The 57,671-nt window shown below is 61.3% G+C and carries 40 protein-coding genes, 1 pseudogene and 1 riboswitch (2 of these 42 running past the window's edge); of the genes and pseudogenes, 25 read left to right on the plus strand and 16 right to left on the minus strand.

Translation table 11 applies throughout. From position 1 onward, the window contains the following. From M2341_RS02830 to M2341_RS02850, 5 genes are all read left to right on the plus strand, one after another. On the plus strand, window positions 1-856 hold the 3' portion of the coding sequence (locus M2341_RS02830; protein WP_264584140.1) for a carotenoid oxygenase family protein. It extends 608 nt beyond the left edge of the window; the window shows 856 of its 1,464 coding nt (coding positions 609-1,464); the start codon falls outside the window, past its left edge; the stop codon is at window positions 854-856. 120 nt (window positions 857-976) lie between these two features. Beyond that, entirely contained in the window at window positions 977-3,481 is a 2,505-nt protein-coding gene (locus tag M2341_RS02835; protein WP_264584141.1) for a TonB-dependent receptor, read from the plus strand. Window positions 3,482-3,636: 155 nt separating this feature from the next. Further along, window positions 3,637-5,247 carry a carboxylesterase/lipase family protein gene (locus tag M2341_RS02840; protein WP_264584142.1) on the plus strand — a complete coding sequence of 537 codons (1,611 nt, stop codon included), beginning with the start codon at window positions 3,637-3,639 and terminating at the stop codon, window positions 5,245-5,247. Window positions 5,248-5,512: 265 nt separating this feature from the next. Then, window positions 5,513-6,049 carry an ester cyclase gene (locus M2341_RS02845; protein ID WP_264584143.1) on the plus strand — a complete coding sequence of 179 codons (537 nt, stop codon included), beginning with the start codon at window positions 5,513-5,515 and terminating at the stop codon, window positions 6,047-6,049. A 240-nt stretch (window positions 6,050-6,289) separates the two neighbouring features. After that, window positions 6,290-7,495: an AsmA family protein gene (locus M2341_RS02850; RefSeq protein WP_264585974.1), complete on the plus strand. Its 1,206-nt coding sequence runs from the start codon at window positions 6,290-6,292 to the stop codon at window positions 7,493-7,495. Here the strand turns inward: M2341_RS02850 and M2341_RS02855 are convergent. Both M2341_RS02855 and M2341_RS02860 read right to left on the minus strand, forming a co-directional pair. Further along, complete coding sequence (locus M2341_RS02855; protein WP_264584144.1) at window positions 7,492-7,653, minus strand: hypothetical protein; 162 nt, start codon at window positions 7,651-7,653, stop codon at window positions 7,492-7,494. The genes M2341_RS02850 and M2341_RS02855 overlap by 4 nt on opposite strands. 68 nt (window positions 7,654-7,721) lie before the next feature. Next, entirely contained in the window at window positions 7,722-14,261 is a 6,540-nt protein-coding gene (locus M2341_RS02860) for an autotransporter-associated beta strand repeat-containing protein (protein ID WP_264584145.1), read from the minus strand. A 484-nt stretch (window positions 14,262-14,745) separates the two neighbouring features. After that, a riboswitch (cyclic di-GMP riboswitch) is annotated at window positions 14,746-14,821 on the minus strand. Between the two features lie 332 nt (window positions 14,822-15,153). Between M2341_RS02860 and M2341_RS02865 the strand changes: the two genes are divergently transcribed. Genes M2341_RS02865 through M2341_RS02880 form a run of 4 tightly spaced genes read left to right on the plus strand, consistent with a single transcriptional unit; the run spans window position 15,154 to window position 17,641 of the window. Further along, window positions 15,154-15,723 (plus strand): hypothetical protein, encoded by a 570-nt coding sequence (locus M2341_RS02865; protein WP_264584146.1) that lies wholly within the window; start codon window positions 15,154-15,156, stop codon window positions 15,721-15,723. Between the two features lie 46 nt (window positions 15,724-15,769). Next, on the plus strand, window positions 15,770-16,243 hold the full coding sequence (locus M2341_RS02870) for a DUF4431 domain-containing protein (protein ID WP_264584147.1): 474 nt from the start codon (window positions 15,770-15,772) through the stop codon (window positions 16,241-16,243). A gap of 1 nt (window position 16,244) precedes the next feature. Beyond that, entirely contained in the window at window positions 16,245-16,631 is a 387-nt protein-coding gene (locus tag M2341_RS02875; protein ID WP_264584148.1) for a hypothetical protein, read from the plus strand. Beyond that, the gene (locus tag M2341_RS02880) at window positions 16,631-17,641 is read left to right on the plus strand and encodes a hypothetical protein (protein WP_264584149.1); all 1,011 of its coding nucleotides are present in this window, start codon (window positions 16,631-16,633) and stop codon (window positions 17,639-17,641) included. The genes M2341_RS02875 and M2341_RS02880 overlap by 1 nt, the downstream gene beginning before the upstream one ends. A gap of 14 nt (window positions 17,642-17,655) precedes the next feature. On the opposite strand, the gene M2341_RS02885 is transcribed toward M2341_RS02880, so the two are convergent. Further along, window positions 17,656-18,168, minus strand: coding sequence for a hypothetical protein (locus tag M2341_RS02885; protein ID WP_264584150.1), 513 nt, complete (start codon window positions 18,166-18,168; stop codon window positions 17,656-17,658). Further along, window positions 18,168-18,518, minus strand: a complete 351-nt coding sequence (locus M2341_RS02890; protein WP_264584151.1) for a hypothetical protein — start codon at window positions 18,516-18,518, stop codon at window positions 18,168-18,170. The genes M2341_RS02885 and M2341_RS02890 overlap by 1 nt, the downstream gene beginning before the upstream one ends. A 218-nt stretch (window positions 18,519-18,736) precedes the next feature. On the opposite strand from M2341_RS02890, the gene M2341_RS02895 reads away from it, so the two are divergent. Further along, window positions 18,737-19,423 carry a hypothetical protein gene (locus tag M2341_RS02895; protein WP_264584152.1) on the plus strand — a complete coding sequence of 229 codons (687 nt, stop codon included), beginning with the start codon at window positions 18,737-18,739 and terminating at the stop codon, window positions 19,421-19,423. A gap of 19 nt (window positions 19,424-19,442) precedes the next feature. On the opposite strand, the gene M2341_RS02900 is transcribed toward M2341_RS02895, so the two are convergent. Both M2341_RS02900 and M2341_RS16455 read right to left on the minus strand, forming a co-directional pair. Further along, window positions 19,443-20,144, minus strand: a complete 702-nt coding sequence (locus M2341_RS02900) for a phosphoribosylanthranilate isomerase (protein ID WP_264584153.1) — start codon at window positions 20,142-20,144, stop codon at window positions 19,443-19,445. 42 nt (window positions 20,145-20,186) lie between these two features. Then, window positions 20,187-20,666, minus strand: a complete 480-nt coding sequence (locus M2341_RS16455) for a VOC family protein (RefSeq protein ID WP_413715686.1) — start codon at window positions 20,664-20,666, stop codon at window positions 20,187-20,189. A gap of 48 nt (window positions 20,667-20,714) precedes the next feature. Here M2341_RS16455 and M2341_RS16460 point away from each other — a divergent pair. Both M2341_RS16460 and M2341_RS16465 read left to right on the plus strand, forming a co-directional pair. Beyond that, window positions 20,715-20,858: pseudogene (locus M2341_RS16460) on the plus strand (LysR family transcriptional regulator); the annotation flags it as partial. A 319-nt stretch (window positions 20,859-21,177) separates the two neighbouring features. Beyond that, the gene (locus tag M2341_RS16465; protein WP_413715190.1) at window positions 21,178-21,633 is read left to right on the plus strand and encodes a LysR substrate-binding domain-containing protein; all 456 of its coding nucleotides are present in this window, start codon (window positions 21,178-21,180) and stop codon (window positions 21,631-21,633) included. 44 nt (window positions 21,634-21,677) lie between these two features. Here M2341_RS16465 and M2341_RS02915 read toward each other — a convergent pair whose 3' ends face one another. From M2341_RS02915 to M2341_RS02935, 5 genes are all read right to left on the minus strand, one after another. Continuing rightward, on the minus strand, window positions 21,678-22,709 hold the full coding sequence (locus tag M2341_RS02915; protein WP_264584156.1) for a LacI family DNA-binding transcriptional regulator: 1,032 nt from the start codon (window positions 22,707-22,709) through the stop codon (window positions 21,678-21,680). 60 nt (window positions 22,710-22,769) lie between these two features. Then, on the minus strand, window positions 22,770-23,201 hold the full coding sequence (locus tag M2341_RS02920; RefSeq protein WP_264584157.1) for a hypothetical protein: 432 nt from the start codon (window positions 23,199-23,201) through the stop codon (window positions 22,770-22,772). 98 nt (window positions 23,202-23,299) lie between these two features. Then, window positions 23,300-23,698 carry a c-type cytochrome gene (locus M2341_RS02925; RefSeq protein ID WP_264584158.1) on the minus strand — a complete coding sequence of 133 codons (399 nt, stop codon included), beginning with the start codon at window positions 23,696-23,698 and terminating at the stop codon, window positions 23,300-23,302. Then, window positions 23,695-25,266 carry an FAD-binding oxidoreductase gene (locus tag M2341_RS02930; RefSeq protein WP_264584159.1) on the minus strand — a complete coding sequence of 524 codons (1,572 nt, stop codon included), beginning with the start codon at window positions 25,264-25,266 and terminating at the stop codon, window positions 23,695-23,697. Before M2341_RS02930 ends, M2341_RS02925 begins: the two co-directional genes overlap by 4 nt. 265 nt (window positions 25,267-25,531) lie before the next feature. Next, on the minus strand, window positions 25,532-27,844 hold the full coding sequence (locus M2341_RS02935) for a TonB-dependent receptor (RefSeq protein ID WP_264584160.1): 2,313 nt from the start codon (window positions 27,842-27,844) through the stop codon (window positions 25,532-25,534). Between the two features lie 261 nt (window positions 27,845-28,105). Here M2341_RS02935 and M2341_RS02940 point away from each other — a divergent pair, with 261 nt between their 5' ends. Together M2341_RS02940 and M2341_RS02945 are read left to right on the plus strand one after the other, a co-directional pair. Further along, on the plus strand, window positions 28,106-28,618 hold the full coding sequence (locus M2341_RS02940; RefSeq protein ID WP_264584161.1) for a nuclear transport factor 2 family protein: 513 nt from the start codon (window positions 28,106-28,108) through the stop codon (window positions 28,616-28,618). A 36-nt stretch (window positions 28,619-28,654) separates the two neighbouring features. Then, window positions 28,655-29,995, plus strand: a complete 1,341-nt coding sequence (locus tag M2341_RS02945) for a spinster family MFS transporter (protein WP_264584162.1) — start codon at window positions 28,655-28,657, stop codon at window positions 29,993-29,995. A 560-nt stretch (window positions 29,996-30,555) separates the two neighbouring features. Here M2341_RS02945 and M2341_RS02950 read toward each other — a convergent pair. The 3 genes from M2341_RS02950 to M2341_RS02960 form a co-directional block, all read right to left on the minus strand. Then, entirely contained in the window at window positions 30,556-33,450 is a 2,895-nt protein-coding gene (locus M2341_RS02950; protein WP_264584163.1) for a TonB-dependent receptor domain-containing protein, read from the minus strand. Between the two features lie 113 nt (window positions 33,451-33,563). Then, window positions 33,564-34,955 (minus strand): MFS transporter, encoded by a 1,392-nt coding sequence (locus M2341_RS02955; RefSeq protein WP_264584164.1) that lies wholly within the window; start codon window positions 34,953-34,955, stop codon window positions 33,564-33,566. A gap of 137 nt (window positions 34,956-35,092) precedes the next feature. Beyond that, a complete protein-coding gene (locus tag M2341_RS02960; protein WP_264584165.1) occupies window positions 35,093-35,644 on the minus strand; it encodes a MarR family winged helix-turn-helix transcriptional regulator in 552 nt (183 codons plus the stop codon). A 266-nt stretch (window positions 35,645-35,910) separates the two neighbouring features. On the opposite strand from M2341_RS02960, the gene M2341_RS02965 reads away from it, so the two are divergent. The 8 genes from M2341_RS02965 to M2341_RS03000 all read left to right on the plus strand — a co-directional run bounded on the left by M2341_RS02965 (window position 35,911) and on the right by M2341_RS03000 (window position 45,783). Continuing rightward, window positions 35,911-37,539 (plus strand): hypothetical protein, encoded by a 1,629-nt coding sequence (locus M2341_RS02965; RefSeq protein WP_264584166.1) that lies wholly within the window; start codon window positions 35,911-35,913, stop codon window positions 37,537-37,539. Window positions 37,540-37,550: 11 nt separating this feature from the next. Beyond that, window positions 37,551-38,453, plus strand: a complete 903-nt coding sequence (locus M2341_RS02970) for an NAD(P)/FAD-dependent oxidoreductase (protein ID WP_264584167.1) — start codon at window positions 37,551-37,553, stop codon at window positions 38,451-38,453. 739 nt (window positions 38,454-39,192) lie between these two features. Continuing rightward, a complete protein-coding gene (locus tag M2341_RS02975; protein ID WP_264584168.1) occupies window positions 39,193-40,332 on the plus strand; it encodes an MHYT domain-containing protein in 1,140 nt (379 codons plus the stop codon). 211 nt (window positions 40,333-40,543) lie between these two features. Further along, window positions 40,544-41,089 (plus strand): spore coat U domain-containing protein, encoded by a 546-nt coding sequence (locus M2341_RS02980; protein ID WP_264584169.1) that lies wholly within the window; start codon window positions 40,544-40,546, stop codon window positions 41,087-41,089. Window positions 41,090-41,125: 36 nt separating this feature from the next. Beyond that, window positions 41,126-41,665: a spore coat U domain-containing protein gene (locus M2341_RS02985; RefSeq protein ID WP_264584170.1), complete on the plus strand. Its 540-nt coding sequence runs from the start codon at window positions 41,126-41,128 to the stop codon at window positions 41,663-41,665. 24 nt (window positions 41,666-41,689) lie between these two features. Continuing rightward, window positions 41,690-42,442 carry a molecular chaperone gene (locus tag M2341_RS02990; RefSeq protein WP_264584171.1) on the plus strand — a complete coding sequence of 251 codons (753 nt, stop codon included), beginning with the start codon at window positions 41,690-41,692 and terminating at the stop codon, window positions 42,440-42,442. Window positions 42,443-42,538: 96 nt separating this feature from the next. Next, window positions 42,539-44,800, plus strand: coding sequence for a fimbria/pilus outer membrane usher protein (locus M2341_RS02995; RefSeq protein ID WP_264584172.1), 2,262 nt, complete (start codon window positions 42,539-42,541; stop codon window positions 44,798-44,800). After that, window positions 44,791-45,783, plus strand: coding sequence for a spore coat U domain-containing protein (locus tag M2341_RS03000; protein WP_264584173.1), 993 nt, complete (start codon window positions 44,791-44,793; stop codon window positions 45,781-45,783). Before M2341_RS02995 ends, M2341_RS03000 begins: the two co-directional genes overlap by 10 nt. A gap of 436 nt (window positions 45,784-46,219) precedes the next feature. Here the strand turns inward: M2341_RS03000 and M2341_RS03005 are convergent, their stop codons facing one another. Further along, window positions 46,220-48,595, minus strand: coding sequence for a sulfite reductase flavoprotein subunit alpha (locus M2341_RS03005; RefSeq protein WP_264584174.1), 2,376 nt, complete (start codon window positions 48,593-48,595; stop codon window positions 46,220-46,222). 206 nt (window positions 48,596-48,801) lie between these two features. Between M2341_RS03005 and M2341_RS03010 the strand changes: the two genes are divergently transcribed. The 3 genes from M2341_RS03010 (at window position 48,802) to M2341_RS03020 (ending at window position 56,576) form a co-directional block, all read left to right on the plus strand. After that, window positions 48,802-50,997: a TonB-dependent receptor gene (locus M2341_RS03010; RefSeq protein WP_264584175.1), complete on the plus strand. Its 2,196-nt coding sequence runs from the start codon at window positions 48,802-48,804 to the stop codon at window positions 50,995-50,997. Between the two features lie 422 nt (window positions 50,998-51,419). Beyond that, window positions 51,420-54,599 carry an alpha-L-rhamnosidase gene (locus tag M2341_RS03015; RefSeq protein ID WP_264584176.1) on the plus strand — a complete coding sequence of 1,060 codons (3,180 nt, stop codon included), beginning with the start codon at window positions 51,420-51,422 and terminating at the stop codon, window positions 54,597-54,599. Window positions 54,600-55,007: 408 nt separating this feature from the next. Next, window positions 55,008-56,576, plus strand: a complete 1,569-nt coding sequence (locus M2341_RS03020; protein ID WP_264584177.1) for a DUF1593 domain-containing protein — start codon at window positions 55,008-55,010, stop codon at window positions 56,574-56,576. 255 nt (window positions 56,577-56,831) lie between these two features. On the opposite strand, the gene M2341_RS03025 is transcribed toward M2341_RS03020, so the two are convergent. Further along, window positions 56,832-57,671, minus strand: the 3' end of a protein-coding gene (locus M2341_RS03025) for a sulfatase-like hydrolase/transferase (RefSeq protein WP_264584178.1). It continues 1,032 nt past the right edge of the window; only the last 840 of its 1,872 coding nucleotides appear in the window; its start codon lies off the right edge, out of view — the gene reads right to left on this strand; the stop codon is at window positions 56,832-56,834.

Here is a 57,671-nt window from a genome sequence, read left to right on the forward strand (position 1 = left end):
GGTTCGCGAGCAGTGGTTCGACCAGCCCTATGGCGGCATGATCCATGACTTTGCGATCACGAAGAGCCGCGCGATTTTCCCGATTTTTCCGACCACCACCGATCTTGAGCGGCTGCGCATCGGCGGGCCGAAATGGGCCCATGAGCAGGACCTGACCTGCCGCGTTGGAATCATGCCGCGCGATGGCGATGTCGCTGCGATGCGCTGGTTCGAAGGCGCGGCTGGCGCGTCTGCTTTCCATATCATGAACGCGTATGATGAAGGCGATCGGGTTCATCTCGATATCTTCGTATCCGACACGAACGCATTTCCGTTCATGCGCGAAGCGGGAGGAATCCAGCGCGCGCAGCAGGAGATCCGCGGTGCCTTCGAACGCTGGACGTTCGACCTCAGCAAGGATGGCTCTTCCTACGAAGGACGGCCGCTCGGCCCTCCGGGCGACATGCCGCGCATTCGCGATGCCGATACCGGCCTGCCGTACAGCTTCGGCTGGTATCTGACGGTCAATCCGAAGGGGCCGCCTCCGCTGCCCGGCGGCCCGGTCGGCATGACCTTCAACATGCTCATCCGCATCGATGTGGCGCATGGCGGGCTCGACGCGCTCGCACTGCCGCCCGGTCACGCAATCAGCGAGCCCGTTCATGTGCCCTCGGCCGCGCCGGGGCATGACGGGTGGCTGCTTGCTGTGGTCGATCGCCAGGTCGGCGATCAGGCCTTCGCCTCGCAGCTATGGGTCATCGATGCTGGCGCGGTCGGGGCGGGGCCGGTTGCCAAGGTGCATGTGCCGCTGCCCTCGCGCGCTCAGGTGCATGGCACATGGGTGCCAGCCACCCAACTGGCGCTGGCAACGACCTGAAACCAAAGCAGTAATTCCGGGCGCCCGGCGCCTTCTTTTTCATTCAGTTTTGCAATCGATTGAAATTCAATGGTTCGGCCCGCTCGTAGAGAGCGGTGCTTTTAGGAGGGAATGAAGACCATGAGCATCTGGCATATCAACGGCGCGACCTGGTTGCGCAACTCCGTCGCGGTCGGCGCGATGGCAATCGCTTGTGCGGCACCCGCCTTCGCGCAGGAGGCGGCTCCGTCGACGGCACCCGTCAATCAGGCGGAACCGACCGCACAGGCCGAGGACGGCATCAGCGAAATCGTCGTGACCGCGCAGTTCCGTGGCCAGAGCGCCCAGAAAACGCCGCTCGCGATCACGGCCTTGTCGGCTGAGACGATCGCCGCGCAGGGGCTGACCACCGTCAGCGATATCGCAGCCCAGGCCCCTAACGTCGTGCTCCAGCCGGCTCCTGCTGGCGCCGGTCCGTCGGTTCAGTCCTTCATTCGCGGCGTGGGCCAGGTGGACTTCAATCCCGCCGTGTCGCCCGGCGTCGGCACCTATATCGACGACGTCTATTACGGCACCATCGCTGGCGCGAACTTCGATCTGGTCGACCTCGATCGCATCGAGGTCCTGCGCGGTCCGCAGGGCACGTTGGCCGGGCAGAACTCGATCGGCGGCTCGGTGAAGCTGTATTCCAAGAAGCCGACCGGCAATGGCGGCGGGTTCATCTCGCTCTCTTACGGAAGCTACAATAATGTGCGCGTGAATGCGGCAGCGGACATGACGCTGGTGCCCGATCGCCTGTTCATGCGCATCACCGGCGTGACCGATCACAAGGATGGCTATGTCACGCGGTACGATTATGCCTGCACGCATCCGGGTACGGAGGTTCCGTCCTTCGCGCGCGATGCGAACTGCAAGCTCGGCACTGAAGGCGGGAAGGCCGTGGCAGCCGGGCGCGTCCAGTTGCGCTGGGTGCCCACTGATGCGCTCGAGGTTAACCTTGCTGCGGACTATGTCAGCGACAAGTCGGAAGGCACGCCGCAGACACTGCTTTATGCCCGCAATGACAGCCTGACGCCCAAGAACAGCATCAATGGCGTCAGCATCGGCACCGCGACCGGCGCGTCGCAATTCATCAGCTATTCCCCGTTCGGCGCGTTCGCTGGCGACAGCTTCAGCACGAGCCCCTATACCAACTACGCGACCTATTGCGACCCGACCCCGAGCAGCCGCTCGGGCGCCTATTGCCTGGATTCAAGCTCGGCGACCAAGGGCGGCGGCGTCTCTCTGACGATCGACTACAAGCTTGCCGACAATGTCTCGTTCAAGTCGATCACAGCCTATCGCAAGCAGAAGATGGAGTTCTCGCAGGATAATGATGCGACGCCCGTCCCGCTGGCGCAGAGCTTCAATGCGCTGACCTATCGCGAGGTGACGCAGGAGCTGCGCGTGAATGCCAGCCTGATGCAGGATGCGGTTAATCTGACGCTCGGCGGCTTCTTCATGGATGAGTTTACTGCGCTGGATTCGCGCATCGACATCCCGCCCTTCGACTTCATCGGGCGGGATCGCGTGCCCGCGAAGACCTATGCCGTGTTCGGCAACGTCGACTGGAGCGTGACCGACAAGCTGCAGCTGATCGGCGGGCTGCGCTACTCGAAGCAGGAAAAGACCTTCAAGTTCGGCCGCCTCGGCGTGCCGGGCACGCAGCTCGGCGGCCATCCCGATGGCCCGCCCTATCTGCCCTGCCCCGAAGCGGGCGGGACGATCGTCAATGTGGCGGTCTGCCCGGTGAATGGCGCCTCGGGCACCTTCAAGGGCGACAATGTCGATTATCGCATTGCAGCGCAGTACCAGTGGACCCCCACGATCATGACCTACGCGTCGGTCGCGACCGGCTTCAAGGGCGGCGGCATCAACCCGCGGCCGTACAATATCTACCAGGTCATCCCGTTCGCGCCCGAAAAGCTGACCTCCTATGAGGTTGGCTTCAAGAGCGACCTGTTCGACCGCAAGCTGCGCGTCAACGGCAGCTTCTTCTATGGCAACTACACCGATCTCCAGCTCCCGGTCAGCGCGTGCCCGGCCAACCCGGCTTATCCGGATGTGCCTCTGGCAAGCTATGCACAGCCGTGCAGCGCGCTGCTGAACGTCGGCAAGGCGGTGACCAAGGGCGGCGAACTGGAGCTGACCGCTCGCCCGACCAGCAACCTGACGCTGCAAGCCGCGGTTGGCTACATCAACATCGGCTTCAAGTCGCTGCAGGCGACGGCGATCAGCGCCGGCACCACGCTGGACTCCAAGTTCCCGCTGATCTCCGACTGGAAGGGCAGCGCGAGCGCCCAGTATCGCATCGATACGGCCAATTTCGGCACTCTGACGCCACGACTGGACATGACGTTCCAGTCCAGCTTCCAGACGTCGATCCCCAATACGACGTTCAACAAGGTGCCCGCCTATACGCTGCTCAATGCAGGCCTGACCTGGGATGCTCCGGGCGGCGATTGGCAGGTGATTGCGAACGTCATGAACCTGACGAACAAGCTTTATTACTACGCTTATCTGGATAACCGTGCGACCAATGGCACGGTGAACGGCTTCCCGGCCGCGCCGCGGCAGTGGCGCCTGACTGTGAAGCGTTCGTTCTGATGATCGGCGGCGGGGCGGCGGTTGCGATGCGACCTCTGCCCTGCCTCGAGAACCACAAGATGAAATAGGGTGGAGGCGGCAGGGTGAAAGTCGGTCGGAGAGCGATATTAACGGGCGGCGCCGCAATCGTCGCTGCCAGCACCCAGACCCCTCGCATGGCAGCCGCCGCTGTTGCTCCCTCGCGCACTGGCGGGCAGGCGGTATCCGCAGGCCGGGATACGGCACGCGTGGAAACGCAATCGGGGACGTTGGCCGGCTATCGGCAAGGCGACGTCCTGACCTTCAAGGGCATTCCTTATGCGGATGACACGGCCGGGCCAAATCGCTTCCTGCCGCCACGTCCGCCCCGTCCATGGTCGGGTGTGCGCAGCGCGCTGAGCTTCGGACCGGTCTGTCCACAAGATCGCGGATCGGGGCGGGCCAATGACGAAGAAGCGTTCATTTTTCAATGGAATGACAGCTACGAGCGCGAAGACTGCTTGCGGCTCAATATCTGGACGCGCGGCGATGCCGGTCGCCCCCGACCCGTGATGGTCTGGCTGCACGGCGGCGCGTTCATCGCCGGATCGGGCCATGACCTGCCCGCCTTCGACGGCCATAATCTGGCCGACCTGCACGACGTGGTGGTGGTCACGTTGAACCATCGGCTCAACGCGCTCGGGTTTCTCGATCTGTCGACGTTCGATTCCGCCTTCGCGGACTCCGGCAATGTCGGTCTGCTCGACATCGTAGCCGCGCTGCAATGGGTGCGCGACAATATCGTAGCGTTCGGCGGCGATCCGGCGCGCGTCACGCTGTTCGGCCAGTCCGGCGGCGGACGCAAGGTTGCGGCGCTGATGGCCATGCCCCAGGCGCGCGGGCTGTTCCATCGGGCGATCGTTCAGAGCGGCTATGTCCCCACCGGCGTGACGGTAGACGAGGCTGCGAGCCTGGCCGCCGCAACGCTCGCTGAACTGGGCATTGCGAGGACGTCGGCGCGCGCCGTGCAGGATGTGCCCTATCCGCAATTGCTTGCGGCATCGAATGCGGCAGCGCGGCGGCTCAATCCCAAGCTTGCGGGAAGCCCCATCGATCCGCGAAATTTGCCGCGCTTCTCATTTGGGCCGGTTATCGGCGGGGCCACTCTTCCCGGCGGCGTGCTCTCCGATGGCGCACTGGCGAATTCCGCGCATGTGCCGCTGATCGTCGGCACCACGCTCAACGAATTCGCAACCGGCATCAACGACCCGGCGTTCGAGGCTTTATCGGCAGCGCAATTGCGGGAACGGGTCACCGGCCTGTTCGGCGATCGTGCGGACGGCATTATCGAGGCCTTCAAAGGTCGCACGCCGCATGCTTTGCCCTGCGATCTATGGTCACGCATCGCGACCGCGCCGCTGCGCCTCAGCGCGATGGAATTCGCCCGTCGCAAGGCCGCCATCGGCGGAGCAGGCGCATGGCTGTACCAGTTCGCACGCCCTGCGCCGGTGCTGGATGGCCGGCCACGCGCATTCCATTGTGCAGATATACCCTACGCGTTCGCCAATGCCGAACGCTGCGCCACGATGACCGGAGGGGACGCGGCCGCGCTGAAGCTGTCCAATATCATGGCCGGCGCCTGGACCCGATTTGCCGGGACCGGTGACCCCAACGGACCGGGTTTGCCGCGCTGGGCGGCTGCAAATCGAGACCGACCTGCGACCATGATCTACGACGATCAGACCCGGCTCGACACCGGCAGCGACCACGCCGAACTGGCAACCGTCGCGGCTGCCTTGCGTGACTGAGCAGTCGCGGGAATTCTCAAGGTGTCGCCGTGACGGGGCCGTCGGGAGCGAGTGCGAGACACTTGATCAATACTCTGGTTTTTAAGGCCGGAGCTCCCAGCGCAAAGCCGCTTTCGCCCAAAGATGGTAAAATCGTTCGCCGCTGGCGCAGATTATTGTCGTTTCACAACAGAGTGTTGCCTCGCCATCCGATCTCTAAACGAGAGGAATTGGTGGCGCTTAAAAGTCCTACCTTTTTCCGCCTCTGTCATGCTAGGCTTCTCCCATGATATCGATCCTGCTCGCTACCGCTCTTGCCATGGCCCCGGACTCGACGCCGGCTGTGGCCCCGCCCTCATCCCAAGAAGCGCCGGCGGCAGCGCCGTCCGTTCCTACGGATCACGCTGCCTTGCTCGCCAGCAAGGACCCCAAGCTCGCGCGGAACAAGCGGCTGGTGTACGACATGTACCGGATCGTGCTCGTGGCTGGTCAGGTCGATCGCGCGCACGAGTTCATCGCGAAGGATTACATCCAGCATAATCCCAATGCCGCCCAGGGTTTGACCGGCGTGATGGATTATGTCCGCTCCTCGCGCCCGCAGCGGCCTGTGGAGGCAAAATTGAGCCTCCCCATGGTCGACATCACGGCGGAGCGGGACAAGGTCGTCATTGCATTTGTGCGCCCCGAAAAGGATGCGAACGGGCAGACCTATTACACGACCTGGTTCGACATGTTCCGGATCGAAAACGGCAAGATCGCGGAGCATTGGGACCCGATGCTGAAGGGCGAACCCAAGGTTGACCCAAATCAGAAGAAGCTCTGACTGCTAAAGGGAATCCCGTGAGCTGCGAGAAGCGCGCGGGTAGCGTTCGGCCGCAATGTCAAGTGTCTCAACTGCGCCTATTGCCCTGCGTCATTTCCAGAGCTTGGAGAACCAAAGCGATAAAATCCTGACACATGATCCGCCGCTTGCAGTTGAGCGACGTCAGCTCAATCAGCCGCGCCCTCCTTTGCGCTGACGGCTCGGCTCGCGCAACGGCGTGGCGGCTGGCATTTCAGCCGCATCGCAGGGCAGCTTGGCGAGACCGATCTCAGCGGCAGCCTCACGCTCGATCAACGCGGCGCCCGTCCGCGCGTCGTCGCGTCTCTGGCGTCCGGGGCCCTGCATCTGGCGGACGGCATGGCTGTGCTGGGGCTGCGCACGGCGACGTCCCCATCCGATGGCGAAGGCCGTCAACCCGTCGCCTCATTGCTGCCGGATGCCACCCTGTCTCCCGAAGCGTTGCGCAGTTTCGATGCTGTGGTCGACTATAAGGCCGAGCAGATCGAGGGCGTCGGGGACGCGGGCTCCGTGCTCAAGCCCGCGCATCTCGCCATGCGGCTCGCGCTGATCGATGGGCGGTTCATGCTGTCGCCGGCCAGTGTCGATCTCGCCGGCGGGTTCGTCTCATCGGATATCTACATTGATGCGCGATCCGCCCCGGCGCTTGCCCGCTACGATATTCGCCTCTCGCCGACGCCGATGGGGCCGCTGCTGGCCGGCTGGGGCCTCGCCCCGCGCGAGACGACGGCGCTGGCGCGCGGGCGCATCCAGCTGAGCGGGCGCGGCGAGACCCTGCGCGAGACGCTCGGTCATGCCGATGGCCGCATCGCCCTGGTGCTGCCGGCAGGGCGCGTGGGCATGGCGCGGGCAAGCGCCTCGGAGCTGGATATGACCAATCTGCGTGCTGCGATGTTCGGCACGCGCAGCGGCAACGGGGTGGATTCGGGGGGAGGCATGTTCTGGGGCCTCGGTCAGCGCCTCGGGATCGGCGGCGATAAGGCGGGGGCAGATGACGCGACCCACCTCAATTGCGGGCTGATCGCCTTTTCGGTCCGCGACGGGCTGGCGACGGCCGACCCGATCCTGATCGATACCGATGGTCATGTCGTCACCGGGCGCGGCGAGTTCGATCTGCGGGGCGAGCGGCTCGATCTGCGCTTGCAGGCGCAGGGCAAGAGCCGCGAATGGTTCGGTCGCCCCGCGCCGATCCTGATCGGCGGCACGCTGGCCGCGCCGACCGTGCTGCGCGAGCCGGTCGATCTGTTCCGGCCGCAGCGCTTGTTCGGCTTTTCGATGATGCTGCCGGATGTGCGGGCCATCTTCGGCTTTGTCGACCCGGACGAAGCGCAGGCGCCGGCTTGCGGGACGCTGCTGCGCGGCGGAGCGACGGCCGACGTGGCGGCGGCTGGCCCGGCGCCGAAGCCTGCGGAACTGGCCTTGCGCTAAGCGGGCGGGGCGGCTGCGGCGTGGCGTCGGTCTGCCAGCCAGAGCGACAGGCCGGTCAGGCCGTGCAACAGAACGATCATCGTGAGCAGGAAGAAGGTGGCGCTGACAAAGCCCGGGAGGAGCAAGACCTCGATCGCGCATAAAAGGAACACCGCCATGGTGAGACGTTCAATCCTCCTTCCCCCTGTGTTGCAGGCGGCCCGCGTAAGCGGACCGCCTGTCGTCTTCAGAATTGGACGCGGACGCCGCCGTTTACGCGGTAGCTGCTTTGCGAGCCGGCATTGCCGTCCAGGTTCAGCTGGACCTTCTGGCTCAGCCGCATCTGGAGACCCAGGCCGCCGAAGACGCGGTCCTGCGCCAGGCCCGGCGTGCCCACGGATACGACGATCGGGTCGAACGCGCCATCAGCGACCACCTTGGTGAAGTCGTCGCCAAAGTCGTGGACGTAGCCAACCTTTGCGTAGCCGGTGAGCGCCGATGCGAACGCATAACCCAGCTTCGCGTCCAGCTTTGCCACAGCATCGTGGCGTTTCATCCGCCGGATGTTGAATTGATCCAGGCCCGCAGTCGACACCCGCTCGGAAAACGCGTCGCGCAGCTGCCGCAGGCCCAGCACCTCGGCCGTTGCATCGAAGCTAATGCGGCCTTGGGTCGTCACGTACTGGACGCCACCGCCATACATCATCACCGAACCGCCAACCGACGAGAAGGCTGCGCTGCCGCCCAGGATCGACCGGTCGCCCTTGGTCTTGAAGTCACCATAGACGAACCGACCCAGAACGCGGAACGACTGGTCGCCGTCCAGAGGCAGCGATACGCCGAGGCCGAACTGGTTGCCGTCCAAGTCCGCGTTGATCGTTTCGTTCTGGAAGCCGCCCGTGTTGTGGCCGTACCACAGGCTCAGCTGGGCAAAGGGCAGGTCGCGGGCAAAGCCGATGTTGAACGCCGTGTCGTTGAAGCTGTTGCGCTGGTATCCTGCAGCTGTCGTACCCTTGAGGCTCTGATGCTGGACCGACCCCGTGGCGATCGTCTTGCCGGGTGACAGTCGATCATAATCGCCCAGTTCAGGCAGATTATTAAGAGCCGCCACCTTCATCGCGTCGGCAATGCCGCCATAGCCGCCGGGCGACCAGCGGGTCAGCACGGCTTCCAGGGCAGCTGTTCCGCCGGTCGCCAGGGCAGACGTCAGCGATCCGAGCAGATTGCCGCCATAATATTGGGACACGCCGCCATTGTTGCTGACAAGGATGCCTTCCATTGCTGCCTGCCCGACAGGGCTGGCAGAAACGGCTGCGGCGAAGCTGGCAGGGGTATAGCTGCCAAGGCCGTAGAGCGTGCCGTTCGACAGGTTGAACATCAGATTCTCATTTGCATCGAGGCTGGTGACCGAACCGAACTGGCCGCTCACGCTGCCCGGCGCAAAGCTGAACAGACGGACACCCTTGCCAAGAGGAAGGACAAAGTCGTCCGACCCGCCCGAGTTTCCGACGACCATCGCTGCGCTGCCCTGAATGGTTAGTTTGCCGCGCACGATGAGTTCATCGTGGCCGCCAGCGACGCCCGCGCCGGCCAGACCGTCGACCTCCATCAAGGTGGACGAGTTGTTGGCCAGCGTGAGGTCGCTAAAGGTCATGACGCCCGGGGAGTTGCCGGGGGAGAGAATTCCCGCGCTGGCTCCACCGATGATGGTTTGACCGTTGATCGTGCCATTGCCGGTCAACTGGCTGCCGCCATTGACGTAGATGACCTGACCGGTCAGCGTGCCGCCTGTACCGCCCACGCCCATGGCGAGGCCATTGCCCAGATGGACGACGGCGCCACCGCTGGCCGTCACCGTTTTGGCCGTTGCGGTTCCTTCCAGGTTCAAGCGGCTCTCGGTGATCTGGAGGTCGGTCGTCGTCACCGAACCGGTGGCCGCAACATTGAGCGTGCTGTCCGGCTCCACGACGAAGGAGCCATCCGTTGAGTTCACTGCGCCCTCGATGGTGAGCGCGCCGCTGGCCAGCCGGATATTGCCGGTGCCCTTCATCTGGCCAAAGAAGGTGCCGCCCGTCGCCAGGGTGAGATAGTTGGCACCCAGGTCAAGCAGGCCCGACCCAGTGAGGTTGTGGATGGTCTGGTCAGCCTTCAGGGTAAGCGTGGCAATCGCGGCGATGTCCACGGTCAGTGCATTGTCGAGGATGCCTGCATTCTGGACGGTCAGGCCGCCCTGCTCGATGCTGAGCATGATCGGTGCAAACGTGTCGACACCACCTGCGAGCGTCAGCGTTGCCGCACCGGTCTTGGTGACCGTGCCCGAGCCAAAGATGGAGCCGGCATAGGTGCCATCCCGGGTCTGGTTGATCGTCATCCCGCTTGCGCCGATTTCGATCTGCCCGCCCTCGCCCGAAAGCGAGCCGACCGAGAGGCCGTGCAAGGCCGTGAGGCTGCCGGCGTTCTGCTCGTAGCTCCCGGCTACCACCAGATTGGTGTCGGCGTTGATGGTGCCTGCATTGCGGAGGCTGCCGAACTGTGGCGTGGAGCCGGCGTTCAGGGCGATCTGGCCGCCAGCATTGTTGGCGACGAGACCAGTCACGGCGAGCGGCGATGAAGCCGTCACGGCGCCGGCATTGTCGAGGCTGGCCAACAGGGTCGATCCGGCGCCATCAAACGTCATGGTGCCGCCGGCCTGGTTGCTGACATCGCCATCCACCTGCAAATTGCCGCTGCTCGAGAAGCTACCGCTATTGGAGAGCTTGCCGGCAATACCGGCATTCGCGCCTGCGGAGACGGTAAAGCTTCCTTGGGCGCTGTTGCTGACATCGCCATTGGCGATGAGAAGCGCATTGATCGTGGCGCTGCCGCTGTTGTCGATCGTGTTCAGGCCGATCGTTGCATTGGCGGTGAGCGTCCCGGCGTTGCTGATCGACGTGATGACATCGTCGGTGCCGAGGGTGAAGGTGGCATTCTCACTCACAGATACCGCCAGCGTGTTGGCAAGAGTGCCGCCCCCGGTGGTGTCGATTTCGCCGGCCTCAATGGTGAGCGGACCAGTGAAGTCGCTCACGCCGGTCAGGGCAAGCTTCCCCGCACCCTGCTTGGTCAGCGCGCCCGCGCCGGTGATGGCGCCGGCGTAGCTGCTGTTTCCGGATTGATCGAGGATCAGCACATTACCGACCGTGCCGGCCAGGCCGCCGAGCTGGATCACGCTCTCATCGCCGCCGGTCAGGCCTGCCGTGACGATCTTGCGGGTCACCGCGCCTTCCGTGGCTTCGGGCGTCGAGCCCACCACGAAGAGCAGCCCATCGTTGTTCAACGTGCCCGCCGTAGTGAGGTCGGCCTGCATTGCAAGGACGCTGCTATTGTCCACGCTGGCTGCATTGACGTCGTTCGACATCATGAGCGTGCCGCTGTTGGCGATGGCGCCCGTTGTGGCGCCGCCGGCCAGCAGCAATCGTCCGGCGTTGGTGATCGCGCCGCTGGTGACGGCACCCTGCGCCGTCATGGTGCCATCGGCCGAGACCTGAACGGTGGTCAGCGTCTCGTCGCCTGCGAGCAGCAGTGAGCCGGCGTTGACGGCAACCGACCCGCCAGTGCTGGCGTTCATCAAGCGACCGACCTTGCCGTTCAGCTTGGTCGAAACTGTGCCGCCGCCAACGGTGATGCCGCTGAGCGTGTTGGTGGCGGTCAGATAAAGGGCGCCTGTGAAGCCATCGCTGTTCACGTTGAGCGCGCCGTTGGAGAGGACACCGTTCATGACAGCATAATCGCTGTTCGCGACATTGTCATAGACGGCAATATTGCCGGTCCCGCCATTCATGTTGATGCTGTTGCGGAAGGTGACGATGCCGGTTGCATCGGCCGCATCGGAGCCGAACATGAGTGTTTGGCCGTTAGCGAGGAACCCGCCTGCGTTCCAGTACAGGGTCGGGCCAACGCCGGAGTTCAGCGAACCCAGGTTGACGGTCAGGCCCTCCGCGGTTGCGGCAAAGCCGCCGCTGCCCTTGGTTGCACCCGTCGAGTCTGTCCATGAAATCTGGCTCGGGTTGAACCCGACCGAGCGGATGAAATTGCCCGAGGTGAGGAGCACGCCGGCGTTCGTGAGGCTGAGGTCATTCTGCCCCGACGCGCCGATCGTGCCGGCGCCGCTGAACAGGATGTGGCTCGATGCGTGGATGCCCACGCCATCATCGGCCCGCAATGTGCCGCCATTGATGTCGGTGGTGCCGCTATAGGTGTTTGCCGCCTGGAACTGAACCAGACCGCCACCCGCAATGCGGATGCCTGCGCCGTTCCCGGCCGCAAGGCTGGTTCCGGAGATGCTGGTGGCGCTGTCGTCCGCAATCGAGTCCCGGAAGGTGATGGTGTTTCCGACACCGGGCGACAGCGTGACGGAGGAACCGCGCATCATGAAGAGCGCGCCACCGGCGGACTGGCCTGCCGCACCACCATTGGTGCTTGAGCCGCCCACAGACGAATTGTTCTCGAAGATCGAGTTGCCCTGAATGAACAGCGTGCCGCCCTCGCGGACGAAAATGGCACCGCCGAAGCCGGAACCGCCGCCGCCGCCGACACCAGCCGACGAGCCATTGCCGGCGCCGAACCCGCCCGTGCCGCCATCGCCATCAGATCCTTCGATGCTCTGGCCGTTCTGGCCGCCAGCGCCACCCGCGCCGCCGGAACCACCGCCTGCGCCGAAGCCGCCCGTGCCGCCGTTGCCGCCGGAACCGCCTTCGCCGCCGTCCGTGATCCCGGTCGCGCCGGCACCGCCCGAGCCGCCCGAGCCGCCGGCCCCACCGCCGAAGAAGGTGCCGCCGTTACCGCCTTTCCCGCCCTGGCCGCCACTGCCGCCATGGCCGACCTTGCCTTGCGCGAGGTCGATATTCCAGGTGACGAGATTGGCGGTGTTAAGCGCAAGCTGCACGCCGACTGCGGCGACCTCGACGTAGAATGACGCCGACAGCGCTGCTGCAGGGGGGAAGTTGGCAAGAGCCGCGGCCCCTTGCGCAATCTTCAGCCCCAGGTTGATGCCGTCCTGTGCAACGGCATTGATGAGGCTGGTGTTGAAGGGCTTGCCACTGCTGCCACTGCCACCTTTGCCGCCATCGCCGCCGGCACCGTTGGCACTTGCGCCCCCGTTATAGCCATTGGTTCCGGCGGACCCTTCGCCATCGACGAGGATGGAGTTGAAGGAACTGCCCGACTGACCGTTGCCACCGTTGGAGCCCGCGGGCGCCGAGGTGGTCAGGCCGTTCATGGCACCGCCCTTGTTGAGATTGGCTGCCTCCGGATCGATCCGGTAGGAGACGGTATTGGTTGCGGTGTCGATCGCGGTAATCACCGCGTTGGCCGGAATAGCCGAATCCCCGACCAGCAAGCTGCCAACGGTGAGGCCGGAAACCGAGGCGAGGCGGATGGTCTTTGCCGCGCTATTTACGCTCAACACCGGATCGCTGGTGAGCACGAACTTGCCGGCGGTGATCGCCGAGACGCCATTGGCGCCAATGACGTTGCTCAGCGTCACCTGCTTGGTGTCGGGGTCGATCCCGGTGATCGTCGTACCGGCTGGAATGCCGGTTCCCGAAACGGTCTGACCCACCGCGAAGCCCGCGATGGAGCCCACCTGGATGGTCGCGCTGCCGCTCCCGTTCGAGATCAGGGGGCTGAAGGATGCCTTCAGCGACGTCACCTGCTGGAGGTCGATCGCGTTCGAAAGGGTGACGACACCGCTGTTCAGATCGACAGCCGTAACGACGGTGTTGGCCGGAACGCCCGCGCCCTGGACGGTCATGCCCACGGCAAAGCCGCCTAGCGGTCCGGTTGGCGTAATCGTGTTCGAAAGCGTCGAGCTGGAGGCCGACTGGAAACGTGTTACCGCGAAGGCCGATACAGCCGGCGTGTCGATCGGGCCGTTCGCGGAAATCGACTCATTGAGCACATAGGAAGTGACTTTGTTGTCACTGTTATAGTTGACCTGACTGACCGTAGCAGTCCGCGTGACGTTATTGGTGTCCTTGTAATAGACCGTCTGGCCCCTCATCACATCGGCAGCCGCCGCCGGGGCGCTCAGAGTGACGGTGTTGCCGCCGCTCAGCAGGCCGCTGACGACGTTGGAGGAATCGATCGCGATGCCGCCTGACAGACTTATTTCATTAAGCGTCCCATAAGCGTTGCTGCCGGCGGGATTGATCTCCGTGATCGTCGCGTTCACCTGGCCGACCGAGCCGTCACCGAGCTTTTGGGCAATACCTGCGCCGGCCTGAATGAGCGTATTGTCTCCGATCGAAATGATCTTGTTGACGACGAACTGCCCGTTTCCATTGTAAGTCACGTCGCTCAATGTCGGCTGCAAAATGCTGGCAGCGGACGCATCTGCCGAGGCGCCGACAACTGACACCGCGATCGGCGCGACCGACGACGTGGCAATTCCACCGCCTTCGCCGCCTTTGACGTGATTGTTCGCAAAGCTCACATTATTCAGCGTTAGGGTTGCGCCGCTATCAATGAAGAACACGCCGCCAAGACCGGCACCACCGCCCGAGCCGGCGCCGCCTTCGGTGCGGAAGTTGGTGTAAACCGTCTGGCGATCAGCCTCTCCGACAGCGACGCTGTTCCCGACCACGTTGCTATTGCCGGACAGCGCCGCGTTGCCGGAGACCACTTTTCCGGTGCCGTTCTGGCCATCGACGATGATCGGATCACTGCTCTGAGCAGACGCGGCGGATGAAGCCGCCACCAACAAGGCCGTGACACCGGCCGACACGAGAAACTTGGCTTGCTTGTTCATGATTTCCCCCAAAGTACTGAAAAATTTAGATGTAATCGTTGCGCGCGGCAGCAGCAGGGCGTAAAGCGCCGCTTCTGCCCCGTTGGTTTTTCAGCGAGTGCTGTGGTCGATTGGCCAAGGCTTTGGCCTCAGCGCCCCCGCTGAGGCTGCCCGCCGCGTTCCAGTTGGCTGCGTGGTTGCCCAATCCGCTGTGACAGAAAGGCCAGTCTCCCTCCGCGGAAAGACTTGGGTGCTCAGCGCGATCGCAGGCGGGGCCGAGCGATGCAGGGCGCGGTGGCGGAGCGGACTGTAGCCGAGATATGTGGCTGAGGCATTGGCGCTTGTCGCGCCGACCTTAGAAGGCACGGCGTATATAGTATCGCGCTGCCCACTGCACGAAAATATGCAGGAAAGGCTGAACTCAAATTTTTGTAGAGCAGGGCGCTGAAGTCTAGAGAGAGATGGCGCAACTACACGACAAGATATGTCGGGCACTTTTTGTTCCTTCGGCATCCCCGCTATCTCTTTCGAGACCGGAAGCTTTGCGTCCCATCGTCGCCGATGGTTTGCCATTGTCGGGTTTAATGCTGATTTTCTTTCAAGAAGACTCGCATTAACCGGCCCTTAGATGCAATTTACGAAAATTAACAGCAATAAAATCATCTCGTAGGAAAAAGAGATGGTTAATGCGCTGCGGTACCGCGTTGATTGTTAAGGAAGCGGCCGCTCGCGCTAACGTGGCATCGGCATTTGGGGCCTGACAACGAGCTGCGCCTAGCGGAATATGGCGGAACTCAGGAGCAGCCTTGGCGGGTCTATTGGAACTGAAGGCGGCCATGGATGCCGCCGCTCGACCAATCAGTTATCCGTCTCGATGGCGTGAGCATGCTAGGGAAGACGGCTTAAGTTCACAATGGCTGTGGAAAAGGGCGCCCTCGTGTCACACAAGAATTTAGCCGCACTGATTCCAGCTTTTGCGCTGACATTGTCCGCGGCCCTTGCAGCGGAAGAAAAGCAAGCCATGCCCGCCGATCCCGCCCAACAGATGCCCGAGCAAATCATTGCGGAAGCGGAGACTGTGCATCCCGCCGCCTTGTACATTCTTGCGACGAAGCTGATGGCCGAAGGCCGAATGGATGACGCGGTACGCTGGTTCTACATCGGCCAGCTTCGCTATCGTTTCCTTCTTGCCGCCGAGCCGGAACGGCTGGCCGAGAATCAGCCTCTCTTTTCCGCACTGAGCGAATCCGTCGGCCGGCCGATCAATGAATATGCGTTCGGCGATGTCGACGCGGCCGTAGCGCACATCGATTCCGCGCTCGCCTGGGACGCCGCGCACGCCAACGGCGTTACGTCCAAGGAGCGCCACGCCGAAGAGTTGGCCCAAGTCCGGGCAGGGCTGCAAAAGCTGCGCGATGACATGATCGCCAACAAGGACCAAATCCGAGAGACGAGGACGCGCAATGGGTTGGACAATCGGTAGCATGTTGCCGGTGGTATTGAGGGGCCGCACGCACGCGGTGAGACGGGTGCGGCTTGAATGGATCGCACTGGTCGGCGCCGTATGCGTTATGCCCGCCGTGCCCGCTGCGGGGAACGAGATCGCTCAGCGTTGCGTAAACGCCACCCGCCCAGACGCTCTCGTCACCGTTGCCGGTAAGCTGACGCTTCAGAGCTTCCCCGGCCCGCCCAATTATGAAAGTGTCGCTCAGGGCGATGTTGAAGAACAGGTGTTCATTTTGGTGCTGCCGCGCCGCATCTGTCTGGAGGATGGCGAGTTTGCCGACGGCAGCGAGCGGTTCGACCGGGTGCAGGTTCATGCCATGGAGCCAGCGCTTCTTCGCGCGCTCCAGCACGCTGTCGGTCAGGACGTGACCGTGGCGGGCAGAGCGGTCGGCGCCCATACCGGCCATCACCATGCGCCGATGGTGGTGTTCGCGGGATCCGTTGTCGTCCGCGACAGCCGCGCGGCCGGCATGGACGATCAGCAGGACAGGAGATAAGATGAGCGCCCCCCTTATTGCCATGCTCGCCCTTGCCGGTGCCCAGATGGCGCCGCCACCTCTGGTGGCGAACGACGATCAAGCGCACGCGGCGCGCCTGCACATCGGCGATACTGGCGTCCGCTGCGTTCGCCAGCCGTGCCCGAGCCGCGCCCTGTTCGACCCAAAGGGACAGGCGGGTCAGACTGATCGCCAGGCTATGCTCTATGTCGACCTCGACGGCAGCAAACCGTCGCCGCCGATGATCGGCGATCCAACTGCGCTTGCCGCGATCAGGACAGCGTGGAACGAACGGCAATGTCTTGCCATCGAAGGGCGGCTGATCCCGGGCGAAGATGATCGGCCTGTGCTGCGTGTGGATCGCGTCGTGGGGCCGTGCCACCAGTAATGACCGCTGCTGGAACGAAAGCATGGACATCGATCGCAATTGCTGCCGTTGCTGCGCTTGCGCTGGCAGGGTGTGGCGACCGTCCGGGGTCAGAAAAGGCCGGGGTCGCACTGGCCGAGGCGGTTTATCCCGGCGCGTTCGTCCTTCACGACAGCTATCTTCAAAAGGGCCATTATGACGTCGCGCTCGTGAAGAGGGGCGATTCGTTGACACGCCTGCGCTTCGCGATCGATGCCGACCCGGCGCAGTGCCGCGTGGGCACGGCCTGCGAGCAGCGCCTGCACCGCGCCTATGCAGAGGCTGTGGCGACGGGCATCAAGCTCAAGGCGCTCAATGCGGGCTTTGCGGCTTGCGATATCCCGATGTTGGGGCTCGACGACGCGGAGAGCGGATCCCGTTTCAGGGTGATCGTGGAACTGGGGCTTGATCCAGCCGACCAACAGCCAGCGCTTGACCGACTGGTCCCATGCATCACGACCTATCGGCAAGCTTTGCCGGCCAAGGCAGACGAGCATTTGCAGGTGTTATCCTTGCGTATTCTGCGTCCGGCGCAGGGAGGGCCGACCGCCCCGCAGTCCATGACGCTCGACAGCCGCCTGCCGGGCGCGCGGGCAGCAGAGCCGAGCTACCAAGTAACGATCGCGGCCGGAGATGATCGGCCGCGTGCGGCTGACCTGCGGCTCTATGTGCATTACGTCCGGGAGAGCGGCCTTGGCGACAAGCTGGCGGACGTCGCCCGGGATGCGCTGGCGAAGGATTCGATAGGCGGGCATGTGCCCAATTACGCGCTCAACTGGCAGCTCAAGCTCGACCCTCAGCGTCTGGATGTGGTCCGCACCTATGTGCTGGCGTGCAGCGTCGACCGGCCGGGGACAGGACCGTGCCGGACCGACATTGCCGTGCGCATGCGCTATGATCTGATCAAGGATGAGGCGTCCGAAGTGGGGGTCATCCACAATGTTCGGGATGATCGCGGGTCGTCGACATTGGCCAAACTGCCCGGCCGCTGATAGTCCGGTCGAAGTCAGTCGTCACCGCAATCAGGCACCATTGCCATCGTCATGGGCGCGCCGCCCAGACCGGCGACTGGGCGCATGACCATGTCACAACCCTTCTGGTCCGGCTTGGCTCGATTATTCGCTGCGGACCGTGTGTCGGCCTCGGGATCGGAGCAGACGCCCTGCGCGATCAATTTCAGACGGAACTGCTTGCCTTGTTCGCGAACCCAGGCATCCGCACTGACTTTACCATCCGCGCGCGCCCGGCGGACATATTCTGCCTCCAGATGGCGACGATCGGCGGCAGGCAGCGCATCGGCAGAGCATGTCTGCAATTGGGGCTTGGAACTGGCTTGCGCTGCCTTCTTATCCCCGGGGCTCATTGTGCGGGACTGGTTCTGGTGATCTTGCAGACGTTGCCACTGCTGATGCTCAAGGTGGCGGTCGAGCGTGTTGCTGTCCTGAGCCTGGGTCGCGGGGGCACAAAAAATCGATCCAACGAGCGTCGCCACAAAGAGCATGGTGCTGGATTTGTGCATCAGCACACGCCCTGCGCGGCCAGTTTTTGGCGGAACTGCATGCCTTGCTCACGCACCCAGACGTCGGCGCTTGCCTTACCGTCGGATCGGGCGCGGCGGACATATTCGGTTTCCATGCGACGGCGATCTGCGGTGGGCAGTGCGTCCGCCGAGCAGGGCCTCGCCCGCTTGCCTGGTGCCGCGTCATTGTCGCTGGTGCCATGCGTCTCGTCATAATGGTCGAAGGTGCTGCGCAACGCCTGCTGCCCGAGAATGCCGTTGCTCCAGATCGGCACGTCAATCATCACCTGCGCGACACTGGGCGCCGTGAATGAGAGGGTGCCGAAAGCGGCCAAAAGAACGAGGCGCACAATGTTCTCCTTTGTGGGCACAGTTTGAGCATGTCGTAGCTGAACAGTAGCTGGCATATGTAAGATATTGAAACGGCTCGCCGATCTAATCCATCGTCTGGCCGAGGTGATGTTCGTTTGATGGAGGATTTGCGAAATGGTCGCGGCGTGTCGCGAATGAGAAGGGTTTTGAGTTGAGGCATTATCGGAGTGCGAAAGACGGTGCTGCGGCTCTCCTTTTGCTTCTGGGCACGGCCGGGTGCTCGAAATCCAGCGAGGCGGATAATGCGGCCGAAATCGATCCGGCCCGCGTTACTCGCCTCTTTACGGAAGGCTTTAATAGCGAAACGACCGGCGCATCTGCCACGGAGCAGACATCCCAACATGGGAGCCAGATAGCCGATCCCCGCGCAGGCATTCCCTTCGATCGTTCGCGCACCGTGACGGCGAAGGTGGAAGAGGCGGTGAGCAAGGATCCAGGCAGTTTGTTGTCGCTCCGCTTTGCGCTTGCCGCTCCTGGCGATTTTCTAAGATCCGGAAAGGCGCGAACTGTTTGGGCCCGCGAGTTGGCCGCGCGAAACTATCCGGCGGACACCGTCGCCGGCGCGACCGCGCTTATGTTCGGGGTTGCCTGGGAACTGGCGAACGCGCGCAAGCTGTCCGCCGCTGATAATGCTGCAATCCTGCGCCAAGTCACGACCAAGCTGCGTGGCGATCCGCTGGAGCGTCAAAATGATGAGCGACGCCAGATCCAGGCCGATTTGCGGCTGATCACAGCCGGCTTGTGGCTGGAGGAGGCGTATCTGCGCGAACGCTACCCCGAACAGATGCGAGACCTGTCCGATGCCGTCCATCGCGACATGCAGAAAATGACCAGCAACGACATGCGCAAGATTGCTGTCACAGCCGATGGACTCTCGGATTGAGGCAAAGCCCGGCAGGCCGTTAGCAGCAATGGCTTCCATCGGTCGTATCCGCACTCGCCACGGCCGCGTCGGTTTGCGTTACCGCAGCCACGAAAGCGCTCAGCTTTTCCGGGTCGAGCTGGCCATCGGTCCGTACGTCTGAGCACAGGTCCAGCCCAAAGGGCCGAACCTGCCGTATCGCATCTGCCACATTCGCCGCCGACAACCCGCCCGCCAGAAACACGGGCCTGTCGGTCGATCGCACAAACGCCGCGCTGATAGCCCAGTCATGGGCGCGGCCGGTTCCACCCAGTTCTGCGATCTTGGCGTTCGGCCGCCCTGAATCCAGCAAGAAGGCGTGGACGTGAGGCGCGTAACCGGGGATCAGGTCGAGAGCCTCAGGGCCTTCTACATGGATCACCTGAACACGGCGAATGTGGGGCTCAAGCATTGCCAGTTTCTCGGACTCGGCTGGATCGATGTCCGACACGATCTGCACCGTGGATGGGTTGGTCGCACGGATATGCGCCGAGATCGCCTCCGCCGTCGTCTCCGACGTTAGAAGGAAGGTGGCGACCGGCGGGGGCACCACTGCGGTGATTTCGGCGATGAGGGCGTCCGAGATCGGGCCGGGGCCGGACGGCATGCGTGCCACCAAGCCCAGTGCATCGGCGCCTGCTCGAATTGCTATGTCTGCTTCCTGCCGAGATGCAATGCAGCACACTTTGATACGCGTTCTCATGATTTTCCTCCTGCTGCCGTTCTAGAGCGGCAGCAACCTGTCCTATGCATTCGCACACTTGTCCGACTGAACCGTGAAGGCGATCTCCTGCCCAAAGGAAAGCTCGAGCGTGTTTCCGTCAGGATCGGCAATGTACGTCCATAGCCCGACGGGCGGCCCGTCGTTGCGGGGCGCGGAGCGCAAGATGCCGCGAGCACTGGCTTGGGCCGCGCGCCGGAAGACGTCCTCGGGCTGGGCGCATGTGATGCCGAGATGCCCAAATGGCCCAAGCGACGTGTCGCGCAAACGGGCTGAAGCCACCAGCACAAGCGCGAACGGGCGGACTCCATCAGCCATCCCTGCCACCTCGTCCACATCGCCGCCGGCCACCCTACGATGAACGACATGAAGGTCGGCGAACGCCTCGTAGAAGCTGATGCTTCGATCGAGATCGCGGACGACAAGGGCAACGTGGGAAAATCCCAGATCCGTTTTGGCTGACTGCATCATGCTCCGGCTCCTTTGTTGAGGAACGTGCATCATTGACAGATGGAATGAAAATTCCTCATTGATATGATGAATATGCAGAATATGGATGAGTTGACCCCGGCCGACCTCAGCCTGCTTCCAGTGCTGGAAGCCCTGATCGAGGAACGACACGTCTCGCGCGCAGCTTCGCGGCTTAACCGCTCGCAGCCGGCCGTCAGCCATGCACTGGCGAGACTTCGGGATGTGTTCAACGATCCGTTGCTGGTGAGAGGCAAGGGCGGTCTGCAACTGACCGCGCGTGCGCAGCAATTGGCGGAGCCTCTTGCGCACGCGTTGGCCACCATCCGATCGATGACCGATCAACCTGCATTCGATGCCACGACATGCAGCCGTCATTTCCGCCTGTCCTTGTCCGACTATGGCGCAGCGATCCTGCTGCCGGAACTCGTTGCACGGCTGCGCAAGTTGGCACCACTGATGGATCTATCGGTCATATCCTACGGCCGGGAGCGCGCTCGCTGCGCTGGCGGATGCGGAAATCGACCTTGCTGTTGGCGTTTATCCATTGCTGGGGCGAGCAAGGCGCAGCGATCTGCGAAGTACAACACTCTTTGGGGAGACATTTGCCTGCCTGTTCGATCAGCCGAGCGATGGCGACGCGCTGACGTTGGAAGAGTATCTCGCGCGTCCTCACGTCCGCGTAACGGTGGCTCTGCAGGACGATAGCGAAATCGACGATGCGCTGGCGCGGCTTGGGCACAAACGTCGCATCGCCGTGCAAGTCCCGCATTGGTCGACAGCGCCTGAGTTGATCATGGGGACCGATCTCATACTGACCGCAGCGCGCCGGAGCATCGAGCATCTGGGATACGGACACTGCAGCGCTCTACGGTTCAGGTTGAACAGCTTCCCATTCGTCCAGACATGGCACCGGCGCCGCTATAATGATCCTGCACACCGCTGGCTGCGCGCGCAGATTGAGGCGATAGCAGGCGGACCGGAGGGGGGAGAAAGGGCGTAGTCGTGGCGAGAGAGTGCTCACTTTTGCCGGCAGGGACATCGGGCTCAGGTGCTGCGCCGTTCCACAAGCGTGAAGCCGATGTCCACGCGCGCTGCTTTGGCGCGATCACGCTGGTTCTTGGACAAGGCCTTGAGCATGAGGGCCGCTGCCTGACGCCCCATCTTGGCGCCGTCGATCCGGACGGACGTTAAGGATGGCTCCAACTCCTGGGCGAAGTCGAAATCGCCGAAACCCATCACGGCAAGATCATCGGGAACGCGGACGCTGCGGACGGCGGCCTCGATCAGCACGCCTTGAGCCAGCCAATCAGAAGAGCAGACGATCACGTCCGGTCGCTCGCCCGCCTCCCAAATACGGCCGAAGCTACGCCGCCCTTCGCCGATGGTGCCGGGCAGGCTGTGGTCGATGCTGCGAGGTTCCGGCCGTCCCGCTTCCATCAAGACCCGCGAAATTCCATAGCGACGGATATGGCCTCTGCTACTGTCAGTCGAGAAGATCATCGGCCGTTGATAGCCCTTGCGCATCAGGAAGTTGCCGACTGCGATGCCGATATCATGGTGAGAAATCCCCGCTACCATGTCGATTGGGCTGATCGGGGTTTCCCACGTCTCGACGATCGGCAAGTTGGATTCGACCAGCAAGGCGCGGACGTCCGGTGAAATGGGGAGGCCGATGAGAATGAGACCGCCGGGGCGGCGGCTCAGGATCTGCGTCACGATCTTCTCTCGGGTCGCGTTTCTCTCGTAGATGCCGAGCAGCGTCTGATAGCCGCCATCATCGAGCGCCGCGACCGCTGCCCGCACCGTCGTGTCGAACAGTTCGAGCGGCGTCGGCGGTGCCATGATCGCGATGAGCCGGCTGCGGTTGGTGATCACCGTTCCGGTTGTCAGCGATGGGATATAGCCCGTTTCCGCAATGGCGGCATGAACGCGCCCGAGCGTTTCCTTGGTAAGAAGATCAGGGGTGTTCAACGCTCTTGAGACGGTGGCCGTCGAGACCTGCGCTGCCCTGGCTACGTCGGCGAGGGTTGCGCCCGCACGGCGGCGGACCGTTCCTTCACTCGACGACGTGACCATCTATTCCGTTACTCCTTGAACCGGCTCTGCTGAGCGCGGAGCTTGAGCGATCCGCGCCGCTTAGGCAATGGCCCAGGACCACAGGACTCCCTTGCGCTTTTCTCTGTCTCGTTCCCGTAGGCGGCTGTCAATTGGAGCGTTGGTATGGGTGCTCATCATGGTCCAGAGCGCTTGGGGCCATTGCTCACCGGCAGCCTCCAACACATCCGCTTGCGCGGCCGGACCGATCGACACGCGATGTGCAGCACGCTCATCCCCTGTTTGATGGGACATGCACAATCGAATCGTGCCGCGCATCTCTGCCGCGATACCAAGGGCGACGACCATATCGGCATAGCCGGTTAAACCCATCAGGCTACCAGAGGATGCCTCGCGCAACACTCCATACCAGAGCGTCGCAAGATCGCCGTGGCTGTGCAGAATCGGAGCCTTGGCATCCCTTGCCGCCGCGGCAAAAGCGCTTGTTCCAGCGAAACGGGGGTCCACGATCACATGTCGCATCTGCGCTGTGGCCTGCGCCGCCCGAAGATGTGGCGGGAGGATAAGGCCAGCGGCTGCGAGGCCGCCGAGCTTCAGGAGATCTCGCCTTATCATCGTGCCTGCGCCTTGTCCTTGTCGGGCGTGGCAAGAAATGCCGCGAGCTTTTCAAGCTCATCGTCCGTAACTTCAACCCGCGTGATCGGCGGCATGCTGAAAACGCCGTGGCGTGCGACCGCCTTCACATAGTCTGCCGGAAGATCGGTCCGTTCGGCAAGAAGCGAGCGCTCCTTGCCCCAGCGCCGTTGGAGCTGGATGGTGCCCGTGCCTCCAGGCAAATGACAGTAGCCACAATGCTGGAGGAACAGCGCTCTCCCGTCTTTCACGGTCGAAGCCGTAGCCGATGCCGTGGTTGATGCCGACACAGGCGTGGCCGCATCAGACGATGCAAAGGCAGCAGCCGTGCTCGCAATAATCAGCGCCGCGAAGGCACTCCAGTGGATGGCATTCACGCTTCCTCTCCCTGACCGTGGGCTTTGTAGGCCGTTGGCCAAATGCCGTTTTTACCGGGTGCAATGATGCCATTGGGATCAATGGCATTCTTCACGGTCTCGTTGAACCGCGCCAAGGCGCCGCCGTTGAAATCGAAGCTCTTCGCGACCGAATCCATGAAATCGAGATGGGTGCGGTATTCGCCGAAGCCGGCCGCTTTGGCGTCGGCGATCAGCACGTGGAACAGCCTGTTGGCCCGAGCCACCATGTCGGCGTCGTCACGGTCATAAAGCAGTATGTTCACATTGTTGATGTGGCGATGGCCCATGGTGAAGGACGTGTAATAGTCCAGACCATGTTCCTCGAAGCGCGCCTTCATCGCGCGGAAGGTCTTGCGGGCCAGGGTGCCATCGGGCGGCATGACCGGGGAGAAGCCCATATGGCCGCCGCGGCCACCCCACCAATTGACGATCTGGAGAGACGTCGCGCTCGGCGCCCGCGCGGCCGCCTTGTCGAGAGGATCGCCCCGCCGCCATACCTCGAACTCGATGGCCTTACCGAGATGGGGCTCAAGAGCTTTGCGGATCAGTTGCTCCTTGGCGCGGACAATGCCTTCGTGGCCATAGACGCCGAGATTGAAGCGCCACCATCCGATGTCATAATGTTTCATCATCTTCTCGGCGATGGCATCGGGGAGGGCGCCCTTGCCGTCGTACCACTCGCTGCGCTGGGACAGCACGGCCGCGTCGTGAAGATAATTGCCGAACACGAAATTGTGGTCGACGACATTGTTCACGCGCAGTTGATGAAGTTCGCGAATGGCCCATTCGATGTCGTCGGCCTGTGGTAGCTCGACTTTCGCTCGCAAGGTCATTTCCGGTTCGGGCATCAGCCACAGGCCCATCTTGGTGACCACCCCGAAGTTCGACTGGACGAAGGCCTGATCCCAGGAGGGGCCGAAGCCGTGCTGATAGGCCTGCCAGGTTTTACTCCCGGCCATCGCGCCCATACCGGTCCGGAGCAGATCGCCTGTGGGCGTAACTACCTCCATACCGCAGATTTTCGCCGCGTGATCGCCATAGGGGGTGTAGCCCAAGCCTCGCTCCAGGGCGTTGCCCATCACGCTGCCCCAGGCATTGCCTGGCGTCGACATCCAGAGCGGAATATTGTTCTGCCGGAGGTAATTGTAGAGATCGTAGAAGCCTACGCCCGGCTCGAGGAGGCAATGGCCATATTTCACGTCTACATCCAGGATGCGATTCATGCGACCGAGGTCGAGAACGACCGATCCCGGCATGGCCGGTGCTGCCCAGCCGTAGCCCAGATTTTTCCCACGGGCGGTGGGCCACAGCGGGACGCGATGTTCATTGGCCAGTCGGACAAGGGCACGCGCTTCCTCCGCGCTGGCTGGCGCAACGGCGGCGGAAGCTTCATGGTTCAGCCCATCGCCCAGCGCATAGGGGTCGATATAGGTCGCGCGGTCCTCATCACTTGAAAGGACCCATTGCGATCCCACGATTGCCTCAAACGCGCGTAGCGCTTTTGAAAAACTGGCAGTGTCGAGATTTGGGGGGACTCTCACGGGCATCGTTCTCTCCTTGGGGAGGGAAATAACCGTGAACCTACGCTAATGCAAGATTTACATTCAAAATGCCATAATAGGCTCAAAGTAATGTATGAATTTCAAATCGACGTCATCGGCGTTGTGTTGGCCGGCTGATATATGGCTTTTGACGCACTGCTCCACCCTTCTCCTCATTGGGCCGGATGCACGCGGTGCCACGCGCTCCGAGTGCCCTTCTGAGAAGAGAAGGGGACGCCACCGCGGCGGCATCCCCTCGTGAGAGAAGCGATCAGAAGCGGCGGCCCACCGTCACCGCCCATTCACGCGGGCGACTGGGCTGGCCGGTAAAGATGTAGCTTCCCGACTGGATGAACTTGTTCACATAATAAAACTGATCGAACAGGTTCGTGACCGAGACGGCCGCATACCATTCATCATTCGGTGCATTGTAGCCAAGGCGAGCGTTGGCGATTGCATAGCCTTCCTGCACGGCGCGTGGGTTGTTGGTCCACTCGTTGAAAACCTTGGACTGATAATAGACGTCGAAACGCGGCGTCAGTGTGCCGCCATTGCCCAGGTCGGCGCGATACTGGATGCCGGCATTGTACTTCCACTCCGGCGAGCCGGGCGCTTTGCTGGCAAGCGACGGGCCACCTGAAACGCCCGCGGCCGGACCGAGATCCTTGATTTTGAAGTCCGTGTAGCTGCCGGACATGTCGATCTGCAGTCCCCGCGCCGGCCGGATCTCGAGTTCTGCCTCCAGCCCGTTGATCCGTGCGCTGCCGGCATTGGCAACGACGATGCTGGGCACGCCATTGTTATCGTACCCGTTCGCGCTCAACTGGAGGTTGGAATAATCGCTGTGATAGGCGGCCAGGTTGAGCCGAACCAGTCGATCGAAGAGGTCGCTCTTGAGGCCGATCTCATAAGCGTTCAGCGTTTCAGGCCCGAACGGCACTGCCGTGGCAGGTGTGAAGGGACGAGGATTGATGCCGCCGCCCTTGAAACCGGTCGAAAACTGCCCGTAGACCATGACATTGCCAGTCAGTTGGTAATCCATTCCTAGCTTGTAGTCGACGCGTTCCATCTCGGACTTGGGAGAGGTGAAGGGGCCGCCTGCAAAGAAGGACGTGCCCGACGGCACATTGACCCGGTCAAAGCGATAGGTCTTGGATTCCTTGGTGTACCGCAGGCCGGCCGTCACGGAGAACTGCTCGGTCAGATGCAGCGTGCCATGCGCGAAAGCTGAGCGGTTGGTGGCGTGGGTGCTGTCATTCTGGTCAAAGGCGATGTTGGAGGCCGCAAGATAGGCGCCGCCGCCCAAGGAACTGTCGCCCTCAAAATAGAAGACGCCCGTCGCCCAATCCAGCATGTCATTGAAGGAGGTGCCCACCAGGCGGAATTCCTGGGTAAACTGATCGAACCCCGCCAGATTATCGGTTAGTGCGACCGGGAGCGGCGCATTATTGGCGTTCTGGGTGAAGCGGCCGCTGAACGTCTGGTAGGCGGTAATCGATTTGAACTGCACGCCCTCGGCAAGTTTCCAGCCGATATCGCCCGAGTAACTTTCCGAGTGAACGGTGTTCACGGCCGGCACGGCCCGCCCGAGGAACTTGCTGTCGTAGCTCGCGAAGGTGACATAGGGGTCGACAATGAACCGCTGATCGAAGGGGATGCCGAACGCCGGGATCAGGCGATTATTGTTATGGTTGACCAGCGCCGCCGCTGCCGTGTTCACATAAATGAGTGAGTCAGCTGCGCCCTCCGAATTATCGCGGATGATCTCTGCAGCGACATTGACCTCGATGTTGGGCGAAGGCGTCCAGCGCAGCGCAGCGCGTCCTGCGCGCACGCTCTCGCCGCCCAAGGTCCCGAGCTTGCAACTATTGCCGTGATTGGAAACCGTCGGTGTGAGATTGCCTGCCAGGGCCGGATAGACGCAGGCAAAATCCACCCTGTCCACATAGCCGTTCCGTTCCTTTGACGCGAAGGAGACGCGCAAGGCCAGCTTGTCCGCGACAAGCGGCACGTTCAACATGCCCCGCAGGTCGATGCGATCATAGCTGCCATAGGTGCCTTCGACCGAGGCGCCGAACGAGTCCTGCGGCTTCTGGGAAATGAGGCGAACAGCGCCGCCGATGGAGTTCTTGCCGAACAGAGTCCCTTGCGGGCCGCGCAAAATCTCGACCCGCTCAAGGTCCAGCAGGTCGAAGGACGTGCCGAACAGTGACGCATGATACACGTCATCGACATAGAAGCCGACGGCGGGCTCCAGTGCAAAGTTGAAATCGGACTGGCCGATGCCGCGAATATAGGCCTGCGTGGACTTGCCGTAGCCTGAGCTGCCAAGGCGCAGGGTGACGCTGGGCGCGGCCTTGCCAACATCGGCGATGTTGCCGAAGCTGCGCTCGCTGAGCTGTTCCCCTGTCATCGCGGTGATCGCGAGCGGGGTGTCCTGCAGATTGGTCGATCGAAACTGCGCGGTCACGACGATGTCCTGCGCGTCGTTGTCCTGCGCATGGGCTGCGGTCGCAAGCGCACCTAGAGCGAGCAGCGATGCTCCGCTCAGCGCGCTTCTCTTCAGAATTTCACGAAAGATCATGTCGTCTCCTCTCCCTGTTGATGATGGCCTCCTCCGCCGAGGAGGCGCCGGATTCACTCCGGCCTGATGTGCGCTGATACATCTTCGACGCCGATGAATGCAATATACAATGCAAACTTTACATATTGCACTGTTTCTGATTGATAGGGCTACGGAAACGAAAAACGTCAAAATACAATGGCGATCACATATTGACGCAGGAGGGCGAATGCCGACAAAAATGAAAATATCTCAGTGGTCCTACCATGGGGTCACTGCGGCATGAGCGGCCAGTTTGATGGTATTTCCATTCGCGACCGGCTCATGATTTCAGACCGCATGGCGCGCTATTCATGGGCGATCGACTCGGGCGATCTGCCTGCCTATCTGGATTGTTTTACGCGCGATGGCGTGCTTCGCCATCCGCTGCGGGATGGTAGCCCGGGCGTGTTTACGGGCCGAGAGGGGATTGAGGCCTTCATCGGTGGCAGCATCAGTCAGCGCGCCACCCAAACCTATGGTCATCAACATCAGTTCAATGCCCCCCAACTCAGCAGGGAAGGGGATGACATCCGCGTGGCGGCGTATTGCATGATCTTCCGGCATGAGTTCCACCGGCAATACTGGCCTCGCGGTGCCTCCTGGAGGATGGGCACATGGCATGCCCTGTTTCGGTTTGCCGACGATGGGTGGAGGATCGCGGACCTGGATGTGCGGATGTGGACGGATACCGCACTTGGGGCCGGCACTGCATTGGTGGAGCGTGGACCGGGGATGCCGGGCACGAAGGACTGACAGAGAAAAGAGACGGACTGGGAGGGGAGAGGCAAGATGGACGATGAAGAAACGCAGGCGACAGACCATTCGCCCTATCCATACTGGATGATGTTCATCCTTCTGCTGGTTGCGCTGTCTTGTTTCATCGACCGGGTGATCGTCGCCGCGCTCGGCCCGGCCATTAAAGCCGACCTCGGCATCAGCGATGCGCAGTTCGGCCTGTTGACAGGTCTGGCCTTTGCTTTGCTTTACACGACTGCAGGTATCCCGGTGGCTCGCCTGGCGGACAAGGGCAGGCGGATACCGCTGCTTGCCATCGCGACGACCATCTGGTCGCTCATGACGATGCTGAGTGCTTACGCGGCCAGTTACTGGCAACTCCTGCTGCTACGGCTGGGCGTCGGCATCGGTGAGGCGGCCGCCAGTCCCTGCACGGTGTCCATGGTGTCGGACAAATTCCCCCGCAACAAGCGGGCGACTGCGCTTGCCGTGGTGGCGCTCGGGGCTTCGTTCGGTTCGCTCATCGGCGGTTTCGGCGGGGGCTGGCTTGGCGAGACCGTGGGGTGGCGGCACACCTTCCTGATCGTCGGTGCTCCCGGCCTGCTCCTCGCACTCCTCATCCTCACCGTCAAAGAGCCCATCCGTGGCCGTTTTGACGATCCTGCCAGCATGACTCGGGAAATGCCCAGCTTTGTGGCGATGCTGGGTATTTTGGGGGCAAAGCGCACATTCCTGCATCTCGGTATGGCCTGCGGTCTCAACAGCTTTGTGAACTTCGGAATTCTGTTGTTCCTGCCGATGTATTTCGGCCGAGCCTATGAGATGAGCATGACGCAGGCCGGCCTGCTGTTCGGCATCGTCACCGCCATTTCAAATGGCACCGGCACGTTGCTGGGTGGCATGGGAGCCGACTGGGCAGGCAAGCGGGACGAGCGCTGGTACGCCTGGTTGCCCGCGCTCTGCCTTCTGTGCGCAGCGCCGCTCTACATGATCGGGCTGTCGATGCCGAACTGGCAGACTGCCATGCCCCTGGTGGTGATCGGCGCGACGCTCGCCTTCACCTATTACGCGCCCACCTTCGGCGCGATCCAGAACATGGTGGAGCCGCGTATGCGCGGGACCGCGTCGGCGATCATTATATTCTTCCAGAATCTGGTCGGAATGGGGATTGGCCCCCTATTCGTCGGATTTCTCAGCGACACCTTTGCCGCCCGGGCTTATGCTGGCAATTATGCGGCAGAATGCCACGGCGCAGTCGGGCAGGCCGCTATCGATTGCGCGTTGGCCGGAGCCGTCGGCATCCGCTATGGGATGATCATCTGTGCGTCCTTCGCCATTTGGGCTGGCTTTCATTACTGGAGAGCATCCCGCACGCTCAAAAACGACGTTCTCTGACGCTTGTTGTGCTGCCTAGGTTCAAAGAAGTACGGCGACATGCGCCCTGATCGCGGACGTTCCGTTCCTAGCGTAAGAATCCTGAAGGCCGCCGTCCGTTCAGTGGAAGCAAGTCGGGGTTTCTTTGAGTAGAGGTGTTCCGAACATGCCGGCGCGAGCTTTAAAACTTGCCGCTCATGGCGTAAACTCAAAAGCGCTGTTTGTCATTGGCTCGCGGTAGAAGTCCGCGCGAGATCCGTTCTAGCGATAATCGAGGTGTTGCCATCACACAGGGTTGCCAACGCGAATCGGGGTAGAGGAACGCCGCGCATTTGGTACCAGTCGTATCTGCGGCTCGGATAGGCGAGACATATGAGCAAATCGCTCGAATTCCAGTGCCGGACCGGATGGCGCTGGAATTCGAGAAGCCAATAGCAAAGAGAACATGTAGGACTGAGAAATGCCCTGCCCGCGCAACTGAAGAAACGCTCCTTCATTGCAACTTCTACGGACTACGTCGGCTTCTACTAGCCCGGCCGAATCGGAAGTGGGAGGGCTTTTGATCTACACGTAATCTAGATCTAAAATTTCACCCGCGCGCCCATCGTAAACCTGCGGCCGACCAAGTCGAACAGGAAGGGGTTGGTGCCCGAGCCGCTGTAGACATTCACAGGAGGCGTGGGATTGGTAAGGTTCTTGACCGCGCCATAGACCTGGAGCGAACGGCCGCCGATGTCGAAAGTATAGCTGGCGCCGACATCGAGATAGAACATGGCTTCGATGTGATTGTCGCTGATGCTGTTCGGCAGATCGGTATCGTAGCCGGCGTCGGTCGGCCCGACCAGCGTCACGTCCATCATGCCCGCCGAGATGAAGCGGCCTTGGACGTTGAAGTTGAACGGGCCGCTGTCGAGGCTGATGGTCGAATTGACCGTCCATCGCGGCAGGCCCGGCTGCGCGCCGGTCTGAACGCCGGTCTGGCCTGCACGGTTGATCGAGCCGACCGAGTCCACCGTGATGAGATCGGCCACATAGGACGCCAGCACGCGGAAATTCAGGCTCTGCCGGTCGCCCAGCCGCAGACGATAATCCCCTTCAAGGTCGATCCCGCGCACGATCAGCGTGTTGAGATTGAGCCAGGGATTGCGGACCTCCACGATCTCATTGGCATTGGTCGCGCCGAAGGTGATGAGACTGCAGAATTCGGACACGTTTGCCAGTAAGCAACGATCGACGATGGTCTGACCGCCGACCTGACTGATCGCTTCCTGAATCTCGATATCGTAATAATCGGCGGACAAGCGAAGGCCATTGAGGAAGCCGCGCGGCGTCAGCACCACGCCTGCGGTCCAAGTATCCGCGATTTCCGGGTCCAGCGCGGTGTTGCCGCCGGAAAAGACGCGCGGCAGATACTGCACGCCGGATGCCCCGACCACCCGGGAGGAAACGGATGTTGTTGATCCGAACAGTTCCAGCAGATTGGGCGCCCGGATGTCGCGCGACCGCGTTCCACGAAGACGCAGCCAGTCGGTCACGTCCCAAACGGCGCCGACTTTCCAAGTCGTGACGCTGCCGCTGGTGCTGTAGTCCGTCAGGCGGATGGCACCGTTCAGCTCGAGATTCTGCGCCAAGGCCATGTCCTTGGCGAGCGGTACGATGGCTTCGAGATAGCCCTCCTTTACGCTCACTCTGCCGGACACGGCGCTGCCGTTGCCGACATACCAGCCGTTGGCTAGCGAGATTGGATCGGCATCGCCCGAAATTGTGTCACGGCGATATTCACCGCCCGCGGCGATGGAGACAGGACCTGCCCAGGTGCTGAATGGCTCGCCCTGGATATTGGCGGCAACCACATGCTGCTTGATCGTGGAATTCTGCCAACCCACGCCATAGGTGAAGACCTTGGCGGCGGGGTCCCACTGATTTTCACCGAACGGGTTGATGGCGATGCAGCCCGGCGCGTCATTGGCCGGGTTTGCATCCGCATTCACGCGGCAGACGATGTCACCGGCGCTGTTGCGGACAGCGTCGATGGCTTGGGCAAACCGCGCATTGATGCGGTTGTTGGCCATCTGCTGCTCATATTTGTTGTGGCCGAACTGATAATAGGCGTCCCACTTCCAGCCGCCGCCAAGCTCGCCCTGAAGTCCTGCGACAGTGCGGAATGTGCGGTTCTGCCCACGGTATTTGGCGACCCCGAAATCATCGCCGTCTCGCGCCAGTCCAATGGACGCCTGGCTGGGGCCCATCAGCGCAAGAATCTCGGGCGGCAGAAACGGATTATCACGACGGATCGTCAGGCTAGTCTCCCGAAACTGCGCGCCATTCTGCGTGCCGAGGACATTACCATAGGACAGTTCGGCGAAGCCCTTGATCGTGTCCGTGAATTCATACTCGCCATGAACATAAGCTGCCCAGCGGCGGACAGGCGACTTCATCAGATGCGCCGAGGTGAACGGATCCTCGAGATGGCCGTCCCCGCCAACTTGAGCGAAGGTGGACGGCCACTGCCCGTAGTCCCAGCCGTTGATGACCGGCGTGCCATCCGGCCGGAAATATGTGCCGCGCAGGAGCGGGCTGCCGCCCGCGCCCGGCGAATTGATGAGGCCGGGGGTAATGAGCGTTGGATGCTTGTGCGGTAAGGTCACCCGGTTCGGCAGAGGATTGTTGGGGTTGGGATTCGCGGCAGTCGGCGCGATCCAGTCGTTGTTGGTGAAGTTGCTGTACTCCATCGCGCAATAGTCGATGTCGAAACAGCCACCCATGCCCTTGTTGCTGGCATATTCGAACGCGGCGACGATATGTCCTCGCCCGCCGCCGAACGAATTGCCGCCCGCGAATGCGAACTGAAAATTCTCGTCATCTCCGCGCTCGGAGATGCCATATTGCCCCTGCGCGCGAAATCCGGTCAGCTTGGTATCCAGAATCAGGTTGACTACGCCCGCCACCGCATCCGAACCATAAGCGGCCGAAGCGCCGCCGGTGACGACCTCGGCACGCTGGATGAGCATGGTAGGAATGAGATTGAGGTCGACTGTTCCTTGCGGCGACGAGGGAATGAAGCGTCGGCCGTTCACCAGCACCAGCGTGCGTTGCGGGGCGAGACCGCGCAGATCGAGCGTGCGCGCGCCGATATTGCCGGTGATGGTGACAAAGGAGTTTTCCGGCGTCTGGCTCGGCCGGAAGGCCGGCATCTCATTGAGAACCTCGGCGATGTTGGTGTCGCCTTGCGCCTGAATGCTATCCTGACCGACTACGGTCACAGGCGTCGGCGCGTTGAAGCCCTGCCGTGCGATGCGAGAGCCGGTGACGACGATTGCTTCATCGTTCTGGGCCGTACCTTCCTGCGGATCGATGCTCGCGCTCTGGGCAAATGCGTTGCCCGTCGCGAGCACCGCCAGACCGACGGCCAGCGCCGAACGGCTCAGGCCATGGTTGAAAGCCTCAAACATGCGGATCGAACGTGGCATTCTCATATTTCCTCTCCCCATCGCCATGATGCGTTGCATGGCTCTGTTCTTGGTTATGTTCGCCGGTCTGGTGGAGGGCGGTGATGGGCCCCATTTTGCCCGGCGACTATGACTGCGTCCTACCGTCGCGCCTGCTCCGCCTCGTCTTTAAGAACGCGGGTCACGGCCTCGCCATAGGGTCGCATGGCCAGCCAGGTGAGCAGCAGTCCCAGCGGCCCGAGTACCGCTGTCGTCGCCAGCATGGCGTAGCGCAGCATGCTCTCGTCGACGAAGACGAAGTCCGTAATCAGCGCCACGAACAGCGGCCCCAGTCCCGCGCCGACTACGCTGATCGTGAACAGATAGATGGCACTGAGTTGGCCTCTCATCTCATTTGGCGTGATGATCTGGATGGCCGAATTCTGCCCGGGTGAACCGATCGCATTGCCCACGCCGCTGAGTATGATCAGACCTAGCGACAGCCACGGGGTGGGCATCAGCGGCATGGCGATGGCCGCAGGAACCGTGATGAAGTTGGAGTAGAGGCACAAACGGATCATCGCGTCCGGGATCTTTTGCCGGTCCAGACGTTCGGCAATCAAGGTGCCGATTACCAGCCCGATGGGCGTCGTGAGGAGCGCCGCAAAACCCAGCAAAGGCCCAACCTGGTTGGGCGTCCAGCCATGGGTGCGCTCGAAGAAGGCGACACGCCATGCCGACATGCCGAAGGATTCGATTGCACCGATGGCAAGGCTGAGGAGCAGGGGCACGTAGACGCGCTTGTTCGACCACACGAAGCGGGCGACCTCTGGCAGCGGGACCGAGCCCTTGACCTTGCGGCCCTTGCGGGTCGGTTCCTTGACCGTGAAGAAAAAGACCAACGCGACGAGCAATCCGGGCATGCCGCAACTCAGGAAAACGAACTGCCAATCGCGTAGAAGACCAAAGCCCGGGACATGGATCGGCGTGATGTCCTTCACCAGCTCAAGAAGAACGCCCCCGATGATCATCGAGGCGGCCATGCCGCCGGCAATACCCATCGAGTAGATAGACATGGCTCTGGGCAATTTACTGCGCGGCACGATATCGGAAATCATCGACATCGAGGTTGGCCCTTTGACGGACTCGCCCGCGCCGACGATCCCCCGGGCGATAAACAGCGTGAGATAGCTGTAGGCCAGCGCCGACAGCGCGGTGGCCATGCTCCAGATGCTGAGGCCGATCGTCAGGATGTTGCGGCGATTGCGCACGTCCGTCACGCGCGACATGGGCAGGCCCACGATCATGTAGAAGAACGAGAAGGCGAAGCCGATCAGCAGCCCCATCTCGGTATCGCTGACTTGCAGATCCCGTTTGATCGGTTCGACAAGGAGGGAGATGATTCCGCGGTCGATGTTCGAGAGCACCGAAATGAACGAGATCATGCCGACCGCGTACCAAGCGGATCGCGGCTTGGGCCAATCCTGTGCACCCGCCGACGATACGCCGCTATTGCGCTGGTCTACCGTTCCGGACGACGCCGTGCTCGCCATGCCAATCCCCTCCCGTGCCAACCGATCGCGCCGGTCGCTGCGAGTGCCAGCCAATCGCGATTCGCGACCGGCCGACAAATTGATAGCATAGCTAATTATATGCGCAACTAATCACATTCGCGGTGGGAATATCCTGCTCATTCCTGCGCAGTGGGAGCAGCCCCGAACTTGTTCAGCATGGCAATGCCGGCATGCAGATCGGCTTCCGTCCAGCCATCCAGCAGGCGCGCGCGCACCTCGTCGCTCCGCTGGACCAGCCGCTTTGCGAGAGCTAGTCCCTTGCTGGTCGGCTTAATCATTTTCGATCGCCGATCCTCCAAGCCCGGAACGCGCTCTATGAGCCCATCCGCTTCCAGCGCGTCCAGCAATCGAACGAGCGTCGCGCCTTCGATCCTCAGCCGGTTAGCCAGAGACTTTTGCGTGCTGTGCCCACCGGAGAGGACAATCACGAGAAGCGCTTCCCACAAAGCGCGGGTCTGCCCCTCGGCGCGCAATTCCTCTTCGAGCATCACGCGCATCATGCGCATCGCCTCACGCAGCCGGCTCGTGAAGCGAAACCTTAGGTCTTCGATCGAACCTTGCTGATACCATTGGGCGTAGTGCGGCAAGGCGCTGGGTGGCGTGCCCTCTCCAGGGCCGCTGGTTCCCTCCGCAGCACGATCGATATTCGCTCTCTTGGGTATTTTCATCTGCTTCGCTCTGCACGCCGCCGCTGTCCCTTGGCCTCATTCGCATCGATTGCGAAAGACACAAGTGGCCTTGAGGTTATGGATCGTATTACTTATAATTAGTATTGCAAAGTAAATTTGCCTGATTATCTTCTCCTGCGAGGACATGCGGCGAACGCGCCACGCCCCATGATGGGATATGTCTCGGAAAAACGGCGGAAAGTCGTCTGTTGGAGAATGGAATGGCAAGCGCCGTATCAGATAGCGTTCGTACTAGGCAGTCACATATGATCGTACATAACCCCGTCGGTTACCCGCCGATCGTCACGAAAAAGGCGCTGGCTCCTCGTTTGGAAACCTTGCAGGGTAAAACGATATTCCTGATCGACAGCCGATTCGACGACTCCACGCGGCTTCTTGAACAAATCCAACTCTGGCTGAATGAGAATCTGCCGGACGTTCAGACGCATCTGGTGCCGATGTCCGGCTATTATGGTCGGGACGATCCGGAATTATGGGCTCGGGCGCAGTCTGAAGCGGATGCTGTAATCTTTGGCGTGGGCCATTGCAGCACCTGTGCGCCCGCCGTTGCAAAGCACGCAGTGACGCTCGAAAGCAACTACGGGCTGCCCACCGTCTCGGTCCATACGGACAAGTTCGCGGCCATCGTCCGCTCCACGGTTCGCATGGCCGGGCTCGGTCTCGCACCGCGGGCATTTGTCCCCCAACCGGTCATGGGGAAGAGCGCAGATCAATTGCGCGCTTATGTAGAGGGCGAAGATCCTGTCACCGGCCTCTCATTCATGCGCGAAATAATCGATGCCCTGACGTCGGACATCGCCGCTGCCGGCGATGAGCCGGTCCAGTTCGCGCGCACACCGCGGCTGCTCGATCCGGCGAACGAGGATGCGCTTCACAAGCTGTTCCTGGACAATGATTGGACCGACAAGCTGCCGATTGTCCTCCCAACCGAGGAACGCGTCGCTGCTATGCTAGCGCACACCAGCCGCAAACCGGACGAGATCGTCGGGCGAATGCAGCCCACGGCAAACCGCGGTCTCTGGGAGTACACAGTGGAGAAGGTGGCGGTGAATGCCGTGATGGCCGGCTGCCTGCCCGAATATTTTCCGGTCGTCCTTGCCATCGCCTCTTCCGGCGTCAGCGCGCGCAGCAGCACGTCCAGTTCCGGTGCGGCCATGGTTGTCGTCAATGGCCCCATTCGCCAGCAGATCAAAATGAACTGCGGCGTGGGGGCGCTCGGTCCATATAATCATGCCAATGCTACCATCGGCCGCGCTTACGGGCTGCTGTCCCAAAATCTGCAGGGCGGCTCGGTTCCCGGTGAAACCTATATGGGATCGCTCGGAAACGGCTACACGTACAACAACCTCACATTTGCCGAGAATGAGGAGCGCTCGCCTTGGGAGCCCCTGCATGTCCAGAAGGGCTTTGATCGCGAGGACAGTACCGTGAGCATCTTTTATGGCGGCCGAACCACGGCGTTCAGCCTTGGCCTGCGGGAAATCTTCTGGCGCGAGCATGTGCAGGACATGCTGCGAGCCACCGACGTCGTTGGCCCGCCGACGCTGGTGCTGGACCCGATCGCGGCTCGGCAGTTCATTGATCGCGGCGGATTTGACACGAAGGAAAAGCTGATCCGCTTCGCCTATGAAAGCGCTCAAATGCCCGCCGCGCGCTACTGGGATCTGCAACTGGTGCAGAACTACATCTATCCTAACGCCACGCTTGGCGCAGAACCGGCCGCCACCAAGCTCAAAGCTGCGCCGGATGCGCTTGTTCCGATGTTCAACGAACAGGACATCAATGTTGTGGTGGTGGGCGGCGAGAGTAATGGCTATTGGCAGATATTCGGCGCGGGCTACCGCACGACCATATCGGTCGACGATTGGCGCTGAAGAACGCGACCATGAGCGAGACCCTTGACCTAGTAGTGATCGGTGCCGGCGTTGCCGGGCTCAGCGCTGCCGCAACCGCTGCGGAATGGGGGCTGGAGACGGTCGTCATCGAGCATCTGGCAGCGGGCGGACAGATCGCGACCGTAGACCGAATCATGAATGCGCCAGGTCACCCGGAGGGCATCGCGGGCTATGAGCTAGGGCCGGCGTTGCAAATCCAGGCGGAAAATGCCGGCGCGCGCTTTCTCGTCGATACGGTGGAGGCCGTCTCGCTGAGCGACGGCCATTTCCTCCTTCGTTGCGCTGAAACGACACTGCGGTCCAGAACGGTGATCGTGGCGACGGGGTCGCGCCGAAAGGCGCTCGACGTGCCCGGAGCAGCCTCTTTCTTGGGCCGGGGCGTTTCTCACTGCGCTTCCTGCGACGGGCCGTTTTTCCGCGGCAAGGATATGGTCGTCGTTGGCGGAGGCGACTCGGCCTTCGATGAAGCCGCCTTGCTCGCTGAGCATGCAGCGGCGCTCACCATCATCCATCAAGGACCTCGGCCTACGGCGCGTCGCTCGCAGGTAAGACGCATAGAAGCGCTGCCGAATGTGGAGATCATTGCCAATAACCGGGTTGTAGCGATTGCGGGCGATACTGAACTGAGGTCGGTGATCCTGGAAGATGGACGCAACATATCAGCCGCCGCCGTCTTTCCTTACATCGGTCAAGCGCCGAATACCGACTGCGTCCAAGCCTTTGTTGAACTGAACAGCGAGGGACGCGTGGTAATCGCTTCTGACATGCAGACCTCTGTCCCGGGTTGTTTCGCTGCAGGCGATGTCCGCTCCGGTTTCGAGGGTCTGATCGCAACTGCTCTAGGAGACGGCGCAAAAGCAGCGCAGTCAGCCTCGCACTTCATCAAGATATAAAGCGCAGCATGTGTTCGGATATGAGTTTGTAAACGCGCCGTGAGGTCCTGACTGGACTGCGCGCCATGATCTGCAACATCTCTTCCACTAGGGCTGACTGTCGCTCCGGTGTCTCGTTTGCAGAGACGCCCGGCGTCCCTGAATGAGATCATGGCGGACGCTTCCATTTCGACCTTCGAGGGCGATGTCCAGCGCGCGCTTAGCAGTTGATGAGCAGGGGGCTTTCGCCGCCATCTCGGACGTTCAAATCGTTGAACGAGCATCACGAAAGCGGCCATTCGTTCAGTTCCGTTTTAATGACGCGAACTGGGACTCACCTGCCTTCGTGGGTTAGCAGTCGAATGGTAGGTTCGGCTAAAAGCGGAGGACAATTCGCAAGCCTTCGATGGCCTCAATTACGACGATCTGAAAGGCAAATTATCGCCGCAAAAATGGAGTAGCAGAAACTCGGATAAACGGTGTCGTCTTACGGGTTCGACCCTAGTAACTTTGGCTAGTGGAAGTCGACTTAACGAATGCGGCGGATGGTCTGTGGTGGTGTATGTCGACAAGAGGTCACCGGAAGTCGTCTCTAGCAAACATAATTCGATCTCAGTTAGGCGGCGCACACTCGCCAACGTCACTCGCCGAAAAATTATGAAGAAATTTAATTAGGCTTGTCCTGCAGTATTCGGTCTCGTGGTCGAATTTACCACATATAAACCCGATCATGCCTTTTTTTGCGACGTAAGGGGGGCGTATGTTTCAGGTAATCGAGTGCATCTGGACAGAGCATGATCATCTAGTCATCGGAGTGGCCGCCGGGATCTGGATAATCGGAAGTCTCGCGTTCTTTCTCGCGCTCGAACGCGCGCAGGAGTGCCAGCAACAACGGCGTGCAGTTTGGCTATTAATAGAAGCCATCGCTGGAGGACTGGGTGTTTGGGCGACACACTTTGTTGCGATGCTTGCATACAGGGGTGGGTTGCCAATTGGGTATGCCTCCGCCCCGACGATAATATCTGCGGCGATTGCCGTCGCTGGATGCTGGATCGCGCTCATGGTTCTGGGAACGTTTTCTCTAAGTCGGTGCGTCGTGGCGGGCATGACACTCACCGCTGCTGTAGGCGTCGTGCATTTCACAGGCATGGCGGGAATTCAGGTTCAGGCGAACATCCAGTATGACTGGACGACAGTTGGCGTGAGTGCCGCTGTAGCAATGGCGCTCTTCACACTCGCATTTTTTGCCTTCAGCCGCATGCCTCGATTTTGGCATATTCTAGGCGCTGCCACTGCATCGATTGTCGGCGTTTGCGCCCTTCACTTCACGGGAATGTCCGCGACGACGCTCATATTCGATCCGACTCTCCCGTCGGTCGAGGTTGGCTCAAGTCGGGCCTGGCTGATTCGAGCGACGGCAGGCTCAACCTTAATCGTTATCCTGTTTACGGGTTTCGCAACACTGATCGATCGCTATCTGACCGATCTAAAAGGCTTCGCCGATGCGACACTCGAAGGCATTGTGATCATGCGCGAAGGCAGGGTCGTCGAGGCCAATCACCGCTTTGCAGAATGGGTAGGGGTAAGCGTTGAGGATTTGTTTAACCTCGACCCCGATAGATTGATGGTGGCGGAGGACGGTTGCCCGGTAAGCGAACTCAGAGAAAGTCCCGTTGAGGCTGTGCTGCGGGGGCAGGGTTCAAACAGGGTGTTCGAGGTTGGAGTTCATGAAATTGAGTATAGAGGACGCCCGTCGAAAGTTCTGGCCGTCCGGGATCTGACTCACGCCAAGGCAGCGCAGCGCCAGATCGAACACATCGCGCGTCACGATAGCCTCACTGGATTGCCCAACCGTACATTGTTGAGTGAACGTCTGGACCATGCAATTGCATGTCTCTAACTCTTGCCGGGCTCAGATCGAGTAAGCGTCGTGAGAATATGAGCTTGACCATGTATTAATGCCGACGCAGAAAATATCAGACGGAAGCCGCCTTTCGATTTCTCCCTATTTTTTAGCCGCTTAACTGATAATTTACCTATTACTCTGACAATAGGCGCTAGGAGAAACCGCTAGCTGAGAACGGCGCGGCCCTTTGTTAGGGAGAAGGCAGATGTGGAGACGTTGCTTTCACGGTTTGATGTCCGCAGGTCTTATCGGCGCGGTTGCTGCGCCGTCCTTGGCGAACATCAACGGCACGATCGATGCAAATATCACGCTTGAAGCCGGGTGCGTCATCAATGGCCAAAGCCATGATGACGGATCGAGCGCCGCAGATTTTGGATCGCTCAACTTCGGTTCGCACAATACGCTGTTCACACAGGCTGACGGACAGGTGATGAACGGCGGCAGCGCCTTTGAAATTCAATGCAGCTCGGGCATCGCACCGGTTCTGACTTTCAATGCCGGTCAGAATGATGGCGAGGGCGCTGGCGCGGGTCTCCGAGCGATGGCCAATCAGGCGCAGGCCGGGCAATATGTGACCTACAACCTCTATTCAGATGCGGGACGCAGCACGGTCATCCCCATCGGCGACTCGATCACGCTTGCGAGTACCGGGGCACTGCAAACTGTGAACGTCTACGGCCGGGCCTTCGGGGAGGCGGGACTTCTTCCGGGTGCCTATTCCGATGTGATCACGGTCACGCTGGAACTGTAACGGTTCAGTCAGCGAGCGGAGATGGAGTGAAAGCCCATGCAACGCCAGCCGATCAGAATCGCTCTATCCCTCCTCGGGGCCGCGCCATGCTGGTTTCAGCCTGCGACGGCTGAAACCACTGCCCAGTTTCAGGTGGCCGCTACAATCACGGCAGGATGTCTCGTCAGCGGTCTTGGCGGCAGCGGGTCTGCGAGTGCGGTTGGCCTGCTCGATTTCGGCGAGGATTCAACCTTCTCGATGGCGACACACACAGCCAGCCTGGGGGGTAGCCAGTCCATTACCTTGCGCTGCACGCCGGGCGCAAATGTCACCATGTCGATTGACGGGGGGCATCATGCTGCAGCGGGTTCGCGGCACCTTCAGCTCGGCGGCAACAACGCTGCGCGCATCGCTTACGTCGTTTGTTCCGACGCCACTTGCAATCAACCCGTCGCCATTGGTGCAGGCACCGCGATGGTCGTGACGAGCGGAAACAGCAATGACGTTCACTTGCCCGTTTACGGGCGGCTCATGCTCCCAGGCGGACTGCCCGCAGGAGACTACACTGACACATTGACGGTCACCTTGCAGTGGTGACCCGCGTTTCAGGAACGATTGATCATGATCAGGACATTATCGGCTTTTGCCCTGGCAGCGGTTTCGCTTCCCGCGATCGCTCAGCAGCCTTCATCGGTCCTGCTGTGGCCGGTCAATCCAGTGATCGAGCCAGACAAACAGGCTGCAGCGCTCTGGTTCGAGAACCGAGGTGATGCCCCGGTGACGCTACAGGTTCGCGTTTTCGCATGGGCCCAGCAGCAAGGTCGCAATGTCTACGCGGCGCAAGATGATGTGATCGGCACGCCCCCCATCGTCACGATTGCACCGGGGCAGCGACAGCTTGTGCGGCTGACGCGGACCACGCCGCCCCCTGCCCAGCCCGAAGCATCCTACCGCGTGATTGTGGATGAAATCCCTGTCGTCCTGTCAATCGGGACGCAGCACGTCGGGCAATCTCTCAGTTTCCGGATGCGCTATTCACTCCCGCTTTTCTCCTATGCGTCAGCGACGAAGGTCCTTCCGGTCACGGAAACGAGGTCGCCGGAGACTATGCCGGATTTGCATTGGCGGGTCGGGCAGGACGACGACGGCCGCTTTCTGGAAGTCACGAACCGGGGTGACATCCACGCCCGCCTGCTCGACGTGGCATTCGTGCACGGGGCGCTCCCCTCCTCGGTGTCGAAAGGCCTGCTAGGCTACGTGTTGCCGCGTTCGACCGTCCGGTGGCCCTTGGATGAGACGATCGAAGTGTCCGACACACTGGTGGCATCCCTGAACGGCAGATCGCCCACGCAACTCGCGCTTGCGGACGATTAGAAACTTCATAGGCTCATGCTTTTCCTAACCCCCCGGAGCAGACGCGGCCCGTGGCACACATGCCTGTTAACCATGTTTGCCTGGGAGGGCGCAGGTATGGCCGAGCCGGCTCAGACCTTCGGCGATTTGCCACCGCCCCCAACCGCCAGGATTGTTCCGGATGATCAGACGCTGCTGCTGGAACTCGTCATCAACGGCCGGGCAAGCGGTGTGGTCGTACCCGTTTTGCAAAGTGGAATGCGCTATGCGGTGAGGACGGATGACCTGCGGCAGCTTGGCCTGCCCGTTACCGACAAAATCGAACCGCGGATGTTCCTGGACGCACTTCCCGACGTGACTGTGCACTATGATGCAGCGCAGCAGCGCCTGAGCATAAACGTTCCGCCCGGATATCTCCCGGAGCAAAAACTCTTTGGCCGCGCGCCGGCTCATCAACCGGCAAGCAGTGGGACCGGCGCGCTCTTCAATTACGAGATCTTTGCCGCCGACGGCGCGCGCACCGCACCGCACGCTTCGCTCTGGCACGAGGCCAGAGTGTTTGGACCTTTTGGAACCGTTTCGACCACGGGTGTGGCGCGCAGCGAGGGCAAACCGTATATTCGATATGACAGCCGCTGGGCGACCTCCAGCGAACAGCACATGACAACCTTGGAGGTTGGAGATTTCATCACGCGCGGTCTTCCCTGGGCATCGGCGGTCAGGCTCGGTGGCGTTCAGTACTCGCGCGATTTCCTTGTTAGACCGGACGTAATCACCTACCCGGTTCCCGGTTTTTCCGGGTCTGCCGCGCTCCCTTCCACCATAGACCTGTTCGTCAACGACCAGAGGGTGGCCGGCGGGGCTGTTAACCCCGGACCGTTCTCTCTCGAAACTCTGCCTCCGATCAGCGGCCAGGGAGAGGCAAATCTGGTCGTGACGGACATGCTCGGTCGCAGCATCGCGACCACGATGCCCTTTTACGTGAGCAGCGCCCTTCTCCGGCCCGGATTGACTGACTACGCAGGTGCCCTTGGCCTTTTCCGGCGCAATTACGGCTTCAGCAATTTTGACTATGGCGGCATGGCGGCGACCGCTGCCGTGCGCCACGGGCTGAGTGATGCCCTCACGCTCGAAGGGCGTGCCGAGGCAACAGCCGGGTTCGTCTTGGGAGGCTTGGGCGGTGTGCTGCGCGCCGGCCGCTTCGGCATTCTGAGCGCATCCTACAGCCTGAGTGATCGGGGCGGCACCCGCGGCAGCGAGATAAGTCTGGGTTATGAATATCAGGCGCGAAGCTTTTCAATCGGCGTCAGACATAGTCGCCGCGATGCAGACTTCGCTGACCTTGGCTCGCTCGAACATCCCATCTCATCACATGCTCGCCAGCTGTTCTCCGCAACATCCAGCGCGTCGCTCGGGCGGGCCGGCAGCCTCGGCTTCGCTTATATCGATGTGAAGTCAGGCTCCGTCCGCCATGCGCGGCTCGCGAACGTCTCCTGGTCGGTTCCGCTTGTCCAAAGCAGCCGACTCCACGCGACGCTTTCAAGAGAAATTGGTGCGAGAGGTTGGTCCGGCGGTGTAACTCTCTCGTTCAACTTAGGCGGCCAGCGAGGAAACATGGCCGCAAGTCTCGCGAAAGACATGAGCGGGCCGGAAAGCTGGCAAATCGACTACGCGCGACCGATCATGAGCCAAGGAGGTCTTGGCTGGAGTGGGAGCGCAACCGGACGACCGGGCGCGAGACCCTATCTGCGGGGAGACCTGACGTGGCGCGCATCAATGGCAGAACTTCGTGGCGGCATTTATGGCGCCGATGCCGTGAGGGCATGGCTGGGAATAAGCGGCACCGTGGTCGTGATGGACGGCGCGTTCTTTCCTGCAAACCGCATCGCCGATTCATTTGTGCTTGTAAGCACGGAAGGCGAACCTGATGTGCCGGTGCGGTATGAAAACCAGCTTGTTGGCCATACCGATAGCCAGGGCCGTCTCCTGATCCCGTGGGTCAGCGCCTATTATCAGGCGCACTACGAGATCGACCCTCTCTCCCTGCCTGGCAACATGCGGACCCCGACGGTGTCACAGCGCGTCTCGGTCGCTCGGGGTAGTGGCACGGTGATCACCTTCCCTATCCGCCAAGTGCGGCCCCTCTTGGCGAAGCTGACCAATGCTCGGGGGCTCCCTGTTCCGGCAGGCTCTGTCGCCAGCATCAACGGTGCAACGACCAGCTATATCGGCTGGGATGGTTTGCTGTTCATCGAGGACGCCGCCGACCAGAACCGCATCGTCATCACACAAGCAGGCGGTGAAACATGCACGCTCGACATCCGTGCCGGCGCGCACACTCAGAGCATTGCCGACGCGGGAGTGCATGTATGTCGATGATCAAAAGGCTTTGCTGCTTTGCGATTCCGGCTTGTGCGGCGATCACGGCGATACCAGCGCAGGCCTGCACGGTCGGGGCGACCACAACGAACCTCGGCAGCCGGTCTTCTTATACCATTGCCGCTTCATCGCTGACGGGTAGCGGCGCGGCGGGCCTTTCTTGCGACGTTGTGCTCGCGGCACTGACCACCCATTATGTTGGCCTCAATATCACCGCATCGAGTTTCCAGTTGACCGGCCCGGGGAACAGTTCGATATCGTTCTCGGTATCGAGCACGTCGGGCGGAGTCGCCCTTGGTGTGGGAACATTCTACAATCTTTCCTCGCTCAGCCTCGTCAGCCTGTTTTCCGGTGTAAACAGTTCCATCCCGCTATACTTCCGCACTACCCCGACCGCAGGCTTGCGGGCTGGCCTTTACAAAGGTTCGCTCAATCTGCGCTGGTACTATTCGGTCTGCTCGCTCGGAGTCGCTCTCTGCCTCGACTATTCGAACAGCCCAGGCTTCATACGCCCTGGCCCATTTGCTTCGCTCAACTGGGGCAGTGGCACAGCGGTCACGGTGAACATCGAGCTGACTGTCGAAAATGACTGCATCATCAATGCCCCCAGCGTCGATTTCGGCTCTGCCCCGATCGTCAGCGCCTTCAATCCTGTCACGCGCACCATCCAGATTCGCTGCAGCGCCGGGTCTGCCTACTCCGTCGGCCTTAACAACGGCGGCAACCCGGATAATGGCGTGCGCCGCATGAAATCCGGCAACAACTTTCTCCGCTACGAAATCTACAAGTCGGCATCATCCGCGGACCGCTGGGGAGACCAAGGAAGCGCGAGACGCAGTAGCAGCCAAGCCGATGCTAATGCAGGAACTTACGATTCATTGACATCACAGAGCTTCACCTATCGCGCCGAAATCGAAACGTCGCAGACGGCGGTGCCAGTCGGCACCTATGAGGACACGATCACGATCGACGTCGCCTTCTAGACCAGAGAGTGAAGACGACAGTCACCTGAATTAACGGCCAAGTAGTGCCTTCCTTCAACTTTACTGTGACGATCCGATTTTTCAGGGCGACAAACGATAACTCAATACAAGTGGGCGTGAATGGATGCCGCGCGGAATAGCCGTCGATAGCGGCAGGCCCCCGCACTGTTCGTGCGCATCATCGCCGACCAGCGTTCGTCCCATCGCCGCTGGGATTGGAGAACGATCACGGAGATGCCTGAAGCCGAAACCGCCCTTACCAAGCGCCAAGCCTGGAATGCCGGACGAACCATGGGCGCGAAGCGGGCCGAGCTGCCACTGAATGGCCCCTTTCGTGGCCATAGGAGACCCGTTGGAACTACCCTCGTAATTTGCCATATATTCATCCGTTCCGACTGAGCTGGGAATGGCCAGTATGAGAAGTCGCCCCGGTTCTCTAATAAATGTCGCGGCGATATCGGCCTGAATCTGCCATTGCTTCCAGCACGTCGTCGCCCACGATCTCGACAAGCGCTTCATGCACAGCCGGCGCCATGCCCTTTATGCTGCCGCAAACGTATATGGCGGCGCCACCTGTGATGAATGCCCTTAGAGCAGCCCCTCGAGCAGCAAGCCTATCCTGCACATAGGCCCGTTCGGATTCTTGGCGCGACCACGCGAATTCGGCATGCGCGATAACGCCCAACGCCTTAAGGCGGTCGAGCTCTTCGCGGTGGAATGCATCATGGTCCGGATGTCGTTCACCCCAGAACAACCAGATGGGAGCGCCGCCTTCCGCCTCACGGGCGCGCAGATGTGCCAGCAAGCCGGCCAGGCCGGTGCCATTGCCGATCAGCAGCAGCGGCGTCGAGGGATCCGCCTGCGGATGGAAGCCGGGATTTGTCCGCACGCGCGCCTCGATGACGTCGCCGATCGCCGCACCGGCAGTCAGCCAGCCTGATCCAAGGCCGGGCAGGCCATCCTCAGCCACGCATTCGCGCACGATCAGTTCCACTCGGTCCGAAGCGGCGATTGAAGCAATCGAATATTCGCGGTGGGGCAGCGGCCGCAGCGCCTCGACGGCGGTTGCACCTTCCATGCCGCGCGACAAGATGCGCGTGGAGAGGAACGCGGTCAGTGTTTCCGTCAGATCCAGGCCGGCGCATTCGGCGTAGCGCATAATGCGATGCGAATTCTGTCGCGGCACGATCTCCAGAATATCCCCCGCCTGCCAGCGGGATACACCGGGCACAGGGGGCTCAAGCGCGATATGCCAGGCCGGGGCGCCATGGCTGCCGGGATTGAGCACCCGCCGTTCGATCAGTCGCCAGGGTTCCATTGGCGCTGGTGCCCAATCCGGTTGATCGACGCGCGCTCCGAGCCCGCCGAGTTGTTGCTGCCACTGGCGTTGCGCGTCCTCGTCCTGCCCGTCCATCTCCACCAGATCGAACAGCCGCGCGGCCTTCGCGTCATGCAGCCATCGGTCGACATGATGGCCAAACGCACAGAAATCGGGGTATTCGCGATCGCCCAGCGCCAGAACGGCATAACGCAGATGCGATAGATCCCGCGCCGGCCGGCGCATCCAGCGGGCGAAGCTGCGCGCCGGATCAGGCGGTTCCCCTTCGCCATAGGTGGCGGCGACCACCAGAAGCGTTTCTGTGCGAGCAAGCCTTACCGCATTGAGAGAACGGATGGGCAGGACGGAAGCACCAGGGAGCGCGCTGGCGGTGAGCCGCGCGAGCCGTTCCGCCGTGCCTGTCTGGCTGGCGAAGGCGACGATGGTGGACGAGCCCTCCGCACCCGGCAGAGCTGGTGCGCCGTTCTCGGTTCCAGTCACGTCCTGAATCGTTGACCGTAGCGCGCGCTTGCGCCGTCGCCGCGTGAAATAGAGCAGGAAGCCGGTGATCGTGAACAGCGGCATCAGAAGGCTGGAGATCGTCAGGCCGATCCGCCCGATCAGCCCGAAATAAGCGCCGCGATGAATCTCGTAGATGCTCACGATGATGTCCTGCCCCCATGATCGCTGGGCATAGGGAACATCGCTGATGACGGCGCCGGTGACGCCGTCGATCACCAGTTCGTCAGACACGCGATGATGCCGCGCGTCATGGTGCCTCGCGCGGAACTGCACTGTCCCATTCGAGCGCAGGCTGGCGGTGACCGTGGCATAGGAGGCACCTTGCGTCGCCCGTTCAAACCCGCGCCAGGCGGGAGCGATATCGGGCTCGGCGTCGTCCGATCGGGACTGAGGCAACGATTGTGCCTGTTCAGGCCCCGCCAGCAGCCGCGTCAGTCCGTCGCTGTACCAGCCATAGGACCACCACAGTCCCGAAAGCGCCGAGACCAGATAGAACAGGATCAGCCAGCTTCCGACCACGGCATGAAGCGCGCGATAGAGATTTCGCCCTGACATGCGCAGGTCCAATACCATCCACGCGCGCCAGTCCAGGGGACGCTTCGGCCAGCGTAGGTAGAGGCCGGAAAGGGCGAAGAAGACCAGTGAGAGCGCGGCGAACCCGGTCATCTGGCGGCCCCAGCCATTGCCTCCGTCGGGCAGAGCCATGTAGCGATGGATGTCAGTCACTGCTTCAAAGAAGCCGTCGCCCCGGCCAGACCCGAGTAGCCTGCCGGTAGTGGGTTCGACATAGTTGGTCTGTCGTTCGCCCCCTTCAGTAAAGCTGATCCACGCGGCCCTGCTTGGATTATCATGCACGATGATGCGGCCGATCTCAGCGCTTGGCCGCTGGCTCAGAACCTTTTTGGCCAACGCCGGGGCCGGCAGCAGCGGCCGACCATCCGGCACCAGGGTGACCACGCCGGGGCTCAGCAAATCGACGATCTCATCCCGGAAACTGAGCGTGGCGCCCGTGATGCCATGATGGCCAGCACAATCCCGGCCGTGATGCCCAGGAACCAGTGCAGTTGAAAAATGATCGAGCGGGCCACGGCGAACGCACTTCCTCTACAGAGGGGTTGTTATTGATAATTATTCGCGTTAACGGCGCGCCCTGTCCTGGTCAAATGACAAAAAGGGGAATGATCATACGTACCGCTCTTGCCAAAGGCGTCAGCCTTTTCGCGCTTATCGCTGCGCCTGCAGGTTCGGCACTGGCGCAGAATGACAGCGCGCCGGCCCATGCGGATATGGCAGCCAGCGACCAGATCGTCGTAACCGCCGCGCGCACCATATTGCCGCCTAATGCCCTGCCGCTCACCATTGACGTGATCGACAAGCAGGCACTGGACCAGCAACTCGCCATGTCCGGCTCGGTCACTGATGCCGTCGCGGTTCTGACTCCCAGCTTCTCGCCCACGCGCGGCAAATTGTCGGGCGCAGGCGAAACGCTGCGTGGGCGTTCGCCGCTCTATGCCATTAACGGCATCCCGCAATCCACGCCGCTGCGCGACGGCAGCCGTGACGGCTTCACGATCGATGGCTTCTTCATCGATCGGGTGGAGCTGATCTACGGATCGAACGCTCTGCAGGGCATCGGCGGCACTGGCGGCATCGTCAATCAGGTGACCGTCGGCGCACCGAAGCAGCAGGGCTGGTCGGGCCGCGCCTTGCTTCAAGGCACGTCAGCGGACGGCTTTGAACACGCAGGGATAGGCGGCAAGGTCGCCGCGCTGGTGCAGAACAAGTCCGGCATCTTCGACATCACGCTCGGCGTTTCCTTCGAAAAGCGCGGCGTGTTCTATGATGCGCAGGATCGCCCGATCGGCGTCAACGTTACGCAGGGTGAAACCCAGGATTCCAAAACGCTGAACCTGTTCGCGCGCATTGGCATGGAAGTGGGCGATACCGGCAGGCTCGACCTCACCGCCAACCGCTATGAATTGAACGGCTATGGCCGCTATGTGCCCGTGGTGGGGAATCGCGCGACCGGCGTACCCACCAGCGCGACACGCGGTAATCCCCCGGGCAAGCCCGCCGCAAATCGAACTGAAAGCGTCGCTTTGTCATACACCGACAGCGATATGTGGGGCGGCAATCTGGTGACGCAGATTTTCTTCAATCGCACCTATGATACATTCGGCGGTGATCCCAATCCGATCGCGTCGTTTCAGGATCCCGCTCTTGCGCCAATCGGCACGCTGTTCGACCAGTCGGAGAATCGCTCGCGCAAACTGGGTGCCAAGTTCAGCTATGAACGCGCTTTCCCGGGCTTCGAGGCGCTTACAGCCACGGTCGGCGTCGACGCGTTGTATGACAAGACAGAACAGCGGTTGATCGCCACCAATCGCATCTGGGTGCCGCCCAGCGAATTTCAGGGCATCGCTCCCTTTGGGCAGGCAAACCTGAAGTTGCTCGACGGCAAGCTGCGCCTCGCGGGCGGCCTGCGTTGGGAAAATGCAAAGGTGAAGATCAGCGATTATCACACGCTCGCCGCCAACACATATGATGGTTTGAACCCTGCCACATATGGCGGTGTCGATGTGGCAGGGGGCAGCCCGAGCTTCAGCGAGATGCTGTTCAATGGCGGTGTGATCGTGGAGCCGGTGCCCGGTATCCGCGCTTATGCCAGCTACGCCGAGGGCTACACCATGGCAGATATCGGGCGCATCACGCGATCGGTGGACGAGCCTGGCTTTGATGTGAATGGCCTCGACATCAGCCCGGTGATCTCAAACAACCGCGAGATCGGCGCGGAGGTGAAGCGCGGGCCGCTCGATGCGAGCGTCGCCTATTTCTGGTCGTCCAGCAATAAGGGGCAGGTGCTGATTGCGGCGGGGAATGGCATCTTCGAAGTTCAACGCCAGCGCGTCGAGATCCAGGGTCTGGAGATCAACATGGGTATCCAGACTCCGATCGACGGGTTGAAGCTGTCGACAGGTTACGCCCATCTCATCGGCCGCTACGACAGCGACCGGGTGGACGGCATCGTCGATACCGATCTGGACGGAACCAACATCTCCCCCGATCGCATCAACGTGGCGATAAACTACGCCAAGGGGCCGCTGTCCGCGCGCGTACAGTCTCAATTCTATCTGTCGCGTAACTTTCATGGGAAGGCGAACCCAGATCAGCGCAACAATTTCGGCGGCTACAACGTCACCGACGCCAATGTCCGCTATCAGACCCGTTTGGGCGGGCTGAGCCTGAGCGTCCAGAATCTGTTCGATAAATTCTACATCGACTATAGCTCTGACACCCGCCTCCCCAATGACAATTTCGCGTTCTTCGCCGGCCGCGGGCGAACCTTCACTCTCGGATGGGACTTCCGCTTCTGACGAGACGCACATCCCGCGCCGGTAACCACAAGGCTATCGGTGCGGTGAGTCATGCTACGGTTTTGGACTGCTACTTATTGTAGCGAAATCATAGCAGCGCTTTCACGGCTGCAGCGATGTGACCAAATGGTGTGTCCGCCATGTGTCGTGTTGCATCGCTGCGATTTGAGCTTCTAGCTTTAACAAGAACTTAAGTGCATCATGTGGCGATGTGCGTATTAATGAACGCACGACTGAGGCGGAAAAGCGTCACGGGGGGAAGTGGCGTTTTTGGGGGCGTCGACCAATAGCTAACTTTTGCTGTGGCGGGCGGCTGGTTTCATGCCAGTGCCTATTCGAGCCGTTGAGGTTCATCTTTTCCAATGACGCTGTCATGGTTAGCGCAAATTGGACGGCTGCGTGCCGCAAATAAGGACGTCCCTATGACGATTGTTAACCGACGTGGATTTCTTGGTTGTTCTGTTGCAGGTGCCGCAGCCTTGGGATCGTTGGAACTGGCCGCAAAGACCCAGGAACTCTTAACGGTCACAGCCTTGCGTGCAGCCCAATTACCGAATCCGATCGGCTTGACGGATGCAGCGCCGAGCTTATCGTGGCAAATCGTTGGCAGCCGCCGGGGAGTAACCCAGCAGGCTTACCGCATTCACGTTGCCACCAGCCTCGCTGCGCTCAAAGCCGGCAAAGCCGACCTATGGGACAGCGGCAGAGTGTCTTCCGCAGAATCGATCGGCATTCGTTATGGCGGCTTACCTCTTGCCTCCCGCCAACGGGCTTGGTGGACCGTGAGCATCTGGGACGACAGCGGTGCAAGAGCGACGGCCGTCGAAAACGCCTATTGGGAAATGGCGCTGTTAGAGCCGACCGATTGGTCGGCAACCTGGCTGGCTGCAGAGCGGGTCGTCGACAAGGCGGATCGAGAGGCTGGACTGCCGTCCTACGGCGCGCCAGTCCCTCCGGAAGGGCAGCCCCGCCTCTTTCGATTGCCCTTCGCGACTGAAAATGCCGGAGACGTGGTCATCACCTTGCTCTCATCGGGTTTTCTCTCCGAGGTGACGATCGACGGCAAGGCATTGGAGATGCCAGCCCATCCTAAAAGTTCCTTCGGTCCGCCAGGCGCCGCCCGCTTTGTTGTCTCGTTGGAAGCCGGGGCTCACATGCTCGCCATGCATGCGCTGCCCCCGCGCGATTATACGCCGGCAAAGGAGATCAGTGTCGCTGCGCAGATAAGGGTGCCTCGCTCTGAAAGCACCTTGTCTCGGATAACCGCCGGCTGGGAGACAGCGCTCGGTGCTCCCGATGGCTGGCGGCTTCCCGGATCGTCTAACGGATGGGATGCGCCGATCTTGCTGTCGCCACAGCCTCACGCGGCATGGCCAGCCACGCCAGCCATTCAGATGCGACATATGTTCAAGGCCACGCGCAAACCAAAAGTTGCCCGGCTCTATGTGGCCGCCCTGGGCGCTTACGAGATGCGGTTGAATGGCGATGCTGTCAGCGAAGATCGCCTGCAGTCTGAAAGCAGCGATTACCGCAAGACGATCCTTTACCGCTGTTATGATGTGACGGACCTGATCGGGCGGGGCGAGAACGTTCTGGGCGCGCTGATAGGCGACGGCTGGTATGCGAGCTATATGGCACCTGCCGGGCGTTATGCCTTTGGCCCTGCACCACGGCGGTTGATCGCTCAGTTGGAGATTGATGGTGCAGTCGCGGCCCAGACAGGTCCGGGCTGGAGCATGGCGCCGTCTCCCATAATCGCGTCGGATCTCTATGACGGGGAAAGCTATGACGCTCGTCTGGAGCAGCCGGGTTGGGACCGGCCTGGCTTCAATGACGCGACCTGGACCAGATGCTGGGAGGCGGAGGCGCCTCAAGGCAAGCTGGTCGCACAATCCAGTCCCGCGATACGCATTACGAATATCCTTCAGCCAAAAGCATCTGTCATTTTGCCGACAGGTGCGACCGTCATAGATTTCGGTCAGAATTTTGCGGGCTTGGCCCGTCTAAAGCTGCGGGGCAAAGCTGGGCAAACGGTCACGATGCGCTTTGCTGAAATCCTCTACGACGACGGGAGCGTTGACCAGCGTAACTTGCGAGGGGCAGACGCCACAGATCGATACACGCTGCGGGGTGATGCGAAAGGCGAGGTCTATTTACCGCACTTCACCTTCCATGGCTTCCGATACGTCCAAGTTGAAGGTGCGCCCGCTGAGTGGTCAATCGAGGGCATGGTCATGCGCAGCGAGTTGGCCGAAACGGGCATGATGAAGATCGACAATCCCGTCGTGCAGAAGCTCTGGCTGAACACGCTCTGGAGCCAGCGATCGAACTTTTTTGCGATCCCGACCGACTGCCCGCAACGCGACGAGCGACTGGGCTGGACCGGCGACGCTCAAGTCTTCTGGGATACCGCCGCCTTCAATATGGATGTGGCCGCCTTTACACGCCGCTTTTTGCGCGATCTGCGCGATGCTCAGACGCCCAAGGGCGCTTTCCCGATCTTCGCACCCACTGTCAGCAGCGCGCCGGGCGCCTCACCGGGCTGGGCGGATGCCGGCGTGATGCTGCCGTGGATTTGCTGGCGCCGATACGGCGACACCACGATGGTGACAGAGCACTGGGATGCCATGTGTCGCTACGTCGATGGCGTAATCGCCGACAACCCCGACCTTATCTGGCGCAAAGTGCTTGGCGCCAATTTTGGCGACTGGTTGTCGCTCGATGCCGATCAGCCTGCAGATGAGACGACGCCAAGAGCGCTGGTCGCCACCGCGATGCTCAAACGATCATTGGATCAGATGGCGGACATGGGTTTAGCGATCGGCAAGACCAAACAGGCCGAGCATTATCGGGCGCAGGCGCATGCGGCAGCTCGCGCGTTTCAAAAGACTTTCGTGGAGGCGAACGGCCGTATCGGAAACGGTAGCCATGCGAGTTATATCCTCGCCATTCGGATGAGCATGCTGACGGCGGAACAGAAGGTCGCGGCGGGTGCCAGGCTAGTCGAAGATATCAGGCGTCGGGGCACATTACTGTCGACCGGCTTCCTCGCGACACCGTTGAGCCTGGATGCGATCGCCGACATCGGTGCTGCCGACCTCGTTTATGATCTGCTGTTGCGCACGGCATTTCCCTCTTGGGGCTATATGGTCAGCAAGGGCGCAACGACGATATGGGAACGGTGGAACGGCGACACCGGCGACGTGGCGATGAACAGCTACAACCATTACGCGCTCGGGGCGGTCGTGGCCTTCTTCTATCGCCGGATTGCGGGCATTGATGAGCTGGAGCCGGGCTTCCGAACAGTTCGCATTGCGCCCCTGATGGATCCACGGGTGCCCAGTGTCGGAGCCGAATATCGCAGCGCGCGAGGCCCTATTAGCGTGAACTGGACGCAGCGCCCCGATGGAAGTTTTCGCTTGGATGCCTCGATCCCCGCCAACATGCGGGCTGAGATACATCTGCCGCTTGCCGCGGGGCGCCGCGTCCTGAGCGACGGGCGAGATGTTGCCCTAGACCGGTCGATACGCATCAAGTCCGGGCAAGAGCCCATAGCAGTATTGGAAACGGGCAGCGGACGCTATCGCTTGGACGTCGCTTGACCTCGGGGACCACCTAAACAGGGTGGCATTGGATTTTGATGTTGCCTCCGATCAACCGACTGATTTTGGCTCCATCGAGGCTCGGTCGGCGGCGCACAGTGCTTTCGCGCAAGACAAGTGACATGAGAAAGGCATCTATGTTGATTGGCCGGCGAACGGGACCGGGCATCTCAACCTGGTCATTTCTCGGAGTGCTAATGTGGGACCGATCACGGGCCGCGCGCAATGGTCACGGCGCGGTGGTTACCCGATTCTATACAATGCGCTGCATCCCGTGCGGAATCCTACGATATCGTCGATCTTTACTTTGCTGGGGATTTGAAGGGCCTCTCCTTCATTAAGAGACGCAACTCACTTCGAACGTGGATAATGTGTCCGATCAGGGTTCTCCCTACCTGACCACTGGCAATGGCTATGGTAACGGGAATACGCTCGGAAGGCTGGTTCGGCCCGGCATTCGTACGCGCTTCTGATCCGCCGGGTCGCCCGCCCGCCAACGGCGCGATCATGGCGGACGGGGCATCGATATTTGAGGTAGGAGAACTGATGGTCACTCGATTTAGCATGGTGCTGGCCGCCGCTGCGGCGCTGGCAGTTTCGGTTCCGGCGACCTCTGCCGAACCTTTGCATACAACGAAGTCGCGTGTCCTGATCTTGTCCGACATCGGAAATGAACCCGACGATTCTGAGTCTCTTGTGCGCTTGTTGCTTTATGCAAACGAGTTCGATGTCGAAGGCCTTGTTGCGACGACCTCCACCTGGCAGCGTACCAGGGTTCAGCCACAGCTTATGCGCGAGCGGGTGGAAGCTTATGGGAAGGTGCTTCCCAATCTCCGGAAACATGCCCGCGGCTATCCGGATGCCAGCACGCTGATGGCCGCAATCGTCAGCGGCACGCCGGTTTATGGCATGGCTGCGGTGGGCGAGGGCAAGGATACCGAAGCCTCGCGCCGGATCATCGAAGTGGTCGATCGCCCCGATGACCGACCGGTTTACATCCCCGTATGGGGCGGCAGCGCGGATCTTGCACAAGCTTTGTGGACCGTTCGCGAAACGCGCACGCCCGAACAGGTGAAGGCGTTCGTTTCCAAGCTTCGGATCTATTCCATTTCGGATCAGGACGATACCGGCGCTTGGGCGCGACGGACCTTCCCGGACCTGTTCTGGATCGCCAGCGTCCATGGCTGGGGCCAATATGGCCTCGCCGCATGGATCGGCATTGCTGGTGACCTTTTCCGCCGTGACGACAAGTGGCCGAATGCGGACATGGTCACCAATGAGTGGCTGGAGGCCAATATTAGGCGCGGGCCGCTGGGCGCATTATATCCCCCGCATGAGTTCATCATGGAAGGAGACACACCGTCCTTTTTGGGCTTGATTCCTAATGGCCTGAATAATCCCGAGCGTCCCGAATGGGGTGGCTGGGGAGGGCGCTATCTGCCGATCTACGAAGGTGCCGGCCACCGGGCCGACGCATCTGACAGGTTTGTGGACGCAAATGGCAAGGTCTGGGTCAGCAATCAGGCGACGGTGTTTCGTTGGCGCGGGGCTTTTCAGAACGATTTTGCCGGACGGATGGCCTGGACTCTTTCGCCCGACGTGCGCCGCGCCAATCACCATCCCGAGCTGGTGTTGAACGGGGTCGCCGGAAAGGCGCCCGTCACCTTGTCGGCGAAGGTCGGCGCAACCGTGCGCCTCTCCGCCGCCGGCACGCATGATCGGGATGGCGACAAGCTGACCTATCGCTGGTGGCAATATGCAGAGCCAAGCCAGGCGCCCGGCGTCATGGTGCCGCCCCTTGAGATTACCGGCGCGGACAGCACGGAGGTGAGTTTCACCCTGCCGATGTACCGGATGACGAACACGAACGTCCCCGTGCCCAAGGACACCGCCTATCACATTATTTTGGAGGTCACGGATTCGGGATCTCCGCCCCTGACCAGCTACCGGCGGGCCGCGGTGACTTTGGAACCATGACGGGGCTGTGCAGCAATGGTCGATCGGGCCTGCATTCGATCGGCCATTGATGTTTTCTGGAAGGGCCTGTGGCAAATGGCGTGCTGGAGAGCAATGTAGCGGACTTTCACAGACAAGCGATCACGAAAGTAGACGTTCCCGATCATCGACCGAAGCGGATGGCTGCGTGGACCAGTGCAGCTTACGCTAAACAACCAGCCCTAACTGATATCTCGCGGAACGTTTGACTGGCTCCCCGCACTTACCTTTGACTCTTCACATGCCTCGTGGGGGCAGAAGCGAAACTGAAGGATCGTAAATGCCCTCACTCACGCTTGTGAGATAGCGTGTCGCGCGCCCGACATAGCCGGGATCGGTCTTCCATCTCGCGAGCATGTCCATGGGCCGATAGACCGGCTCGATATAAGTAAGAGCATTAAGAGTCTGCAGTGCGACCATTTCCGGAGGATTTGCGGCGAGCAACTCGGCAAAAATCTGCTTGGCCTGCTCCCCTTCACTCAGATGCGTGAGGGCTTCCGCCATGACCACGCGGACCTGCGCCGACGTTTCGCGCTTGCTTGCGCTGAGTAACGTCTCTCGCGCCGGCGCGGCCTGTGCTTTGCGGATCAGCAGACCCGTTGCCGCCCAGTAGCGCATCACTTCGTTATCGTGTGTCAGGGCCCGTGTGAGATCCGGCAGTGCTGACGGATCTCCGGTTGCCGCCTGAGTGGCCAGAGCCATAATGTCCGTCAGCGGATAGGCGTCGCGCTCGCGGCTGGCTTCATAGCCCTCTAGCGGCGAGCCTTCGGGGATGAAGCCGTTATCGTTTATATCCAGCATATGTTGGTCGAGCGCTGTCCGGAAAGCGTTCCGCCGGCGGCTCTGCTTCGGATCGGCGGCAAGGTTTTGAAGCTGATCAGGATCAGCTTCAAGGTCGTACAGTTCCTCATACGGCCGGGGCTCGAAGAAGCGCGATTGCACGGCGTTTAGCTCACCGGCGGCATAGCGGCGATACCAGTCCTGATAGCTGCGCAACATCATCGGGAAGGCGTTGACCTGACCCATGGGGCGGTGCGGCATGTAGTTGCGAATATAACGGTAATGCCCGTCCGCGAC

Origin of the sequence: Sphingobium sp. B7D2B (assembly GCF_025961895.1) — a bacterium.
Taxonomy (GTDB): Bacteria; Pseudomonadota; Alphaproteobacteria; order Sphingomonadales; family Sphingomonadaceae; genus Sphingobium.

Excerpts from the sequence above, each read along its gene's own strand:
- M2341_RS02835 (WP_264584141.1), top strand. The coding sequence starts at position 977 with ATGAGCATCTGGCATATCAACGGCGCGACCTGGTTGCGCAACTCCGTC.
- M2341_RS02840 (WP_264584142.1), top strand. The coding sequence starts at position 3,637 with ATGGCAGCCGCCGCTGTTGCTCCCTCGCGCACTGGCGGGCAGGCGGTA.
- M2341_RS02845 (WP_264584143.1), top strand. The coding sequence starts at position 5,513 with ATGATATCGATCCTGCTCGCTACCGCTCTTGCCATGGCCCCGGACTCG.
- M2341_RS02855 (WP_264584144.1), bottom strand. The coding sequence starts at position 7,653 with ATGGCGGTGTTCCTTTTATGCGCGATCGAGGTCTTGCTCCTCCCGGGC.
- M2341_RS02860 (WP_264584145.1), bottom strand. The coding sequence starts at position 14,261 with ATGAACAAGCAAGCCAAGTTTCTCGTGTCGGCCGGTGTCACGGCCTTG.
- M2341_RS02865 (WP_264584146.1), top strand. The coding sequence starts at position 15,154 with ATGGCTGTGGAAAAGGGCGCCCTCGTGTCACACAAGAATTTAGCCGCA.
- M2341_RS02875 (WP_264584148.1), top strand. The coding sequence starts at position 16,245 with ATGAGCGCCCCCCTTATTGCCATGCTCGCCCTTGCCGGTGCCCAGATG.
- M2341_RS02880 (WP_264584149.1), top strand. The coding sequence starts at position 16,631 with ATGACCGCTGCTGGAACGAAAGCATGGACATCGATCGCAATTGCTGCC.
- M2341_RS02885 (WP_264584150.1), bottom strand. The coding sequence starts at position 18,168 with ATGCACAAATCCAGCACCATGCTCTTTGTGGCGACGCTCGTTGGATCG.
- M2341_RS02900 (WP_264584153.1), bottom strand. The coding sequence starts at position 20,144 with ATGAGAACGCGTATCAAAGTGTGCTGCATTGCATCTCGGCAGGAAGCA.
- M2341_RS16455 (WP_413715686.1), bottom strand. The coding sequence starts at position 20,666 with ATGATGCACGTTCCTCAACAAAGGAGCCGGAGCATGATGCAGTCAGCC.
- M2341_RS02915 (WP_264584156.1), bottom strand. The coding sequence starts at position 22,709 with ATGGTCACGTCGTCGAGTGAAGGAACGGTCCGCCGCCGTGCGGGCGCA.
- M2341_RS02930 (WP_264584159.1), bottom strand. The coding sequence starts at position 25,266 with ATGCCCGTGAGAGTCCCCCCAAATCTCGACACTGCCAGTTTTTCAAAA.
- M2341_RS02935 (WP_264584160.1), bottom strand. The coding sequence starts at position 27,844 with ATGATCTTTCGTGAAATTCTGAAGAGAAGCGCGCTGAGCGGAGCATCG.
- M2341_RS02940 (WP_264584161.1), top strand. The coding sequence starts at position 28,106 with ATGAGCGGCCAGTTTGATGGTATTTCCATTCGCGACCGGCTCATGATT.
- M2341_RS02945 (WP_264584162.1), top strand. The coding sequence starts at position 28,655 with ATGGACGATGAAGAAACGCAGGCGACAGACCATTCGCCCTATCCATAC.
- M2341_RS02950 (WP_264584163.1), bottom strand. The coding sequence starts at position 33,450 with ATGAGAATGCCACGTTCGATCCGCATGTTTGAGGCTTTCAACCATGGC.
- M2341_RS02955 (WP_264584164.1), bottom strand. The coding sequence starts at position 34,955 with ATGGCGAGCACGGCGTCGTCCGGAACGGTAGACCAGCGCAATAGCGGC.
- M2341_RS02960 (WP_264584165.1), bottom strand. The coding sequence starts at position 35,644 with ATGAAAATACCCAAGAGAGCGAATATCGATCGTGCTGCGGAGGGAACC.
- M2341_RS02965 (WP_264584166.1), top strand. The coding sequence starts at position 35,911 with ATGATCGTACATAACCCCGTCGGTTACCCGCCGATCGTCACGAAAAAG.
- M2341_RS02970 (WP_264584167.1), top strand. The coding sequence starts at position 37,551 with ATGAGCGAGACCCTTGACCTAGTAGTGATCGGTGCCGGCGTTGCCGGG.
- M2341_RS02975 (WP_264584168.1), top strand. The coding sequence starts at position 39,193 with ATGTTTCAGGTAATCGAGTGCATCTGGACAGAGCATGATCATCTAGTC.
- M2341_RS02980 (WP_264584169.1), top strand. The coding sequence starts at position 40,544 with ATGTGGAGACGTTGCTTTCACGGTTTGATGTCCGCAGGTCTTATCGGC.
- M2341_RS02985 (WP_264584170.1), top strand. The coding sequence starts at position 41,126 with ATGCAACGCCAGCCGATCAGAATCGCTCTATCCCTCCTCGGGGCCGCG.
- M2341_RS02990 (WP_264584171.1), top strand. The coding sequence starts at position 41,690 with ATGATCAGGACATTATCGGCTTTTGCCCTGGCAGCGGTTTCGCTTCCC.
- M2341_RS02995 (WP_264584172.1), top strand. The coding sequence starts at position 42,539 with ATGGCCGAGCCGGCTCAGACCTTCGGCGATTTGCCACCGCCCCCAACC.
- M2341_RS03000 (WP_264584173.1), top strand. The coding sequence starts at position 44,791 with ATGTCGATGATCAAAAGGCTTTGCTGCTTTGCGATTCCGGCTTGTGCG.
- M2341_RS03010 (WP_264584175.1), top strand. The coding sequence starts at position 48,802 with ATGATCATACGTACCGCTCTTGCCAAAGGCGTCAGCCTTTTCGCGCTT.
- M2341_RS03015 (WP_264584176.1), top strand. The coding sequence starts at position 51,420 with ATGACGATTGTTAACCGACGTGGATTTCTTGGTTGTTCTGTTGCAGGT.
- M2341_RS03020 (WP_264584177.1), top strand. The coding sequence starts at position 55,008 with ATGGCTATGGTAACGGGAATACGCTCGGAAGGCTGGTTCGGCCCGGCA.